The organism is Proteus mirabilis HI4320, assembly GCF_000069965.1.
GTDB classification, from domain to species: domain Bacteria; phylum Pseudomonadota; class Gammaproteobacteria; order Enterobacterales; family Enterobacteriaceae; genus Proteus; species Proteus mirabilis.
Genome location: NC_010554.1, coordinates 2,422,198 through 2,479,868 on the forward strand (window position 1 = coordinate 2,422,198; position 57,671 = coordinate 2,479,868).

Consider the following 57,671-nt stretch of genomic DNA (forward strand, 5'->3'; position numbering starts at 1 on the left):
CGGAATAGAGCTTTTGTAGCTTTTTCACCATACTTCCCTTCGCTGACAAACTAACAGAGCCAGCATTAAATATAGTGCCGTAGCGGATAGTTTTAACCAGCGCATCATCGACCCCTAGCGTATCTTTGATAAAGTCGGTTTCTAATACAGATAGTGAATCGGTGCTAATTCCATATTTATTGAATTCTTGCTCTAGAATAATCAATTGGCACCCTTTAATATCATAATTGTACCCGTTAGCTAAACATGCCCATTTCATCTTGCTGGGTAAATATTGAAAACCTGTACCTATCTCAAAAGAACGGCTCCCCACTTTGGCGGTTTTATACGCTTGTCGATACTCAACGATTAGTAGCGTTTTGCATGCTCATTAACACAATAACGCTACACTTTCACAGAACATCATAAAAATAAGCCATCAATCATACTTTTATTGGCAAAGATATTTAGATGATTAAAGCAACACACTGAAACCTTATGGTATGATGCCGTATTATGTTTGTGAAATAAAACCAGATAGAGTTTAACAACCAATACTCACAAACGAGATATTCAATACGTTAAGAAAGACGACACCATGACTGACAGCCAAAATTTCGAATCCCACACCCCCATGATGCAGCAGTATCTTAAGCTTAAGGCAGAGCACCCAGAAATCTTACTGTTTTATCGTATGGGTGACTTTTATGAACTGTTTTTTGATGATGCTAAAAAAGCCTCACGCTTATTAGATATTTCATTAACAAAACGAGGTCAGTCGGCAGGTCAACCTATTCCTATGGCTGGCGTTCCTCATCATGCGGTTGAAAATTATCTGGCTAAATTAGTGCAATTGGGGGAATCCGTTGCCATCTGTGAACAAATTGGTGATCCGGCCACCAGCAAAGGCCCTGTTGAGCGTAAAGTGATCCGTATTGTCACACCAGGCACCGTTACGGACGAAGCGCTACTTGAAGAGCGCCAAGACAATCTATTAGCCGCTATCTGGCAAGATAAAAATGGCGCTTTTGGCTATGCCACTTTAGATATTACCTCTGGACGTTTTCGGGTCACTGAAATGCCGGATAGCGAAAGTATGGCTGCCGAGCTGCAACGCACTCACCCAGCAGAACTACTCTATCCAGAAACCTTTGAGTCAATGGCATTAATTGAGCGTCAGCAAGGTTTACGCCGACGTCCAATTTGGGAGTTTGAGTGTGAAACCGCCAAACAACAACTTAATTTACAGTTTGGAACCCGTGATTTAACTGGATTTGGTGTTGAAAATGCCCGACTTGCACTTTGTGCCGCAGGTTGCTTATTACAATATGTTAAAGATACGCAACGCACTGGGTTGCCTCATATTCGTAGCATTACCATGGAGCGTCCGCAAGATACCATTATCTTAGATGCAGCCACTCGCCGTAATTTAGAATTAACCCAAAATCTTGCTGGCGGTTGTGATAACACATTGGCATCTGTACTTGATCTGTGCGTGACCCCAATGGGAAGCCGTATGCTCAAACGTTGGATACACACCCCTTTACGCCAGCGTGAACAATTAATTAAACGCCAAGATGCGATTAGCGCCTTACAACCCCTCTATTTTGAGTTACAGCCTTTTTTACGTCAGGTGGGGGATTTAGAGCGGGTACTTGCTCGTTTAGCATTGCGATCCGCTCGTCCTCGTGACTTATCACGTATGCGCCATGCCTTTCAACAATATCAAGATATCCACCAAGTGCTTGATCAAGCGGATATGCCCTATATTAAAGAATTACAGCAGCGTATCAGCCAGTTTGATGAGTTGCGTGAATTACTGGAAAATGCCATTGTTGAAACACCCCCCGTATTAGTACGGGATGGGGGGGTGATAGCCTCTGGTTATAATGCAGAATTAGATGAATGGCGAGCACTGGCTGACGGTGCGAGTGACTATCTTGAAAAGCTTGAAGTTCGTGAACGTGAAAAATGGGGTATTGATACCTTAAAAGTTGGCTTTAATGGGGTTCATGGTTACTACATACAAGTCAGTCGCGGCCAAAGCAATTTAGTTCCAATGCACTATGTGCGTCGTCAAACACTGAAAAATGCTGAACGCTATATTATTCCTGAACTAAAAGAGTATGAAGACAAGGTATTAACCTCTAAAGGTAAAGCATTAGCAATTGAAAAAATGCTCTACGAAGAGCTTTTCGAAAAACTATTACCTCATCTAACCGCCTTACAAACCAGTGCTGAAGCGTTAGCTGAAACCGATGTTCTGGCTAATCTCGCTGAGCGTGCAGAATCACTCAATTATACACGCCCTGAATTAACAGAAAAAACAGGTATTCAAATCACTGGTGGACGTCACCCTGTTGTAGAACAAGTACTGAGTGAGCCATTTATCTCAAATCCTCTACAACTCGCGCCTCAACGTCGTCTACTCATTATTACCGGCCCTAATATGGGGGGTAAAAGTACCTATATGCGTCAAGCGGCATTAATTACGCTACTGGCTTATATTGGTAGTTTTGTGCCCGCAGAAAAAGCGGTAATAGGCCCAATTGATCGTATTTTTACCCGCGTGGGTGCCTCTGACGATCTGGCTTCGGGTCGTTCAACATTTATGGTGGAAATGACAGAAACCGCAAATATCCTTCATAATGCCACTGAAAACAGTTTAGTGTTAATGGATGAAATTGGCCGAGGCACTTCTACTTATGATGGGCTTTCTCTCGCTTGGGCTTGTGCCGAAAATTTAGCGAATCGCATTAAAGCGATGACACTCTTTGCCACACACTATTTTGAATTAACGACACTGCCAGAAAAACTAGAAGGCACTGCCAATATTCACTTAGATGCGGTAGAGCATGGGGAAACAATTGCCTTTATGCACAGTGTTCAAGAAGGTGCAGCCAGTAAAAGTTATGGTTTAGCGGTTGCGGCATTAGCTGGTGTGCCAAAAGAGGTGATCCGCCGTGCAAAGCAGAAATTAAAAGAGCTGGAAACCCTATCAGGTCATTCAGGGGCAAGCCATGTAGAAACGTCACAACTGATGTTATTAGCAGATATTGAGCCTTCTGAAGTTGAATTAGCATTAAATAAAATTGATCCGGATTCATTAACACCAAAACAAGCGTTGGAATTGCTCTATCACTTAAAAGAGCTAAATAAATAACAAAAGAAAAGCCGATTAGTTAATTTAACTAATCGGCTTGATAACGCATTGAGCACCTAAAGCAACTAGTTCATCTTAAAAAGTGCCTCTATGCATAATCCTTGCCCTTGCAGAATATCTTTTAAACGACGCAATCCCTCAACTTGGATCTGACGAACCCGCTCTCTTGTCAAACCAATTTCTCGACCAACATCTTCTAATGTTTCAGCCTCGTAACCCAGTAATCCAAAGCGACGCGCTAATACTTCACGCTGTTTTGGATTTAATTCAAATAACCATTTTACGATATTTTCCTTGAGGTTATTATTTTGAATGGTTGCTTCTGGCCCTTCTTCATTTTCGTCTGAAATAATATCTAGTAAGGCTTTATCTGAATCCCCACCAATCGGTGTATCAACAGAAGAAATACGTTCATTTAAACGTAGCATTTTGCTGACATCATCGACCGGTTTATCCAGCGTTTGCGCAATTTCTTCAACACTTGGCTCATGATCGAGCTTATGTGCTAATTCTCTTGCGGTTCTTAAATAGACATTGAGTTCTTTAACGATATGAATGGGGAGACGAATAGTGCGGGTTTGGTTCATAATGGCACGTTCAATAGTTTGACGTATCCACCATGTGGCATAGGTTGAAAAACGAAACCCTTTTTCAGGATCAAACTTTTCAACAGCACGAATAAGGCCTAAATTACCTTCTTCAATTAAGTCAAGAAGAGCTAACCCTCGGTTCGTATAACGGCGAGATATTTTAACAACTAAACGTAGATTACTCTCTATCATCCGTTGTCTTGATGGGATATCACCTCGTAACGCTCTACGAGCAAAGAATACTTCTTCTTCAGCACTCAACAATGGAGAATAGCCAATTTCTCCTAAATAGAGCTGAGTTGCATCTAACGCACGCTGATTGACTCCTTCAATGAGTTCAATTTCATCTTGAGCGTCAGATTCATTTTCAGCCTCTTTTGTTGCGGCTGCTTCATCGAACTCTTCCATGTTCTCATCAATATCATCAGTATATAACTCGTCTACTCTTAGCGTACTTTGGCTCATCAGCTGCTCCTACCCTTGATAATTTAGGTAAACGACGCTCTTAATGAGATCGATTTACCAGTTTATCGCTGTGTCACGACACAACGGGTTTACTGATTTTCCCTTGTAACGAATTACAAAATAAAAAAATAACATAATCTGTTTTACTGTTAATTTACTTTATAGTTTATTCAATATATTTATTAACTATAAGTATTAGTTATTAACAGCAATTATTATTATTTTACGTATATTTATCTATACGTATATTCACTGTTTAACAAGCAATATGTGACAATGTACATCAAAAAAAAGATAAACAAAAATCCGCAATAATAAAATAATATTCAATAATATATATTATTCTAAAGATAAGACAAAAAACAAACCTATAATAAAAACAATAAGTTAATTCAATACACTATCTTTGAATACATTAGATTTTTATTCATACTTTTAACTAACGTTTTTTAGCATACTCATTCATTGTTCGATAATCAACAGTCTAATTTAATCTTATCTATAATTTGACAGAAATATCTCATTTTGCTTACGTTACAACTAAGCAATCTTACTTAGTGAAAGAAATTTATTTTCAAGGTTTTAATTAATTTAATAACTAAAAAAGCCCTTTTGTTAATATTAACAAAAGGGCTTAATTTTCAGATTATTCACTAACAACGTTAAGCGTTTATTTATCTTTTAGGTAAATAGCTCATTGGGTTAAGTGATTTTTCTTTATAACGGATCTCAAAGTGTAATCGAACAGAACTAGTACCAGTACTTCCCATGGTCGCAATTTGCTGTCCTGCATTTACATTTTGCTGTTCACGTACCAAGATTGTATCGTTATGAGCATAAGCACTGAGATATTCATCATTATGTTTAATGATAACTAAATTACCATAACCTCGTAATGCGCTCCCTGCATAAACCACTTTACCTGCGGCTGTTGCCACAATGGGTGAGCCTCGTGTACCACTAATATCAATACCTTTATTACCACCAGGTGCATTTGAGTAGCTCTCAATAATTTTACCTTGTGCTGGCCATACCCATTTACCTGTTGCGGCTGCAGGTTTAGAGGTTGCCGTTGTGTTATTACTGGTTGTTGCCGAAGTTGTTGGTGTCGAAGTCGTTGTCTTTGGCGGTGTCGTTGTTGTTGGTTTCGTGATCAACGGCCCCATTGAGCTATTATTATTTGACGGCTTAGTTTGTGCCGTCTGAACGCCTTCACTACTTGGTTTATTAATTACTGAAGTATTTACATTGGTATTGGTACCGGTATTAACTTGACGGTTACCAATCTTAAGTACTTGTCCAACATTTAAGCTATATGGCTCTGGAATATTGTTCATCGAGGCCAAATCTTTTACATCACTATCCGTGATCCACGCAATATAAAACATTGTATCGCCACGTTTAACCGTATAAGTGTTACCGCTGTAATTCCCTTTAGGGATATTGTCATAATTACGGTTATACACAATGCGTCCGCTACCATCCGTATTGATATTTTGAGGGGTAACATTTTGCGTACGAGGCTGGCTTTGAGGCTGCGCGGTTGTGTTATTCACTCTAATAGAAGGAGGAGGCGTTGTTTGTAACGGAGTTGAACCTCTTTCAATAGGTGTTGCCACTCCTGCATTACTGTTAGTTGTAACAGGTGATGTAGAAACGGTACGATTTGACGAACTATCATTGACAGAGGTTATCGGTGCAGGACGATAAGGCGTGTCGGCACAGCCTGTTAATGCAAATCCGATTACCGAACACATGATTGCCCAGCGGACATGCTTAATTGGGCTTTCTGAATTCATACTTCCTTCTCCCTTTTAAAAGGCATTAGCGTCTAGCAATTTGTTGAGTAACACAAAGAGACTGCAATTTTTTGAAAATATTTCATTTATTAGTGCAGATTACGACAAGCTACAAAAAAGCAGTAATAAAAAATGGTCAGATTTATCTGGAAGTTATGCTAACTCACCCGCAATTAGGGGGACAAAGCGTACAGCCTCGATAGATTGATAGTGAAAATCATTACCTAAACGACGAATAAACTTAAGCATCTGCTGCTGTTCACCGACAGGAATGATCATCCTGCCACCATCAGCTAATTGCATCAAGAGTCGTTGCGGTACTTCTGTTGCACAGGCAGTAACAATAATAGCATTAAAGGGGCCTTTTGATACCCAACCTTCCCAACCATCGCCATGACGAGTCGATATATTATGTAAATCAAGGTGTTTAAAGCGTCGTTTTGCCTGCCACTGCAATATTTTTATCCGTTCAACTGAACTTACATGATGCACTAAGTTTGCTAATACTGCAGTTTGATAACCAGAGCCTGTGCCAATCTCTAACACAGAATCCGTTGCTTGTAATTCAAGCAGTGATGTCATTTTAGCAACAATATAAGGCTGTGAAATAGTTTGACCATTACCAATAGGTAAAGCCGTATTTTCATAAGCCTTATGGGAGAGCGCTTCATCAATAAATAGCTCTCGGGGTACTTTGCTCATAGCTTCCAACAGACGCTCATCATTGATGCCGTGTTGTTTTAACATTGTCAGTAAGTCTTTCATTGACCGACTTAACATGTTTTTTCGACCTCTGCTTTATTTAACCAATCTTTTAATAACTCAAGCGCTTTATACGCTGTTGAATCAACATGTAATGGTGTGATGGAGACATAACCTGCATCAACCGCTGCAAAATCTGTATCCGGCCCCACATCATTTTTTTCGCCAGGAGGCCCGATCCAATAAAGGGTATTTCCTTTTGGATCTGTTTGTGTATAAACATGTTGTGAAGCATGACGACTTCCACAACGTGTTATACGAAAACCTTTGATCTCCGCTAACGGAATATCAGGCACATTAATATTTAAAATATTCCCAGCTCTTAAAGGCACTCGTTGTAGCATAGCTAAAACATCACAAGTCACTTGGGCTGCTGTGTCAAAATGCGTTTCGCCATCAAGTGATACCGCAATCGCAGGTAAACCTAAGAACCGGCCCTCTGTAGCGGCAGCAACCGTACCTGAGTAAAGCACATCATCCCCTAAATTAGGGCCATGATTAATGCCAGACACCACAATATCTGGACGCGGTCTGACGAGATGGTTAACACCGAGATAGACACAATCCGTGGGTGTACCTTCAACTATCGCAATATCACCATTTTCATGTCGCTGTTTACGTAACGGTCTATCAATAGTTAATGAATTGGATGCTGCACTACGATTGCGATCCGGTGCGACAATTTGTACATCATAACGCTGGCGTAAGGCTTTTGCGAGTGTCTGTATCCCTTTTGCCATAACACCATCGTCATTACTCACTAATATTTTCAGCATCAATATTCCCTAATAATATCAATTCACGGACAACGCTAGTGGCAAAACTTCCTGCTGGCAAAAAGAACGATAAAGAAACCGTAGTATCATCTAACCAATGCCATGACATATTTTCTGGTAGCAAATTAATCGCACGGCGAGTGGTATCAACTCGCTCTTGTTGTGCTAATGACCATAATGCTTCGTAGTCAGCTAAGTTGTCGGTTTCAAATATCAGTGCTTGTGCTTGTGTACCTAAGTCACCTTTACCCGGCAATGGAGCGGTAATATGTATATCATGCTCTTCATAGCGTGTTTGTATTTGGGCAAGTTCCGCTCCTTCTGCCACAAACCAACTTCTTTTACCGTGCAATTGCATCGCATCACCACAAAGCACTTGAGTATAAATATGACGCTCAAGTCGTTGGCTCACCAGATGATTAAACATCGCACTACGTGCAGCTGAGAGATAAAAGCTACGTTTGCTACGCTCTTTTACCCGAATTTCATTGGTTGCCCAACGCCATGCTTGGCGTAAATTGTCGCCATTACGACCAAAGCGTTGCACACCAAAATAGTTAGGAACCCCTTGTTTTTGTATCTCTACTAGACGAGTTTCCACCGATGTCACATCGGAGATATCACGTAATACTAAGGTGAAATGGTTCCCTTTTAATGTCCCAATACGTAGCTTACGTTGCTGGCGGGTGGTTGTTAATATTTCGCAACCTTCTAACGTAAATTGACTAAAGTCGGGCATCTCTTTACCCGGCATACGCAAACAAAACCATTGTTCCGTAACCGCATTTCTGTCTTTAAGCCCAGCATAACTAGCATCTCGAGGATGAATACCGGCAAATTTAGCTAACTTTTCAGCCACAAAAGCCGTATTACAACCTGTTTTTCTGACTCTAACCATCACGTGTTCGCCTTCACCATCTAAGGTAAAGCCGAGATCTTCGCTGACCTTAAAATCTTCTGGTGTCGATTTTAATCGCCCTGTCGCTGTCGGTTTGCCATGTAGCCAATGAAGTTCTGGTAAATCACTCATTAAGATAAAGACTCTTTGATTAATAACACCACCGCTTCACAAGCGATACCTTCTTTGCGTCCTACAAAACCTAATTTCTCAGTAGTGGTCGCTTTAACATTGATATCATCGACATGACAATGGAGATCTTCAGCAATATTGACACGCATTTGTGGAGTATGAGGTAGCATTTTAGGTGCCTGAGCAATAATAGTGACATCAAGATTACCAATACGGTAACCTTTAGCCATCACTCTTGAAAAGGCTTCACGCAATAATACTCGGCTATCCGCACCTTTATAAGCCGGATCGGTATCAGGAAATAACGTACCAATATCGCCCATCGCAACAGCACCTAAAATGGCATCTGTCACCGCATGTAGTACCACATCACCATCTGAATGGGCTAGGAGACCTTGTTCATAAGGAATTCTCACACCACCAATAATAATTGGGCCTTCTCCGCCAAATTTATGTACATCATAACCGTGTCCAATTCTCATATTATGTGTTCCTTATGCTGGTAATTTGTCGAGAGAGGAAAAATTCTGCAAGAGCCAAGTCTTCTGGTTGTGTGACTTTTATATTATCCGCACGGCCTTTAACTAATAAGGGTTCATATCCACCAAATTCCATCGCAGATGCTTCATCAGTAATGGGTACGTTTTGTGCCAATGCGTTTTCAAGATTTTGTTTTAACAAGGCCGCTGGGAAAAATTGTGGCGTTAAAGCATGCCATAGCGTGTCTCTTGCCACTGTTTTTTCAATATGGTTATCTTGTTGATGACTACGTTTCATCGTATCACGCACAGGAGAGGCTAAGATCCCACCACAAAATTGAGGATCAAGATGGTTATCATCAATGAGTTGAATAAGATTATCCAAATCACTAAAGGACAGGCAGGGTCTTGCCGCATCATGAACTAGCGCCCATGTATTTTGCGCAAGATGTTCTGTAATATAGCGAAGCCCTGATAATACCGAATCAGCACGTTGTCCCCCTCCTTTAACGACAATAATTCGTTTATCTTTAGCAAGAGCTAGGTGATAAAAATAGTCATCTTCTGGGTTAATTGCGACAATAATTTGCGAAATGCGTGGATGTTTTAATAGCGCATTAATAGTATGTTCAAGGATAGTCAATCTGCCAATTTTAAGGTATTGCTTCGGGCAGGTTGCTTGCATTCGACTACCTATGCCAGCAGCGGGAATAACCGCCACAATAGGAAAAGTAGAGTTTGGTATATTCATTATAGTATTTATATCAAGGCACACTATTAATTCAACAAATTAACGACGTGGTTGGGATTTATCATTAACAATACGATAAAAGCTTTCATTAGGCTTTATCATGCCAAGTTCACTACGAGCACGCTCATCTAACGCTTCTTGCCCGCCATTGAGGTCATCAATCTCCGCAAATAAGCGATCATTACGCGACTTTAATTGTGCGTTTTGCGCTAATGCAGATTCAACTTCTTGACTTACTTTGTTGTAATCGTGAATACCATTTTTACCTAACCACAATGAATATTGTAGAAAACCAAGTAAGATCAGAAGTAAGACTGTTAATTTCCCCATTACCACCCCCAAAATGAATGGGCTAATCATCCCACAACTCTCCCATCTGCGCCACAAAAGCGCGCAGATATATTACATGAATATTCGTATTCCCCCCACCCTTAACATAAACAATCACGCTATTTTTCAGATAAAGTATAAGTTGTATGCTTAAAAGCGCGTTTTTATCTGCAGAAGTGGTAAGTAAAGAAGTGGTATTTACACTGTATTTGCCGCCAAATCAGTTTATTAAAAAAACCCTTCTATCCCTACATATTTTCCCAGATAAGAGAAAATGATGTAGAGATATGATTAGCGGTAAATTTGTTGTTGCTGTAAATAAGCGAGGATTTGTTGTGTAAGCTCATTAATCGCGAGTGAGCCGTCTAAATGAATTTCTGGCGCAGTGGGTGGTTCATAAGGTGAATCAATGCCGGAAAACTGTTTGATCTCTCCTCGTCGTGCTTTTTGATAGAGGCCTTTAGGATCACGTGCTTCACAAAGGGCTAAAGGTGTATCAACAAAGATCTCAATAAATCGCCCTTGAGCAAACCTTTCTCTTACTTGTTGTCTATCTTGCTGATAAGGAGAAATAAATGCTGTTAAGACAATTAATCCGGCATCGACCATTAGTTTAGCCACTTCCCCTACACGGCGAATATTTTCATGCCTATCTTGTTCACTAAACCCAAGATCATGGCATAAACCATGGCGTAGATTATCACCATCTAATAAATAGGTGCGGATAGGCGCATGGAGTGTCGAGTACTGATATAAGGTTTGCTCTAGCGCATCAGCCAGTGTTGATTTACCTGAGCCAGATAACCCAGTAAACCAAAGTACACATCCTTTGTGTACCTGTTGTGCTTCACGCTCTTTTAACCCTATTTGATGAGGATGCCAGACAATATCTTGATGTATCGTCACTATTTTCCTCCCAGTAAGTCTCTTGCGCCCCAATGCGGAAAATGGCGGCGGATCAACTGATTGAGTTCAATTTCAAATGCATCGTATTGGGAAGTTGTGGGTTGCACGTTGTCGCGAATTTCTCGAATAAGACCAGCACCCACCGTGACATTGCTTAATCTATCAATAAAAATAAGCCCTCCTGTTTGTGCATTAAGTTGATAGTTATCCAGCACCAATGGCTCTTCAAATAACACTTCAACATGCCCAATGGCATTTAGCGCTAAACTTTCGGTCACTTGTTGAGTGAGCTTATCCACATCAACTTGATAGTGAATATTCTCTATTTTGGCACGACTTTTTTTGCCCGCTACTTTGATATCAAGGGTTTGCCCCTGTACTAACGGTTGTTCTGACATCCATACGATATCCACCAACGCATGATTGCTAACATTAGCAGTAGTATCGTTAGCATCAACAATAATGTCGCCACGACTAATATCGATTTCATCCGCTAACACCAGTGTAATCGCTTGACCCACTTGCGCCTGAGTCAGATCGCCATCAAAAGTCACAATACGTTTAATGGTTGAACGCTGTCCTGAGGGTAATACTTTGATCTGTTGTCCTTGATAAAGAGAGCCTGATGAAACTGTGCCACTGTAGCCTCTAAAATCTAAATCAGGACGATTCACATACTGTACAGGAAAACGCAATCTTTGAGATTTAGCCCCTAATTTAAATTTAACCGGCGCATCTTCAAGTAATGCCAACAGTGTTTCTCCTGTATACCAAGGCATATTTAATGAAGGAGATACTACATTATCTCCCTCCAGTGCAGAGATAGGCACAAATTCGATAGTGAGATCGCGCGGTAATTGTTGTGCAAAGTGCAGGTAATCTTGTTGGATCGACTCAAAGATCTCTTGTTGATAATCAAGTAGATCCATTTTATTAATCGCGACCACTAAGTGACGGATCCCAAGGAGTGTGCTAATAAAACTATGGCGGCGAGTTTGCTCTTGTACCCCTTTTCGAGCATCGATCAGCAGAATAGAAAGCGTACTCGTTGATGCTCCTGTCGCCATATTGCGGGTATATTGTGCATGTCCCGGCGTATCGGCAATAATAAATTTTCGTTTGGCTGTTGAAAAATAGCGATAAGCTACATCAATAGTGATCCCTTGCTCTCGTTCAGCCGCTAAACCGTCCACCAGCAAAGCGAGATCTAATTTTTCACCTTGAGTACCAATCTTTTTACTTTCGTTTTGTAAGGTGGAGAGCTGATCTTCGTAGATCTGCCGCGTATCATGAAGTAAGCGACCAATTAAGGTGCTTTTTCCGTCATCAACATTGCCACAGGTTAAAAAACGTAATAACCCTTTGTTCTGTTGTGTTTTTAAATAATTTTCTACACCACCTGATTGTGCTATTTCACCGGCGATCAGTTGGTTGGTTTTGATGGCTGCAAGTCCCATAGTGACTCCTATTAAAAATAACCCTGACGTTTTTTAAGTTCCATTGAAGCAGACTGATCACTGTCAATTAAACGCCCTTGTCGCTCGCTACTGGTGGAAATTAACATCTCTTCAATAATGGCGGGTAATGTGTCTGCTTGTGAAGGAATAGCACCCGTTAATGGCCAGCAGCCTAATGTTCTAAAGCGTACTTTTTGTTGTGTGATCACCTCTCCAGCTTTTAGGTCGATTCGATCATCGTCAACCATAATCAAGGTACCATCCCGCTCAATGACTGGACGGTGTTTAGCGAAATAGAGCGGCACAATATCGATATTTTCTAAATAGATATATTGCCAAATATCTAGCTCCGTCCAATTTGATAATGGAAAAACGCGAATACTTTCCCCTTTATTAATTTGGCCGTTGTAGTTTTGCCATAATTCTGGACGTTGATTTTTCGGATCCCAACGATGAGATCTATCTCTAAATGAGTAAATACGCTCTTTAGCACGCGATTTTTCTTCATCACGACGCGCCCCACCAAATGCGGCATCAAAACCATATTTATCCAGAGCTTGCTTAAGACCTTCTGTTTTCATGATATCTGTATGCTTGGCGCTACCATGAATAAAGGGATTGATCCCCAATTGTGCCCCTTGGGGATTACGATAAACTTTGAGATCAAAACCATACTCTTTGGCCGTTTTATCGCGAAACTCATACATCTCACGAAATTTCCAACCCGTATCAACATGTAAAAGAGGAAAAGGTAATTTCGCCGGATAAAAAGCCTTACGTGCTAGATGCAACATCACCGAAGAATCTTTGCCTATTGAGTAAAGCATGACGGGATTTTCAAATTCAGCGACAACTTCACGCAGTATATAAATGCTTTCTGCTTCTAATTGCTGAAGATGGGTTAATTGTGTTTCATTCATAACAACCTCGTTTAGGCAAAATGAACCAAAGATGAGTGGATGGCAGAGGTATGTTGAGTTTGTCTATCACCAAACCACGCAAGTTGGTGATGTAATGCAGCAACTTCTCCAACGATTAATAATGCCGGGGTGGGAGCTTGCTTAGCTAATTGCGCTAATTGTGTTAAATTTCCCGTTAAGATCTGTTGATCATGGCGTGTACCGCAACTAATGACGGCAATAGGGGTGAGTGGTGAACGACCTTGCTCTATTAAACGCTGGCTAATAAGTTCTGCTTTCGTCGTTCCCATATAAATTGCTAACGTATGATTAGCTTGCGCTAAAGCTTGCCAATCTGGCTCTATCCCCCCTGATTGGCAATGCCCAGTCATAAAAGTGACACTTTGCGCATAGTTACGATGAGTTAATGGAATACCCGCATAAGCACTGGCCCCACTAGCTGCGGTAACACCGGGAACAACTTGAAAAGGAATGCCATGTTGTACCGCAATTTCAAGCTCTTCTCCTCCGCGTCCAAAAATAAAAGGATCGCCCCCTTTTAGTCTGACAACTCGTTTACCAAGCTGAGTATATTTCACGATCAATTGATTGATTTCTTCTTGCAACGTACTGTGTTGCCCCGCTCTTTTACCCACACAAATTCTATCAGCATCACGGCGCACCAGTTCTAAGATATCTGCACTGACTAAACTGTCATAAAGTACCACCTCGGCCTGCTGGATAACTTGCAAACCTCGTAAGGTTAATAACCCGGCATCACCCGGCCCAGCTCCCACTAAAGCAAGCTCACCTTGTGGGCTATCTGGATGAGACAGTTGTTGTTCGAGCTGTGCTTGCGCTTGTATTAATTGACCACTTGCCACTAATGAGGCAAATTTGCCGCTAAACGCTTGCTCCCAGAAACGGCAACGTGCTTGAAAACCAGTCAGTTTTTGTTTCACTTTATTGCGCCATTTCCCCGCAATAGTCGCCATAGTCCCTAATGAGGTAGGCAATAATGCCTCTAGCTTTTCCCGTATCATACGAACTAAAACAGGGGCTTTGCCCGCTGATGAAATGGCAATTAATATCGGATTTCTATCGATAATGGCAGGAAAGATAAAAGAGCATTGGGGTTGAGAGTCGACGACATTGACAAAAATGTGGCGTGCTTGCGCATCTAGATACACTTGTTGATTTAATACCTTATCGTCTGTTGCCACGATCACCAACATCATGCCAAGTAAATGCTCTGCCTGATATTGCCCAGCAATCCACTCAATTTGATTTTGCTGATAAGCAAGATGCAATTCATCACATAACTGTGGCGCGATAACACGTAACCGAGCGCCCGCTTTTAATAACAGTACGGCTTTACGCGCAGCGACATGCCCACCGCCAACCAGTAATACTGGGTGCTGTTTTAATTCCACAAATAAGGGTAGGTAATCCATACGCGTATCTCACATTTTTATTGTTTACTTATATGAATAACGACTATAAAAGGTGCATTCGGGGTTATGAAATGACAAAAAGCTATGTGATGGAACAGAAAGGAATAAGCAAAAATATAATAATTTCAAATGGTTATTATTTTACTCACGACAAAGAGGGCAACAGATGACTCTATTGCCCACTCAAAATAAATAGCGATATTAATAATGAATAATAATATTATTCGTGTAATCCACACTCACGTTTTAAGCCAAAGAATCGCGTCTCTTCTTCACTCATTCCCTCTTGCCATTTGCGTGTCGTATGCGTATCACCCACAGACAGATAACCTTGTTCCCATAATGGATGGTAAGGTAAATTATGCTGTTTAAGATATTGATAAATTTGTTTATTATCCCAATCGACTATCGGTAGTAACTTAAAAATACCTTTCGCTATGGATAAAACAGGTAAATGCTCTCGACTTTTTGATTGCTGGCGTCGTAGCCCTGCAAACCATGTCTTCGCCTGTAACTCCTTTAATGCCTTTTCCATTGGCGCAACTTTATTTATTTGGTTATAACGTTCGATACCTTCAATCCCTTGCAACCAAAGTTTGCCGTAGCGTGCTTCTTGCCAAGATGAAGATATTTCAGCGCGATATACTTTTAAATTAAGTTGTAGTGAAGAGGTTAATTCATCAATAAATTGATATGTTTCGGGAAAGAGATAACCTGTGTCTGTCAAAATTACAGGTATATCGGGATATTGTCTGGTGAGCAAATGCAAACAAACTGCCGCTTGAATACCAAAACTTGAGCTTAAAACAAACTGGTTAGGAAGATGTTCTAAAGCCCAAATCACCCGCTCTATCGCCGTTTTTTGCTCTAATTGTTGGTTGATTTCATCAAGCGCCAGTCGCTGCTCTTCAATCGATAGCAACACCAACTGAGAAAGTGATAATCGACTCATATCACCTCCTGCACTTCATAAAAATCAATGGCTGAATTAACAACGGGTTTGATAACATCAGTGCGAATAAGAAAATCACCAAAACCTTCATTTAATTCACGTGAAATAGCCCACTGACCAATTAAAGTATCAAGAATTTCAATGATTTCTTGTGATGAAATATTTTCACGATACATTCTAGGAATGCGAGTACCCATGCGGTTTCCTCCTAGATGTAAGTTATAGCGATCGGGGGCTTTACCCACCAGTCCGACTTCCGCCAACATCGCACGACCACAACCGTTAGGACACCCTGTTACACGTACAACAATATGCTCATCACTGACTCCGTATTTAGCCATGATATTATCAAGGGTATCGGTAAATGCGGGAAGGAAACGCTCCGCTTCTGCCATGGCTAATGGGCAAGTTGGAAATGAAACACACGCCATGGCATGTTTACGCAGCGGTGTAACCTCATCATTAATTAAACCATATTGACGCGCTATCGCCTCAATCTGCTCTTTCTGTGCCTCTGGTACACCAGCAACAATCAAATTTTGATTAGCTGTTAAACGAAAGTCACCAAGATGCACTTTGGCAATTTCAGCAACCCCCGTTTTTAACGGCGCATTAGGTTTATCGATTAATCGACCACTTTCAATAAATAAGGTTAGATACCATTTGTTATCAACCCCTTTTAACCAACCAATTTGATCACCACGGTGAGTAAATTGATACGGTCGGATCATATCAAACATAACGCCTGAGCGACGTTCAACTTCCTGTTTAAATGTTTCAATACCAACACGCTCTAAGGTGTATTTGGTTTTGGCATTTTTACGTTCAGTACGATTGCCCCAATCTCGTTGCGTCGTCACAATCGCTTCAGCGACTGCTAATGTTTTATCAATAGGAATATAACCAAATTCACTAGCTAAACGCGGAAAGGTTTTTTTATCACCATGGGTCATCGCAAGGCCGCCACCGACTAGCACATTAAAACCAACCAAATGCCCATTTTCTGCGATGGCAATAAAATTCATGTCATTGGCATGCAAGTCAACATCGTTATAAGGGGGGATCACCACCGATGTTTTAAATTTCCGAGGTAAATAGGTTTCACCTAAAATAGGCTCCTCATCCGTTGTCGCCACTTTCTCTTTATCTAACCAAATTTCTGCATAGGCATGGGTGCGTGGCAATAAATGCTCGGATAGTTTTTTGGCCCATTCATAAGCTTCTTGATGCAATGAAGATTGTTCAGGGTTTGAGGTACATAGCACATTTCGATTAACATCATTGGCGGTTGCAAGAGCATCAAGGCCTGTTGACGCTAGCATTTGGTGAGCCGGTTTAACATGACCTTTTAAAATGCCATGAAATTGAAAAGTTTGACGATTAGTAATACGAATACTGCCATAGAGCGTATTTTCACTAGCAAACTTATCGATACTTAGCCACTGCTTTGGTGTGATGACACCGCCCGGTAAACGACAACGTAACATCATGGCATGACGAGGCTCTAGTAGCTGTTGGGCACGCTCGGCACGAATATCTCTATCATCTTGTTGGTACATACCGTGAAAACGAATTAATAAAAAATTATCGCCCTCAAAACCACCGGTTAGACCATTTTGTAGATCATCACTAATAGTGCCTCGTAAGAAATTACTCTCTTTTTTCATACGTTCACTATCAGATAGTTTTCCTTCAACCACTAAGGGCGCTTGAGTTTGTGATTTCATTTTAATAAACATCCCTCTGATAACGACGTGCTAAACGTAGCTCACTTAAATAATCATCTGCTTGTTCAATATTTTTATTGCCATGGGTCATTACTATTTCTAACAATGTTTGTTCAACATCTTTAGCCATTCTTGATGCATCACCACAAACGTAGAGATAAGCACCTTGCTGTAACCATTGCCAAATTTCCTGACCTTGCTCCCGTAATTTATCTTGCACATAAATTTTATCGGCTTGATCACGCGACCATGCTAAATCAATACGTGTTAACAACCCGCTTTTGACATAACGTTGCCATTCCACTTGATAAAGGAAATCTTCTACAAAATGAGGATTGCCAAAAAAGAGCCAGTTTTTCCCCGTCGCACCTTCACTTTCACGTTGTTGCATAAACCCTCTAAAAGGCGCAATCCCCGTCCCCGGGCCAATCATAATCACAGGGACTTGATTATCTTCAGGTAAACGAAAATGATCATTACGTTCAATAAAAACGTTTACTGTATCGCCTTCTTGAAGTTGATCAGCTAAGAACCCTGAGGCACCTCCTGTATAAGCACGCTGATCGACGTTATAACGAACAACACCTAAGGTAAGATGAACTTCATCATCAACTTCTTGTTGTGATGAAGCGATGGAGTAAAGACGTGGAGTTAATGGGCGCAATATATCAATAAACTCTTGAGCATTAGGTTGCGCACTATATTGACGTACCATTTCATTAATTGGGTAGGTTTGCGCATATTGCTGAAGTTTGCTTTTATCAGCCACCAGCGATAATAACTCTTCGTGGCGGGATAATTGGGCATACGCTTTAATAATTGGTGCACTATTTTGAGTTAATTCAACATGATGCAATAATGCTTCTTTTAACGTTAATGTTTGTGATTTAACATTTACCTGCTCATCCCCCGTTAACCATAATAGGGTAATAAGCTCATCCACTTTTTCTTCCGAATTCTTAAACCATACTCCTAGTGCATCTCCGGGAAGATATTGCAATTCAGAGCCTGCTAGACTGATTTCAATATGACGGATATCTTTATCTGAATGTCGACCGGTGATCTTCTGATTAGTTAATAAAGTGGCACTAAAAGGTGCATCACGATGGTAGCGTGCGGTATCGACACTGTCGGTTGTTCCTGATTGTGTTTGTTGTAATACTTGAGTGTTTTGCTCAGGTATACGTATTTTTAAAATATCAGTCAGCTGAGTTATCCATTTATCAGCGTCAGCTTGATAATCAACATCTGCATCTAATCTTTCTAATAGACTGGTCGCGCCAAGTTGCGCCAATTGATGATCAAAATCTTTACCTGCTTGGCAAAAATGTTCATAGCTACTATCGCCGAGACTCAGTACAGCATAAGCCGTTTGCTTCATTGGCGCGGCTTTTTTAGAGTGCAAATATTTATAAAATGTGATGGCTTCTTCAGGAGGTTCACCTTCCCCCTGTGTTGAGGTAATAATAATTAAGGTTGTCGTTTTGTGGATCTGCTTAAATTTATATTCACTCGCACTATAGAGCTCAACATTAAGTTGATTACCAACCAATTTATCGCGTAATTGTTCAGCTAAACGACGTGCATTGCCAGTTTGTGATGCTGATATCACGGTGATGGTTTCTTGTTGGGGAACCTGACTTTGTACACTTACCAGTTCATCTTTAGTGGATGAATGCTGATTGAATTGCCCCCAAAAATAGCCAGAAAGCCAAGCAAATTGGGCTGGAGTTAAGTCTTTCGTCACATCCTGTAATTTATTCAATTGCTCCTGTGTTAATGGAAGCATTGATAATAATGGGGGTTGATTGCTCATCGATCCTGCCTTAAAAAAACATTGCACTGCATCGGTGCTGTTATTGTGGTTGGACTTTTTTAATGAATAAGAGGGTATCGCACGATCAGAGCACGACTTAAAGACTGGTTTGCTCTATCTAATAACCTTAAAGACTAAATTTATTTACCGATTTCCTTTATCGATATAATGAATAAACGAAAAAGAATATAATAAGTCGCTAAGGTTAAGCGATTAGGCGTAACACACTAAATCAGATACACTAAATAGACACCGTTTTATCTGTATTTTTTTACTATTTAAGTCAAGAGAGTTTTGATGATAACCACCATCTTTAAAGATTTTCAGTTTGAAGCTGCGCACCACTTACCCCATGTTCCCAAAGGCCATAAATGTGGACGTTTACATGGGCATTCATTTTTAGTGAGATTAGAAATCACTGGTGAAGTAGATGCGCAGTCAGGTTGGCTAATTGATTTTGCTGATGTGAAAGCCGCATTTAAACCGACTCTTGATAGGCTCGACCACTATTATCTTAATGACATTGAAGGGTTAGAAAATCCAACCAGCGAAGTACTGGCAAAATGGATTTGGCAACAAGTTAAACCATCACTCCCCCTGTTATCCGCCGTGATGGTTAAAGAGACATGTACCGCAGGATGTATTTATCGTGGTGAGTAATTTTCACCTAAAAAAATCAGCCACTCATAGGCTGATTTTTTTTAACGATAAATGACACACTAGGCGATATTTAAATATTTATGTGTTTGCATTGAAAAACGCCAATTACGCTCAATACAGGTTTTAATACATAACGCTGTTGCACTCTCTTTACAACTGATTGGTTGTAAGGCAACGATCGCCATAGGTTGTTGAGTTCTTAATCGCAGTAAATCATCCAGTGCTTCGATATCTTTTTCACGAGCAACAGGGTGTTTAATTTCATTGGCACGATTAATCGCACTAGATAAAACACTCAATCCACCTCGCATACCAACTTTCGGCGAAAGTGTTACCCATGTTGCTTCACTACAGAGGATGTCATGCGTGCCACTGGTTTCTATTTGGCAATCAAAACCTGCTTTTTCTAAGCCTTCCGTCAACGGCCGTAAGTCATAAAGGCAAGGTTCACCTCCCGTTATCACCACATGCTTTGCGCTATAACGTTGTTGCCGGAAAAGTGATAAAATATCTTCGACAGTGGCTATACCCCAAGTATCACTTTCTTGTGTTTTAATGGGAATATCTCCAAGAGGGACTTTCTTGCTCTCTTCTTTTTCCCAAGTATGTTTGGTATCACACCAACTACATCCTACAGGGCATCCCTGTAATCGAACAAAAAGCGCAGGAACGCCAGTAAAAACACCTTCACCTTGCAAGGTTTGAAACACTTCATTAATGGGGTATTGCATAAGAAACTCTGATATCCAATGAATGCTGATGATTATTACAGATAACTGTCTCACCGTAAGAGGCTTTATGATAAGGTACATGCTTTGTTTTGGATAGCTAACGTGCGAAAAGACACTGAAAAAAAGAGAGCCGATTTTTCGGTTGGACAGAGATGGGAAACACTTTAGATGCAAAAAGAGAATAAACTTTCACGAGGACTATCAGGGCGGCATATTCGTTTCATGGCGCTAGGCTCTGCTATTGGGACAGGGCTTTTTTATGGTTCAGCCGCGGCGATTGAAAAAGCAGGCCCCGCTGTACTTCTTGCTTATCTTATTGGTGGTGCCGCAGTATTTATGGTTATGCGCGCATTAGGGGAAATGGCAGTCCATCATCCAGTGGCGGGTTCTTTTTCACAATATGCTAGCCATTATATGGGACCATTAGCCGGATTTTTAACTGGCTGGAACTACGTTTTTGAAATGCTTATCGTTTGTCTTGCAGACGTAACCGCATTTGGTTTTTATATGAAACTTTGGTTTCCCGATGTCGACCAATGGATATGGGTATTAGGCATAGTCTGTTTTATTGGTGCCTTAAATTTATGTCATGTGAAGATATTTGGTGAAATGGAATTTTGGCTCTCTATCGTTAAAGTGACTGCGATTATTGCCATGATTATCGGTGGTGTTGCCATAATGATCTACGGCTTTGGTCAGCAAACAGAACATCCAATTGGTATTTCTAACCTATGGGAGTTTGGTGGCTTTATGCCAAATGGTATAGAAGGCATTATTGCCTCACTCGCCATTGTGATGTTTGCATTTGGGGGTATTGAGGTTATTGGTATTACCGCCAGTGAAGCTAAAGATCCAGAAAAAACGATCCCTAAAGCTATCAATGCGGTGCCATTTCGTATCTTACTATTCTATGTACTGACCATTTTTATTTTAATGTGCATCTTCCCATGGCAACAAATTGGCCATAACGGTAGTCCATTTGTACAAATTTTTTCCAATCTGGGTATCAATTCAGCCGCTAACATTCTTAATCTTGTGGTGATCACCGCCGCTATCTCTGCCATAAACAGTGATATTTTCGGTGCTGGTCGCATGATGTACGGCATGGCACAAGAAGGGCAAGCACCTAAATCCTTTATGAAACTGACGCGTAACGGTGTGCCTTGGATGACCGTATTAGTGATGTCAGTAGTGCTATTATTAGGGGTTGTGCTTAACTATCTTATTCCAGAAAAAATCTTCGTACTTATTGCCTCTATCGCGACATTTGCCACTGTATGGGTCTGGTTGATGATCTTACTTTCTCAAGTGGCTATGCGTCGCCAAATGAGTGCTGAAGAGGCGAAAAAACTAAAATTCCCTGTACCATTTTGGCCAATAGCACCCGCCATTACCATTATTTTTATGGCATTTGTGATAGCAATTTTAGGCTACTTTGAATCAACCCGAATGGCATTAATCGTTGGGTTAGTATGGGTGGCTATTTTAACTGTTGGTTACTATATTGGTATCAAACCAAGAATAACGCAGAAATAATCTACTGTTATCAAGAAAAATAAAGGCTGTGAGTCATTCACAGCCTTTTCTTTATCCATTATCTGCGCTCAATATAATTAGGCTAGCGCTTGGGTTAAATCAGCAATTAAATCATCAACGTCTTCAAGACCGATTGATAAACGAATTAATCCATCACTAATACCATGGCGTTGACGCTCTTGTGCACTGTATGTCGCATGAGTCATAGTCGCAGGATGCTGAGCCAATGATTCACAATCACCTAAACTCACCGCTCGAGTAAAAAGCATTAAGCGATTAAGAAATTCTCTGCCAGCTTTTATTCCACCATTCAACTCCATACTTATCATGCCACCAGGTAACGCCATCTGCTTTTTGGCAAGTTCATATTGAGGAAAAGAGTTTAATCCGGGATATGAAATCGTTGCCACCTTAGGATGATTTTCAAGAAATTGCGCAATACGCTGCGCATTCTGGCAAATTTTTTCCATTCTAATGCTAAGCGTTTTTATCCCTCTTAAGACGAGTGCTGCATCATGAGGTGATAAACAAGCCCCCGTCATATCTTTTAAGCCCTCAACGCGAATTTTATCTGCTAATTGATAATTAGTGATAATTGCGCCCGCCATCACATCACCATGACCTGATAAATATTTAGTCATAGAATGTACGACAATATCCGCGCCTAAGGTTAGTGGCTTTTGTAAATAAGGCGAACAGTAAGTACTATCAACCATGACTAAAACATCATGTTGGTGCGCAATATTAGCGATCTTTTCAATATCACTAACCCGCATATTAGGATTAGCCGGTGTTTCAAAGAAAATAAGCTTTGTTCTATCTGTAATTGCTTCGGCTAATTTTTCAGGATCGGTTAAATCAACATGTTTGATAGTGATACCAAATTTAGCCAGCCCATGATTAAAGAAAGTAAAAGTACAACCATAAACGGTCATATCAGCAATGAGTTCATCTCCTGGCTGCAATAATGACCAACATGTTGAAGTGATAGCTCCCATACCGGAAGAAAAAACAACAGAAGCGTCTCCTTGCTCTAACTGAGCTAATCGTTTTTCTAATAAATCCAATGTAGGGTTAGATATACGAGTATAAAAATGCCCTTTTTCTTTCCCAGCAAAACAATCAGCACCATATTGAGCCGTGGGAAATGCAAAAGTGGACGTTTGAAAAACAGGAGGCACCAATGCCCCCTGATAATCTAACGGAGAGTAGCCATAATGTATTGCTTGAGTATTAAAACACTTATTACTTTGCGTCATTATATCTCCTTGACATTAATTAAACTTCTATTTTCTGATTATTTTCCCCAATAATTTGTAATGTCCTTAGTACAATAGTTAATCCTTTTAAGGTGTCAGGATTTTTTAATAATGAAAAAGTCGCACCTAAGGTATATTTTTTATCCTGATAAAGAGATTCTTTTTTAGCCATATTAAAGGCCGTAGTTAATTCCCAAACCGGAATTAATGTTTCTTCAAAAGCAACCGCCAATTTTTCTACCGTTGCGTTATCCATAATATCGACGGTATCTGAGGCTAAGGATAATAAATCAACAATATTATCTAGGCGCTTTAATGCTAATAAAGGCCTTATTTTTTCTAGTAAATGTTCTAAATGAATTTTATCTTCATTAGATAACAACGGTTTTTCATTTGGGCTTAAATTATTTTCACTCATTATTTTATTCCCCTACAATAATCCTCTGACCGTTGCCCAATATAAGCCCCGGTTATAACCGTTACGTAACATGCCACCGAGTTTTGTTGGAGGTGTTGGAATAACATCATGTTTATAGTCATACTGTAATGGCATACCCGCTGATAATCCCATTTGGGCAACAGCTTGTACTCGACCATCATAAATTGCAGCCGGATAACCATAACGCAGTTCACCACAAATATTATTAGCTATAACACCCGCTTGGTTATGACAGCTACCACCGGCCTTACTAATAGGCAAATCAACCGTATCACCTAACACATAAACTTGATTTAACCCATATACCTGTAATGTTTCAGGGTCGGTCGGTAGCCAGCCTTCACCATTGTTATATTCACTTAATCCTGTATTACGAATGGCTTCTACCGCTGTTATAGGAGGTGTGCTCATTAAGATATCAAAAGGCTCTGCTTCTCCTTCTTTCGAATAGGCGATTTTCTTATCAGGATCAACATGACTTAATGTAAAACCACGCTTTGCTTTGATATCTCGTTCAGAAAAGACCGCAGGAAGTACTTCACAAACTTCTTGCTGCATAAAAAGACAATTTCTTAATAGTTGAGCTACGGTAGGATAGGTATAAACAATTTCTATATTACTTCTTACCCGTCGCTGACGTAAAAATTCATCCAGCATCAAGGTTGTTTCCATTGGTGCAATACCACATTGGTGAGGTACATTTGGCGTTTCAGGGAAAGTTACCGTGATAAATACACGCCCTTTTTCAATGGTAGCAATTTTATCTGCTAATTTTCGTGCAGCTTCATATTGATAAAAATGATTTCCAGCTTCAGCTAAACCTTCAATTCTATCAAGACGAGGAACACATCCTGTGGCTAATACGAGAAAATCATAGTGATATTTTTTCTTAGAACAACAATAAACTGTTTTATTATTAAAATCGAAACTTTCAGCTTTATCTATAACAAATTCAATTTCTGGTCTTAATAAACTTCTTTGTGATCGCATTAACTCTTCTTTTAAGAAAAGGTTAAATGCAATATACATAAATGCAGGTTTGTAATAATGGTATGGATTATCTGAAATAAGCGTAATTTTTATTTTTTTTGAAAATATTTCATCATTTAATTTTTTAGCTAAGATATTAGCGAGAATAGTACCCCCCGTACCACCGCCAATAATAACTATATTTTTTGTTGCCATATTATTTCCTATATTTGTAGGGAATTAGATAGACAAAAAAAGTATAGTAAAGCGCGTTAATATAACAAATAGATTAAATAGATAGATAAATTAAATATAGAGTAATAATACTAATCAATAATAAATACAATCATATTATATTAAAATATTTATATTTTAATATTAACGAATGTTATTATCACGAGTTAAGAAAAGGTCGCCACCAAAGGATTATGATCAGATGCATCTGTGATTAAGATTTCCGCTTTATTTAGTGATAATCCACGATAAAATATATAATCAAGTGGCTTACCAAAAGCGCGAGTGCGTAAATCCTTTTCAAAGATCACTTCTTTAAGTTTTAATCTTCTAGCAAAACGCTTTAACACATTAACTCTTGGACGACTCCAAGCGTTAAAATCCCCCGCCAAAATAACAGGCCCTTTATGATCGATGATATGAGTCGATAAGCTGTTTAATTGTCTTTGATAAACATCAACACCGAAACTAAAATTGATCGCGTGTACATTTATCACCATTAAATGCTCACCAGTAATAAGTGGATAAACCGTAATTAATGCAGATTTAGCAAGCCTTAAAAAAGGCTCTTTTTCTCTTAATGGGCAACAATAGATAGGATGAGAACTTGATAAGGTCATAACACCCGCAGGGTGCTGTTGAAAGGCTAAAGCAGGAACTTGATCAGCAATTAAATGGTTTTTACCCGCAAAACGAACTAATTCAGGTGTTGTTTGCGCTTCTTGTAAAAGTAATAGTTGAGTATCGGTGGCAAGCGTTTCCAGCATACTACGCCAATTGACCCGTTGCTGTTTGTAAATATTCCAAACAGCAATTTTTAAAGTGCCTTCTGTATATAGTGGCATCCCAATCGGTAGCATCTCTTCTATTTGGCCTAAAGGTAGACTAGGTTCAATCCTTTCTACAGGTTGACCTGCTACAAAACGTACTGAATAAGTCGGTTTTTTCGCCATTAAGCAACCTCAGATAACCAATAGGATCTCTTGCTACCTATCTAGTATACCAAAGCTGGGATCTCCCCTCACCCTTTTAAAGAATATAATGATAAATAAGTGTAACTATTTTTGTAAAAAATAGCTTTAATGGCGAATTATTATGAAATAAGCACAGGTAATGTAGGCAACTTTAAATTTTAAACAAAAAAAAACCTAAGTCATTAGACTTAGGTTTTCTTATGTGTTGGCGGAACGGACGGGACTCGAACCCGCGACCCCCTGCGTGACAGGCAGGTATTCTAACCAACTGAACTACCGCTCCGCTTATTCTTTACGCACTTAACGTCTTTTTACATTAAGGCTTTAATTTAATGCTTGGCAGTTCCCTACTCTCACATGGGGAGACCCCACACTACCATCGGCGCTACGGCGTTTCACTTCTGAGTTCGGCATGGGATCAGGTGGGACCACCGCGCTATGGCCACCAAGCAAATTCGGTTTTAATTACCCGTTATCTTCTGTTATCACAGTCTATAACCAGTAATTCAATCTTGAACAAGCTGACTTCATCATTTTGTCTCTCTGACAAAACACTTTCGGTGTTGTCAGGTTAAGCCTCACGGTTCATTAGTACTGGTTAGCTCAACGTATCGCTACGCTTACACACCCAGCCTATCAACGTCTTAGTCTTAAACGTTCCTTTAGGTCACTTAAAGTGACAGGGAAGACTCATCTCGAGGCAAGTTTCCCGCTTAGATGCTTTCAGCGGTTATCTCTTCCGCACTTAGCTACCGGGCAATGCCATTGGCATGACAACCCGAACACCAGTGGTGCGTTCACTCCGGTCCTCTCGTACTAGGAGCAACCCCTCTCAATCTTCCAACGCCCACGGCAGATAGGGACCGAACTGTCTCACGACGTTCTAAACCCAGCTCGCGTACCACTTTAAATGGCGAACAGCCATACCCTTGGGACCTACTTCAGCCCCAGGATGTGATGAGCCGACATCGAGGTGCCAAACACCGCCGTCGATATGAACTCTTGGGCGGTATCAGCCTGTTATCCCCGGAGTACCTTTTATCCGTTGAGCGATGGCCCTTCCATTCAGAACCACCGGATCACTAAGACCTACTTTCGTACCTGCTCGAGCCGTCACTCTCGCAGTCAAGCTGGCTTATGCCTTTGCACTAACCGCATGATGTCCGACCATGCTTAGCCAACCTTCGTGCTCCTCCGTTACTCTTTAGGAGGAGACCGCCCCAGTCAAACTACCCACCAGACACGGTCCCCGACCCAGTTTATGGGCCTAGGTTAGAACATCAAACGTTAAAGGGTGGTATTTCAAGGTTGGCTCCATGCAGACTGGCGTCCACACTTCAAAGCCTCCCACCTATCCTACACATCAAGGCTCAATGTTCAGTGTCAAGCTATAGTAAAGGTTCACGGGGTCTTTCCGTCTTGCCGCGGGTACACTGCATCTTCACAGCGAGTTCAATTTCACTGAGTCTCGGGTGGAGACAGCCTGGCCATCATTACGCCATTCGTGCAGGTCGGAACTTACCCGACAAGGAATTTCGCTACCTTAGGACCGTTATAGTTACGGCCGCCGTTTACTGGGGCTTCGATCAGGAGCTTCGCCTTACGGCTGACCCCATCAATTAACCTTCCAGCACCGGGCAGGCGTCACACCGTATACGTCCACTTTCGTGTTTGCACAGTGCTGTGTTTTTAATAAACAGTTGCAGCCAGCTGGTATCTTCGACTGGCTTCAGCGCCGTCCGCAAGGGACTTTACCTACCGCCAGCGTGCCTTCTCCCGAAGTTACGGCACCATTTTGCCTAGTTCCTTCACCCGAGTTCTCTCAAGCGCCTGAGTATTCTCTACCTGACCACCTGTGTCGGTTTGGGGTACGATTGTTGGTAACCTGAAGCTTAGAGGCTTTTCCTGGAAGCGGGGCATCAATTGCTTCACCACCTTGGTGGTTCGTCATCACATCTCAGCATTAAGTGACCGGATTTGCCTAATCACTCTGCCTACCTGCTTGAACCGGGACGACCGTCGCCCGGACAACCTAGCCTTCTCCGTTCCCCCATCGCAGTTACCACCAGTACGGGAATATTAACCCGTTTCCCATCGACTACGCTTTTCAGCCTCGCCTTAGGGGTCGACTCACCCTGCCCCGATTAACGTTGGACAGGAACCCTTGGTCTTCCGGCGTGCGGGTTTTTCACCCGCATTATCGTTACTTATGTCAGCATTCGCACTTCTGATACCTCCAGCATACCTCACAGTATACCTTCGCAGGCTTACAGAACGCTCCCCTACCCAACAACACTTTGTGTCGCTGCCGCAGCTTCGGTGCATGGTTTAGCCCCGTTACATCTTCCGCGCGGGCCGACTCGACCAGTGAGCTATTACGCTTTCTTTAAATGATGGCTGCTTCTAAGCCAACATCCTGGCTGTCTGAGCCTTCCCACTTCGTTTCCCACTTAACCATGACTTTGGGACCTTAGCTGGCGGTCTGGGTTGTTTCCCTCTTCACGACGGACGTTAGCACCCGCCGTGTGTCTCCCGTGATAACATTCTTCGGTATTCGCAGTTTGCATCGAGTTGGTAAGTCGGGATGACCCCCTAGTCGAAACAGTGCTCTACCCCCGAAGATGAATTCACGAGGCGCTACCTAAATAGCTTTCGGGGAGAACCAGCTATCTCCCGGTTTGATTGGCCTTTCACCCCCATCCACAAGTCATCCGCTAATTTTTCAACATTAGTCGGTTCGGTCCTCCAGTTAGTGTTACCCAACCTTCAACCTGCCCATGGATAGATCACCGGGTTTCGGGTCTATACCCTGCAACTCATTCGCCCAGTTAAGACTCGGTTTCCCTACGGCTCCCCTATACGGTTAACCTTGCTACAGAATATAAGTCGCTGACCCATTATACAAAAGGTACGCAGTCACCCCATCCTCAAATGTCCCGCTTGCCTTTGCGTTCAATCTTGCCCGATTTTTTAACTTCCGTTGCTCGTGTACTTCTAGGTACACTGCGCGACGGCTTGAAAAAATCGACCAACCTTGTTAGCAAATTCGGCGCTATTTTCGGTGATGTTATTGCATCACTCAGTGCGAGGCACTTGAGTGATGGGGCTCCTACTGCTTGTACGTACACGGTTTCAGGTTCTTTTTCACTCCCCTCGCCGGGGTTCTTTTCGCCTTTCCCTCACGGTACTGGTTCACTATCGGTCAATCAGGAGTATTTAGCCTTGGAGGATGGTCCCCCCATATTCAGACAGGATAACACGTGTCCCGCCCTACTCGTCGAGTTCACAATAACAGCATCTTCAGATACGGGGCTATCACCCTTTACTGCCGGACTTTCCAGACCGTTCTCCTGACACTGCTATTGATTAAGACTCTGGGCTGCTCCCCGTTCGCTCGCCGCTACTAGGGGAATCTCGGTTGATTTCTTTTCCTCGGGGTACTGAGATGTTTCAGTTCTCCCGGTTCGCCTCATTAACCTATGGATTCAGTTAATGATAGTATCCATTGGATACTGGGTTTCCCCATTCGGATATCGTCGGGTATAACGGTTCATATCACCTTACCGACGCTTTTCGCAGATTAGCACGTCCTTCATCGCCTCTGATTGCCTAGGCATCCACCGTGTACGCTTATTCGCTTAACCTCACAACCCGAAAGTGTCTCTTTCAAAGACTATCTGGGTGGTGATGGCTGCGCAGATTACATTTCTTCGTTGGGCAGTGCTCGCAATGCTCACATACTTAAGTATGCTGCGCTTGCTGTGCGCTGTCCGCCTCGAACTGTAAATTGCTCGCTCATCCCACTTTGATGTCAAAACACATTCAAAGTTTGAGATTTTGAGAGACTCACCAATATACCTCGTTGATATATTGATTTGTTTTCAATTTTTCAGCTTGTTCCAGATTGTTAAAGAGCATAATAAGTAAGATAACTCGTTTGAATTAGCTTAGTTATTCTCTGACTCTCGTCAGATAAGTGGTACGCCTTTCACTCATACCGCGCATTGGCGTCCCCTAGGGGATTCGAACCCCTGTTACCGCCGTGAAAGGGCGGTGTCCTAGGCCTCTAGACGAAGGGGACTTCTGTCAGCTTCGCAGACGCGCTTTTGCTCGTTCTTCATCAGACAATCTGTGTGAGCACTGCACATAACACGTATCTCTTAGGTAAGGAGGTGATCCAACCGCAGGTTCCCCTACGGTTACCTTGTTACGACTTCACCCCAGTCATGAATCACAAAGTGGTAAGCGCCCTCCCGAAGGTTAAGCTACCTACTTCTTTTGCAACCCACTCCCATGGTGTGACGGGCGGTGTGTACAAGGCCCGGGAACGTATTCACCGTAGCATTCTGATCTACGATTACTAGCGATTCCGACTTCATGGAGTCGAGTTGCAGACTCCAATCCGGACTACGACAGACTTTATGAGTTCCGCTTGCTCTCGCGAGGTCGCTTCTCTTTGTATCTGCCATTGTAGCACGTGTGTAGCCCTACTCGTAAGGGCCATGATGACTTGACGTCATCCCCACCTTCCTCCGGTTTATCACCGGCAGTCTCCTTTGAGTTCCCACCATCACGTGCTGGCAACAAAGGATAAGGGTTGCGCTCGTTGCGGGACTTAACCCAACATTTCACAACACGAGCTGACGACAGCCATGCAGCACCTGTCTCAGCGTTCCCGAAGGCACTCCTCTATCTCTAAAGGATTCGCTGGATGTCAAGAGTAGGTAAGGTTCTTCGCGTTGCATCGAATTAAACCACATGCTCCACCGCTTGTGCGGGCCCCCGTCAATTCATTTGAGTTTTAACCTTGCGGCCGTACTCCCCAGGCGGTCGATTTAACGCGTTAGCTCCAGAAGCCACGGTTCAAGACCACAACCTCTAAATCGACATCGTTTACAGCGTGGACTACCAGGGTATCTAATCCTGTTTGCTCCCCACGCTTTCGCACCTGAGCGTCAGTCTTTGTCCAGGGGGCCGCCTTCGCCACCGGTATTCCTCCACATCTCTACGCATTTCACCGCTACACATGGAATTCTACCCCCCTCTACAAGACTCTAGCCAACCAGTTTCAGATGCAATTCCCAAGTTAAGCTCGGGGCTTTCACATCTGACTTAATTGACCGCCTGCGTGCGCTTTACGCCCAGTAATTCCGATTAACGCTTGCACCCTCCGTATTACCGCGGCTGCTGGCACGGAGTTAGCCGGTGCTTCTTCTGCGGGTAACGTCAATTGACAAGGGTATTAACCTTATCACCTTCCTCCCCGCTGAAAGTACTTTACAACCCTAAGGCCTTCTTCATACACGCGGCATGGCTGCATCAGGCTTGCGCCCATTGTGCAATATTCCCCACTGCTGCCTCCCGTAGGAGTCTGGGCCGTGTCTCAGTCCCAGTGTGGCTGATCATCCTCTCAGACCAGCTAGAGATCGTCGCCTAGGTGAGCCTTTACCCCACCTACTAGCTAATCCCATATGGGTTCATCCGATAGTGCAAGGTCCGAAGAGCCCCTGCTTTGGTCCGTAGACATTATGCGGTATTAGCCACCGTTTCCAGTAGTTATCCCCCTCTATCGGGCAGATCCCCATACATTACTCACCCGTCCGCCGCTCGTCAGCAAGAAAGCAAGCTTTCTCCTGTTACCGCTCGACTTGCATGTGTTAGGCCTGCCGCCAGCGTTCAATCTGAGCCATGATCAAACTCTTCAATTAAAAGTGTTTGATGCTCAAAGAAATCGAAAACTTAGCTTATTCATTATATGAATTAACTTGTTAGTCACTCTTCAAGACTTGATACATCTAATTTTTTAGAAGATATCGTCTCTGCGAGTGCCCACACAGATTGTCTGATAATTTGTTAAAGAGCAGTGCAACTATCGCTGCCGTTTCCGGTCTTCTGCGTTGTTGCGAGGAGGTGCATTCTACATCTTCCTCATTCAGTGTCAAGCGCTAATTTATCAGGCTTTTCACTTTTTATTTTGTTCTCTCAGCCGGTTCGCTTAGCGCCCTGTGCCGTGACAACGAGGACGCATTATAGGGAGTTTTCTGAGGCTGGCAATAGTTTTTTGAAAAAAAATGTTTGTTTGTTGGTTAATTAAACGAAGTGCCTATTTTTTGTGGCTTTTAAGCCATTTTGGCAAGTCGGCTAAGCTATCTAGAACAAAATCTGCACAAGTTTCGGCCTCTTCTGTAATCGCTTTTCCTGTGCGAACGAGAATTTTATGCCCAACTCCAGCCGCTTTTGCTGCCAACATATCTTCTTTTTTATCTCCCACCATATAAGAAGATGCCATATCGATGTTTAATTGTGCTTTCGCATCCATAAACATACCTGTTGCAGGTTTACGACAGTCACACTCTTTTTTGTATTCTTCTATAATTGCATCTGGATGATGTGGGCAATAATAAATGCCGTCTAAATCGACGCCTCGATCAGCTAAAGACCAATCCATCCATTCAGTTAAATGTAAAAACTGATCTTCACTATAATACCCTCGACCAATACCTGACTGATTAGTCACTAGCACTAAAGCATATCCCATGGCTTTTAATTCAGCCATTGCTTCAATCACACCTTCGATAAATTCAAAGTTATCAATTTCAGATACATAACCATGATCGATATTAATCGTTCCATCGCGATCTAAAAAAATCGCAGAAATCCCCTTGCTCACAGCATTACTCCTTTTAGATATTTGCGCTTAGTATCGCATGTTTTTTCTTATATAGAGAAGCATATCCACCTTTCTTTCTTTTATTGACTATTATTACCTATTACGCTTCTGCTCTTTTTTGTTGACTTGGACGTCTAGACGCCTTAACATCTATTTTAACTCGGGCAGAATAGCGTGAATGTCCCATATTCTACTTATATAAAGAACAAGATGATTAAACTGACGAATATAAATAAAGTATTTAAGCAGGGAGCGCGTTCAATACAAGCGCTATCAAATATTAACCTGCATGTGCCACAAGGGCAGATTTTTGGTGTGATTGGGTCGTCAGGTGCAGGTAAAAGTACTCTCATACGCTGTGTAAACATGTTAGAAAAGCCGACATCAGGTGAAGTTTGGGTTGATGGTCGTGATCTAACAAAATTATCTGATAAAGAATTAACCAAAGCACGTCGTGGCATTGGCATGATTTTCCAACATTTTAATTTACTGTCCTCAAGAACGGTATTTGATAATGTTGCCTTACCTCTAGAACTTGATAACACGCCGCGTGCAGATATTAATAAACGTGTTAATGAGTTATTAGAATTAGTGGGTTTAGCAGATAAAAAAGAGTATTACCCTGCCAATTTATCAGGGGGACAAAAGCAGCGTGTTGCGATTGCTCGAGCATTAGCTAATTCACCAAACGTTTTATTGTGTGATGAGGCAACTAGTGCTCTTGATCCCGCAACGACGCGTTCTATTTTAGAACTGTTAAAAGATATTAATCGTCGTTTAGGATTAACTATTTTACTTATCACTCATGAGATGGATGTTGTAAAACGTATTTGTGACCAAGTTGCCGTGATCAGTGGTGGTCAATTAGTTGAAAGTGATGCGGTAAGTGAGGTTTTCTCTCACCCTAAAACACCCGTTTCTCAAGCATTTATTCAATCAACATTACAATTGGATATTCCTGACGATTATAAAGAACGTATGAAGCCAGAGTGGGAAGAAGGCTTATTCCCGCTGTTAAAGCTTGAATTTAATGGGTTATCTGTTGATGCGCCATTAATGTCTATTGTTGCTCGTCGTTTTGATGCTGATATTAATATTTTAAGTTCTCAAATGGACTATGCCGGTGGAGTAAAGTTTGGCGTGATGCTAGCAGAATTACACGGTAAAAATGGTAACACAGAAAAGTCTATCGCGTTTTTAGAAGAGCATCATGTGAAAGTAGAGGTTCTCGGTTATGTCTGAAGGAATGATTTATTTATTAATTAGTGGGATCTGGGAAACCTTAGTCATGACATTTGTCTCAGGCTTTTTTGGTTTTGTCATTGGATTACCATTAGGTGTCTTACTTTATGTGACTCGTCCAGAGCAAATTATGGCGAACTCCCCCGCTTATAAAGTGATTTCTGCTTTAGTTAATATTTTTAGGGCCATCCCTTTTATTATCTTATTAGTTTGGATGATCCCTTTTACACGTATGGTAGTAGGAACATCCATTGGTTTACAGGCGGCTATCGTTCCGTTAACTGTAGGAGCTGCACCTTTTATTGCACGTATGGTAGAAAATACCTTATTAGAAATACCTCATGGTTTAATTGAAGCTTCTCGTGCCATGGGGGCAACACCAATGCAGATAATCAAGAAAGTTTTATTACCAGAATCTTTACCAGGTTTAATTAATGCTGCGACCATTACACTCATTACATTAGTCGGTTATTCCGCAATGGGGGGCGCTGTGGGTGCCGGTGGTTTAGGTCAAATTGGTTATCAGTATGGTTATGTGGGCTATAATGCCACAGTAATGAATACCGTCATTGTACTACTTGTTATTCTTGTTTTTATCATTCAGTTTATTGGCGATCGTTTAGTTAAACTGACAACACATAAATAAATGAATTAAAGGTTTCTATTCATCTACTATCTAATCAATAAATGTAGTTTGTATGAAACCTTTTATTTAACCAGTTCAAAGAAAGGGTAAATCTATGTCATTGAAATTTAAATCACTTGCTGTAGTCAGTGCGTTAGTCGGTGCTTTAGCTTTAGCAGGTTGTGGCGAAAAAGAAAAAGATCCCAATCATATCCGTGTGGGGGTTATTTCTGGTTCTGAACAACAAGTTGCTGAAGTTGCTAAACAAGTCGCTAAAGATAAATATGGACTTAATGTTGAACTCGTCACTTTCAATGACTTTGTCATGCCGAATGAATCATTAAGCCGTGGTGATATTGATATTAATGCCTTTCAACATAAGCCTTATTTAGATCAACAAATCAAAGATCGTAATTACAAAATTACGGCTGTAGGTAATACCTTTATTTACCCTATTGCTGGTTATTCTAAAAAAATAACGGATTTAGCCGATTTACCCGATGGTGCACAAGTGGCTATCCCTAATGATCCAACCAACTTAGGTCGTTCACTGCTACTTTTAGAAAAAGTAGGATTAGTGAAATTAAAGGAAGGGGTTGGTTTATTACCGACTAAACTGGATATCATTGAAAATCCGAAAAACATACAATTAGTTGAGTTAGAAGCACCACAATTACCGCGCTCTTTAGATGATCAAAAAATCTACTTAGCGGTTATTAATACAACCTATGCGAGTCAAGTTAACTTAACTCCAGCAAAAGATGGTATTTTTGTTGAAGATAAAGATTCACCTTATGTCAATATTATTGTTGCCCGTGAGGACAATAAAGATGATGAAAATGTGAAGAAATTTATTCAATCTTATCAAACAGATGAAGTTGATAGCGCTGCGAATAAGATTTTTAACGGTGGTGCAGTAAAAGGTTGGTAATCATCTCACAACTCAACTTAATAATAAAAAAGGCGGACATTTGTTCGCCTTTCTCTTTTTTACTGGGCTAATTTGCATTAAATTAGGGCGGTTTAATTTTTGTATAGACAATAATAAAGAGGATATACCCATGCACATGCGCTTGCTACTTATTGGCATTATAGCGCTGTTTATGACCGGCTGTTCAATGCAGAAATCATCTGATGTTGATCAGTCTAAGTTTACGGATATGCGTTTAAATAAACCTGGCCAACCACAAAAGCCCAAACAGCAAACTTTATCTCCTGTTCGCATTGTTGAAAAAACAGAAGATCTTTTAGGTGCGCCTTTTAAAGATTTAGGTGTTGTTGCCGGTGAATCTTGCCGACAAACACTACAAGATCCACCCGCAAGCTTACCTGCTGCGAAAAAAAGAATGGCTATCAAAGCGGCTTATAAAAATGCGAATGCAGTTTTATTACATGAATGCCAAATAGTCACAGGAATGGGTTGCTATCAATCGGCAATCTGTGAAGGTTCAGCACTATTAATTACTCAATGAATAGCTACCAAATAACATCTATAGGGCATATTATCAGCCCTTATAAAGAGAAATTTGCCGTTCCTCGCCAACCTGGATTAGTCCAGGATGGCGTAGGCCAGCTAATACTACACACACCTTATAATCATCCTGATGCAGTAAGAGGCTTAGAACAATTTAGCCATCTTTGGTTATTATTTATTTTTCATCAAACAGCGCAACAAGGTTGGCATCCATTAGTGCGCCCGCCAAGATTAGGGGGGAATAGCAAACTCGGGGTTTTCGCCACTCGCTCAACTTTTCGCCCTAATGCTATCGGCATGTCATTAGTCGAGCTAAAAGATATCATTATTGAAAAGCAATCGGTGATTTTGCAACTAGGCAGTCTAGATCTTATTGATGGGACCCCCATTATTGATATCAAGCCGTACCTTCCCTATGCTGAGTCTATTGCGGATGCAACAGCAGGCTTTGCCCAATATGCTCCTCATGAAGAGATGGAGATTCTTTTTTCTGAAGATGCCACACAGCAGTTACAATATTACTCTCATCAATATCCTCATCTTATGCGATTTATCACTCAAGTATTGCAACAAGATCCGCGTCCTGCTTATAAAAAAAGCGAACAAAGTGATAGAGTATATGCCGTGCATTTACTGGATTTTAATATTCGTTGGCAAGTCAATGGGCAGCAAACACTTGTTCTTAGTATAGAACCGCGCTAACTTGCACTTACTAACATTGAAACTTCTTGTCTTTAAGCAAATCAGATTGAAAAAAATGCTTTGCCTCTTTTGGCAAACCTAAGTCACTGGTAGACTAAAGACTTTCTCTATTTATATTGATGTAGACTGGCCTGACAGTCAGCCTAAGTATTTTTGTTCTAATGGAACCTAATAATGCGTACTAGCCACTATTTGCTCTCTACTTTGAAAGAGACGCCTGCTGATGCCGAAATTGTCAGCCATCAACTCATGCTTCGCGCAGGTATGATCCGTAAACTCGCATCTGGTCTTTATGATTGGATGCCGACCGGTGTTCGTGTCCTGAGAAAAATTGAGAAAATTGTTCGTGAAGAGATGGACAACGCAGGCTCACTTGAAATTTCAATGCCGGTTGTTCAGCCTGCTGATCTATGGCAAGAAAGTGGCCGTTGGGAACAATATGGCCCAGAATTGTTGCGTTTTACAGATCGTGGTGAGCGTCCTTTTGTTTTAGGTCCAACCCATGAAGAAGTGGTGACCGATATTGTTCGTAATGAAATCACCTCTTACAAACAACTACCACTCAACCTTTACCAAATTCAAACTAAATTCCGTGATGAAGTACGCCCGCGCTTTGGTGTTATGCGTTCACGTGAGTTTATCATGAAAGATGCCTATTCATTCCATATCTCTCAAGAGTCTCTACAAGAGACTTACGACAGAATGTATCAAGCCTATAGCAATATCTTTACTCGTATTGGTTTAGACTTCCGTCCAGTATTGGCTGATACAGGCTCTATTGGTGGTAGTGCCTCTCATGAATTCCAAGTATTAGCAGATAGCGGAGAAGATGATATCGTATTCTCAACAGCATCTGACTATGCTGCTAATATTGAATTAGCAGAAGCGGTTATGCCAGCAACACCTCGTTCACCAGCAACAGAAGAGTTACGTTTAGTAGATACACCAAACGCAAAAACTATTGCTGAATTAGTTGAACAATTTAATCTGCCTATTGAAAAAACAGTTAAAACACTTATTGTTCATGCAACTGAAGAAAGTGGTCATAAATTAGTGGCTTTATTAGTCCGTGGTGATCATGAGCTCAATGAAATAAAAGCAGAAAAATGTAGCATTGTCGCTTCACCTTTAGTTTTCGCGACTGAAGAAGAGATCCGCCAAGCTGTTAATGCAGGTCCAGGCTCTCTTGGTCCAATTAACTTGCCATTACCAATCATTATCGATCGCGCTGTATCTGTTATGAGCGATTTTGGTGCTGGTGCAAATATTGATGGTAAACACTACTTTGGTATTAACTGGGAGCGTGATTTACCTCTTGCTGAAATGGCGGATATCCGTAATGTTGTCGAAGGTGATCCAAGCCCAGATGGTAAAGGTACTTTACTTATCAAACGTGGTATTGAAGTCGGTCATATCTTCCAACTAGGTAAGAAATATTCTGAAGCATTAAAAGCAACGGTACAAAACGAAGAAGGCCATAACCAAGTTGTGACTATGGGTTGTTATGGTATTGGTATTACTCGTATCGTTGCAGCGGCAATCGAACAAAACCATGATGCCCGTGGTATTATCTGGCCTGATGCTATCGCACCTTTCCAAGTTGCCATTTTACCAATGAACATGCATCGTTCTTATCGTGTAAAAGAAGTAGCAGAGAAACTCTATGCTGACTTACGTGCACAGGGTATTGATGTATTATTTGATGATCGCAAAGAGCGCCCAGGTGTGATGTTTGCAGATATGGAACTGATTGGTGTACCACACACCATCGTGATTGGTGATCGTAATCTGGATAACGAACAAGTTGAGTATAAAGCACGCCGTAGTGATGATAAATCTCTGGTCAATGTGAATGATGTTGTTGCCTTTATTAAAGAGCAACTGGTTTAATCCATTTAATATTGTTTAGCCCTTATGGGCTAAACTGACCAAACTTAACGACTGCTGTTACCACTTTTGTTAACGTAAAAAAAACCGCTTTATTTAAAGCGGTTTTTTTATAATGAATTAACTTCTGCTATTACGACGGCTATTGCAAGAGCCATGACGATCAAAGCGTGGTTTATTATCGGTAACCACTAATGCACGATCATACTGTCCATCTTCCATTGAAGGACGAATACTATAGTAACCTCTGACCTCTAGATAGACAGGTGTTCCGCCATCAACGCCTGTAGCAAAATAGCCTTTTTCTAATACTAATCCATCAGCGGCATAGACACGTCCAGATTGGCAATCTTTAAAGGTTCCAGCGTCAGCAAAATAGGTAAATTCACCCGCTAACTGCTTAGGTTGAACCTTTGCTAAGGTATAATTAAGACCCGAATTAATTACATTACCATCGATATCCAACATAACTAATTTATCTTCACGAGGTAAATAGTAACTCTTCTCGCCATAACTATTAGTCAAGGTCAGTTTATCTTTACTTAATGACCAAGTACCTGACTCAAAAAAACTTCGATTGTCATCAGAAGTGCCTTGGTAACTTTGCTCCATTACATAAGAGCCATCTTGATTGACAAGAATAGTCGTGTCGATACCAGAACAATCGGCACAAGGTAGAATACTGTTATATGTTTGATCAACAATTTTACCATCGAGTGACAGGCCAATATTATTCTGGCAGCCTGACATAATAAATAACCCTGCAGCAATGGCTGCAAATAAAAGTTTTTTCCCCATCATCAACTCCCTAAGTTCTGGGTACTTTCTAATTTCTCGTTTTCAATACTAGTTTAGCATTTTTTTAAGCAAAAAGGGTGAATAAAACCCCCTTTAAGATAATTACACTACGTTTTAGTATAAATTCTTAAATCTTGTCGCAGAATGCACTATTTCAGAAAATTATCACAATAACTATTGTGATCACTTCGAATAACAGCATAATGATTTTATTCTGAATTATTCACTGGCGGCAATACCGCCACGAACGAGTGGTGAGGGAATATGTCAACAAATACAGAATATCAACCAATTAATTGTGATGATTATGAATATTTGGAGTTAGCTTGCCAACGAGGCTTAACACTCCATATTGAATTACATAATGGTGAGCAAATTGATGGTGTCGCAGATGATCTCTTTTTAAGTAAAAAAGTTGAATATCTGAAAGTAAAAACATCTGAGGGTGCAAAAGATTTACGACTGGATATTATTGCCAGTTTTTCTCATCCCGAACTTGGCACTATCATAATCAAATCTGAATAACTATTTACATAAACAACCGCCGTAATTGGCGGTTGTTTACGACGCTTGCCACTCAATTGTTATACTTTGTTCTGTTGTTGCATTTCCCTCTAAAGTCACAAAAGTATTAACCGCTGCAATTAATGTATCGTTATAATAAATCAATGGGATACGAGTTCTTTGCCATGGGGCAATATTAAGCTCTTGCCAAATTTTCTTGCTTGATCTGGCCAAATCTCGCCCAACAATACGTAAAGATGAAGCCGTTAAGCCAAAACGAACCGTCACTTTTTCATCTGCTAACGGTGCTCTGCAGATTGTTTTACCGCTATCACGACTCACCGCTAATATCCCTAACTGATTAGGCAAAATTAAAGGTTGTGATAATGACCATTCGATAACCCTATCCGTTAGTTCTTCCATAACTGGCACAAGATAGAGGCGTTGTTGATAACGCCTAACTTCATCTTGGAAAAAACGTAACCGTGGCTCTGCATCTGCTTTAGCTAAAGCAACTTCTTGCCATAGCCGCGACAATTGAGATCTTGATGGCATGCTTTTATTACATTTAGCAAACCAACGACGCAACAATGCATTACGTTTTATTTCGCTACAGCGGGACAATAAATTGATATCTAAACTCTGATGCTCATCAATCAATTGCTGCAATTCTACATCGAGTAACTCATCTAAGAGCGCTTCTTGTTCACCACACAGTGCGGCACTACGAGTAACTGCTTGAGAAAAATGTGGCCAGCGCTGAGTCAATAGAGGCATAACATGTAAACGTAAGAAATTGCGATCATAGCGATCATCTTGATTACTATCATCCTCAATCCATAATAAACCGTGCTCATGTGCATAAGCTTCGATTTGTTCACGTGTAATATTAAGTAATGGTCGTAATAAATACCCTTGTTCAAAAGGCATTTTTGCAGGCATTGAAGACAACCCTGCCGGTCCACTACCGCGTTTAAGCGCTAATAGGAAAGTTTCCGCTTGATCATCTTGATGTTGTGCCGTCACTAAAACTTGATTAGGCTGTAAATATTGGCGATAAGCTTGATAGCGCGCTTCTCTGGCACCCTGCTCAATCCCCCCTTCTTTCCCATTGACTTGTACTCTTTCACTGATAAAACTGACCTGCCAGTTATGACAAAAATGTTCGCAATGCGTGAGCCAATCATCGGCTTTTGAATTCAATCCATGATGAACATAAATTGCCGTTAATTCTAAAGGAAGTTGATATTTATCACGTAAGCAAACCAACCCATGCAATAAAACGGTTGAATCAACTCCACCACTAAAACCCACTAAAATATGAGTATGAGAGCCAATTTGTCGTTTAATTTCGTTAATAAGAGGACAATTTTTCAGTTCCATAGCATTATCAGTTATCGAGGAATTCAATGGGTTATGTTAAGCCTTTCCATTGCATTTTGCACGAACACAACCTTTCGCCACAACATAATAAAAAAGAAAGCAGAATATAGCTTTTCACTTAAGCTGATAACGATACTAAGAAAATGCTGTCCTCATCGCTGTCATGGGTTTAAATTATGCCGTAAAACCACCATCAACGAGATAAGAAGCCCCTGTGACAAACGAGGCAGCATCACTTGCTAAAAAGGCAACAACATTAGCCACCTCTTCAGGTGTACCTAACCGACCAATAGGGTGTAAAGCGACGAGTTTTTGTTTGTCTAATTCACGCCCCTCTAATAAAGGAGTATCAATATAGCCTGGACAAACAGCATTAACACGAATACCTTGACTGGCATAATCAAGCGCTAACGTTTGTGTGAGTAATTTAATGCCCCCTTTAGAGGAGCAATAAGCAGGAAATGCATGCTGGCCGACAAAAGAGCAGATTGAACTACAGTTAACAATAGCGCCTGTGGTTTTAGTTTCTAACCAATGTTGAATAACCGCGCGGTTAATAAGAAATAGTCCATTAAGATTAACATCAAGCACTTTTTTCCATTGATCGTAATGTAATTTATCGGCAACGGTATCGGTTAAAACACCCGCATTAGCAAATAAAAAATCCACTTTGCCATAATGTTTTACTACATGCTTAACCAGTTGTTGATTATCTTGCTCATTGGCGGCATCCATTTGAACAAATTCTGCGGAAAACCCTTTATCTTGCAAATAGTTTTGTGCTTTTTCCCCACGACCTGAATGACTTCCAGTAATAACAACCGATGCCCCTAGTGATAAAAATTTCTCAGCGCTAGCTAAACCGATACCACTATTACCTCCGGTGATAATGCCTACTTTGTTGCTAAATGAAATCATAACTTTTCCTTCTTTGATTAACGATAAGCCTTATCAAATCATAGGTAGGGTTACGTATTTTTTAAGCAAAGATAAACATAAATCTTATATTTGAGATCGAGTTAACATATTGATATATAATTAAAAATGAAAGTATCACAAGCTATTACTATTAACAATAGAAATAGTTTTATAAAAGAAAAATTAGCTGGAGTGATAGTGGTGTGATAATAGCCTGATCCTATTCGCCATAAAAAAAACCCCATGCTATAGCATGGGGAGTGATCTTTTTAATGGCTAGCTAAGTACCCGCTCAATCAGCAATAGCCATATTCCATTAAGCGTTGATAACGGCGGTTAGTGAGTTCTTCTGTATCAAACTCATCTAACTGCGCTAAATCAGCTTTTAGCTGTGCTTTTAGTGATGCTGCCATTTCATCATAATGACGATGAGCACCACCTAAAGGTTCAGGGATCACCGTATCAATCAATTTTAATTCTTTTAAACGATTTGCCGTGATCCCCATAGCTTCAGCAGCTAATGGTGCTTTATCAGCACTCTTCCATAGAATAGAAGCACAACCTTCTGGCGAAATAACGGAATAGGTGCTGTACTGCAACATATTCACTTTATCACCCACACCAATCGCCAAAGCACCACCAGAGCCACCTTCGCCAATAACGGTACAAATAATTGGCACACCAAAGCGAGACATTTCTCTTAAATTACGAGCAATCGCTTCTGATTGTCCACGCTCTTCAGCGCCCACCCCCGGGTAAGCTCCCGGAGTATCAATAAAAGTGATAATAGGTAATTTAAAACGTTGTGCCATTTCCATTAAACGTAGCGCTTTGCGATAACCTTCAGGAGCTGGCATACCAAAATTACGACGAATTTTTTCTTTCGTTTCACGTCCTTTTTGATGACCAATGATCATCACCGGACGACCGTCTAAACGAGCAATACCACCGACAATCGCTTTATCATCAGCATAAGCGCGATCGCCCGCCAACTCCTGAAAATCAGTAAAAACACGATTAATATAATCAAGGGTATAAGGTCTTAATGGATGACGAGCAAGTTGTGCCACTTGCCATGCACCAAGATCAGAGAAAATTTTTCGAGTAAGTTCTAAACTTTTTTCTCTTAAGCGTGCAACTTCTTCATCAATATTAATATCAATTTTTTCATCATGTTGGCTAACTGCGGTTAGCGAATCGATTTTCGCTTCTAACTCGGCAATTGGCTGTTCAAAATCCAGAAAATTAAGACTCATAACATTCCTATTCTAGTCAAATTCTAATTCCACCTGCTCATTACCCAGCAGAGTTCGCAGATCGGTCAAAAGCATATCAGTCGGCGTTACTCGCCATGTTGCACCAAAACGCAAACGTGCACAGGCATCATGCTTTTGAAAATAAAGATGAACCGGGATCGTGCCTGAACGATGAGGTTCTAAAACGCCGCGAAGACGATTTAATAATTGCTCATTAATTTGCCTGTCTGATAACGAGATAGCAAGCCCTCGAGCATATTTTTCACGCGCTTCGTTAATATCCATTAATTCGCGGACTGTCATTTTAAGCCCACCGTTGAAATCATCAAAGCTGACCTGCCCGGTAGCAATTAAAATCCGATCTTGTTCCAATAGATGTTGGTATTTATCTAATGCATCGGAAAATAACATAATTTCCAAACGACCAGAACGATCATCTAACGTACATATACCAATTCTATTCCCTCGTTTAGTGGTAAAGACTTTCGAAGCAAGGACTAATCCTGCCACTTTTACCATCTGACCTCGGGGGGTAGGTACTAAATCTTTTAGACGGGTTCCTGCCGCATATCGTTCAATTTCTTTTAGATAACGGGTGATGGGATGTCCCGTTAAATATAAACCGAGGGTTTCTCGCTCACCTTCTAAAACAACTTGATCTGGCCATTTAGGTACATTGGCATAAGAACGTTCCACTTGCTCTGGGGCTTCTGCCAATACACCAAACATATCGGATTGCCCAATGGCTTCCGCTTTTGCGTGTTGATCTGCCGCCTTTAAGGCATCTTCCAGCGAAGACATTAATGCTGCACGGTGAGGCCCTAATTTATCAAATGCGCCTGACATTATCAGTTTTTCCATCACTCGGCGATTCAATTTTTTGGTTTCTGTTCTCGCACAGAGATCAAAAATATCTTTAAAATGACCACCTTGTTGACGCGCTTCGACAATTGCCTCAATAGGGCCTTCTCCAACCCCTTTGATGGCCCCTATGCCATACACTATTTCGCCTTCATCATTAACATGGAAATGATAAAGCCCACTATTAATATCTGGAGGAAGGACTTTTAAACCCATTCGCCAACATTCATCCACCAGACCGACCACTTTTTCGGTATTATCCATATCTGCAGTCATGACTGCCGCCATAAACTCCGCAGGATAGTGAGCTTTTAACCAGAGCGTTTGATAAGAAACTAAGGCATAAGCCGCTGAGTGCGATTTGTTAAATCCATAACCGGCAAATTTCTCTACCAAGTCAAAGATTTTCATGGCTAATTCGCCATCAACACCGTTTTTAATCGCCCCCGCTTCAAACACAGAGCGCTGTTTTGCCATCTCCTCAGGTTTTTTCTTACCCATCGCGCGTCGTAACATATCCGCGCCACCCAAGGTATAACCGGCAAGTACCTGTGCAATCTGCATCACTTGCTCTTGATACAAGATAACACCATAAGTTGGCTCTAATACAGGCTGTAAGCTCTCATGTTGCCATTTAACATCAGGGTAGGAAATCTCTTCAACACCGTGTTTTCGGTCGATAAAGTTATCCACCATCCCCGACTGTAAAGGCCCTGGGCGAAACAGTGCAACTAACGCAATCATATCTTCGAAGCAGTCTGGTCGCAGACGCTTTATCAGATCTTTCATGCCACGGGATTCCAATTGGAATACCGCGGTGGTTTCAGAGCGTTGCAACATATCGAAGCTACGCTGATCGGTTAATGAAATGGCTGATATATCAACAGGCTCAAGTGATTTTTTAGCCCGCCGAGCATTAATCATTTCTAATGCCCAGTTGATTATCGTCAGTGTTCTTAACCCTAAGAAGTCAAATTTAACAAGACCGGCATATTCAACATCATTCTTATCAAATTGTGTAACCGGGTTATTCCCTTCCGGATCGCAATAAAGTGGCGCAAAGTCGGTAATTTTGGTTGGAGAAATAACGACACCACCGGCATGCTTACCCGCATTACGGGTTACCCCTTCTAATTTACGCGCCATATCAATAAGCGATTTCACTTCTTCATCAGCTTCGTAAATTTCAGGTAACTGAGGCTCGGCGGCAAAGGCTTTTTCTAACGTCATTCCCGGATCAGGGGGAACAAGCTTGGAAATTCTATCAACGAAGCCATAAGGGTGTCCTAAAACACGCCCAACATCTCGAATAACAGCTTTGGCCGCCATAGTACCAAAGGTAATGATTTGCGATACGGCATCACGACCATACATATCCGCAACGTGATCGATAACTCTATCGCGCTTCTCCATACAGAAATCAACGTCAAAGTCAGGCATTGATACACGTTCTGGATTAAGAAAACGTTCAAACAGTAGATCAAACTCAAGAGGATCGAGATCTGTTATCTTAAGCGAATAAGCCACCAGTGAGCCAGCACCTGAACCACGTCCTGGCCCTACAGGAACACCGTTATCTTTAGACCACTGGATAAATTCCATCACTATCAAAAAGTAACCGGGGAATCCCATCTGGTTAATAACTTTAAGTTCAATCTCAAGGCGCTCATCGTATTCAGGACGTCGCTTTTCTCTCTCTTGCGGATCAGGAAATAAAAAGGCAAGGCGCTCTTCTAAGCCCTCTTTGGACTTTTTAATTAAGAAATCTTCTGTACTCATATCCCCGGTCGGGAATTGAGGAAGAAAGTATTCACCTAAACGAATGGTCACATTACAGCGTTTGGCTATTTCAACACTGTTTTCTAATGCTTCAGGAATATCAGCAAAAAGCTCACACATCTCTTCTTCTGTGCGCATATATTGCTGAGGACTGTAGTGTTTAGGACGTTTAGGATCGGATAATGTGAAACCATCATGAATAGCCACGCGAATTTCATGAGCATCAAAATCATCACTATCCAGAAAACGGACATCATTTGTCGCAACAACAGGAAGCCCTTTTTCTGATGCTAAGGCTACAGCTTCGTGTAAGTAGCTCTCTTCATCCGGACGCCCAGTACGAATAAGCTCTAAATAATAGCTATCAGGAAAGTGCGTTTGATAATATTCAAGACATTGCTCAACTAAAGCTCGATTACCGCGTAGTAGGAATTTACCAACATCTCCCATTCTACCGCCAGAAAGCAACAAGAGACCTTCTTTATATGTTGTTAACCACTCTTGTTTGATAACCGGTCCGGCAGCACCATAACCATGTTTATAAGCTTCAGAAATCAATAGTGTTAGGTTTTGATATCCCACATTATCACGGGCGAGAATGGTTAAATGCGCGTATTCATCACCTAATAGTTCCGTTTCCAGATAGACATCTGCACCAACAATAGGTTTGATACCGGCACCATGAGCCGCTCCATAAAATTTCACTAACCCACATAAGTTAGTGAAATCTGTAATTGCAAAAGCAGGCATACCCAGCGAAGCCACTTTCTTCACAAGAGGCCCTGTTTTTGCCAATCCATCGATCATTGAATAATCGCTGTGTACCCTTAGATGGATAAAACGAGGATCTGCCATATCTTATTAATTACTCTGTGGATTAGACTAAATTTAAAGCACGTTTTACAGGCGCAAAACTTTTACGATGATAAGGCGTTGCCCCTAATGAAGCCAGTTTTTCCATATGGAAGGCTGTTGGATAGCCTTTATGTTTGGCAAAGCCGTAATCAGGATAAAGTTTATCTAGCTGTTCCATTTCCCTATCACGGGTAACTTTAGCCAGTATTGACGCTGCGCTAATTTCTTGAACTAAACTATCACCTTTAATCACCGCTTGAGATGCCATTGGCAAGTTAGGACAACGGTTTCCGTCGACTAAGACCATATCAGGCGTTATGGATAATCCCGCGACAGCACGCTCCATGGCTTTCATCGTTGCCCAAAGAATATTCAGTTTATCTATCTCTTCAGGCTCAGCACGTCCAATAGCCCAACATAATGCTTTTTCTTTTATTTCATCATAAAGCGCATTGCGTTTTTTCTCGGTCAATTTTTTCGAGTCCATTAATCCTTGAATAGGATTAGCTGGATCGAGGATCACCGCAGCAGTAACTACCGCCCCCACCAATGGTCCGCGACCGACTTCATCGACGCCAGCAATTAGGTTTGCTTTAGGATAGACAAATTCCATTATTGACCTGCTAATTCTAAAACTGCATTCGCTGCTTGCTCATCAGCACGACAACGGATAGCTGAGTGTAATTGTAAAAATATCTCTTTTAAGTGTTGTGCTTTTTCCGCATCCGTTAATAGGGGGAGTAATTGTTCTGCCAGTGCTTCTGGTGTGCACTCTTCTTGCAGCAACTCTTTAATTATTTCCCGTCCTGCTAATAAATTGGGTAAAGAGACATAGGGCGTTTTAACTAATTTTTTTGCTAACCAAAAGGTAAATGGTTTCATACGATAACCCACTACCATCGGGCATTTCGTTAACATGCATTCTAAGGCGGCTGTACCAGATGCTAATAAAGTCGCATCACTGGCGGTCATCGCCTCTCTTGCTTGTCCATCTAAGAGTTGGATTTCAAGTTTTGGGGCAACACTTTGATGTATTTGTTCAAATTGTGCCCGTCGCTTCGCATTTACCAAAGGGACAACAATATGTAATGCGGGGATCTGTTGCTTTAATCGCTGCGCTGTTTTTATAAAGTCCGCACTGAGCATTTCCACTTCAGAATGCCGACTTCCTGGTAGCAGAGCTAAACAGATTGCCTCTTGATCAATACCTAGGTGTTCACGAGCCGCTTTTTTATCAGGGTGTAACGCAATTGCATCAGCCATTGTATGACCGATAAAGCGACAAGGAACCTGATATTTATCGTAAAACGCTTTTTCAAAAGGAAGGAAAGCTAAAACCAAATCCGTTGCTTTACCAATTTTAAAAACCCGTTTTTGACGCCAAGCCCATACTGATGGACTGACATAATGGATAGTTTTCAACCCTTTTTGTTTTAAGCGACCTTCAAGGGTGATATTAAAATCAGGAGCATCAATACCAACAAAAACATCTGGCTTAAGTTGTGTAAAGCGTTGAGTGAGATCTTTTCTGATCTTCAATAATCGTGGCAAACGTTCAAGTACTTCCACGACCCCCATCACCGCAAGCTCTTCCATTTCATACCAAGCTTCACAACCTTCTGCTTGCATCAAAGGACCTGCGACACCAACAAAACGAATATTGGGATGCATTTGTTTAAGAGCGCGGATTAATCCCGCGCCCAAGATATCACCGGACGTTTCACCAGCCACAAGGCCGATAACTAACGGACGCTGTTTTATAGATGATTGGCCTGACAAGGTCATATCCTAATTAGCGAATAATACCGCGGTTTGATTTTGCTGAGTTTTCCAGAAAATCACTGAATATTTTTACATACTGATTATTATTGTCTGCGGCTAATTGAGCAATCTCTTCTCGCGCTTCTTCAAGCGTTTTACCATTACGATAAAGTATCTTGTAAGCGTTACGAATGGCATGCAGATCTTCTTTTGCAAAACCGCGACGTTTTAATCCTTCAATATTCAAACCATAAGGGGTGGCATGGTTTCCTTGTGCAATCACAAAAGGAGGAACATCTTGTGCTACACCGGAACAGCCGCCCACCATGACATGTGAACCAATCTGACAAAATTGGTGAACCGCACTCATACCACCGATTATCACATAATCACCTAAAGTGACATGTCCACCTAAAGTACCGTTATTTGCAATAATACAGCGATCGCCAATGATACAATCATGAGCAACATGGGTGTTGATCATCAATAAGTTATCATTGCCAATTTTAGTAATATTACCGCCTTGTGTCGTACCACGATGAATAGTGACACTTTCGCGGATAAGATTGCGATCACCAATAATGACTTGGGTCGGCTCACCACGATATTTCAGATCTTGGTTTACTTCACCGATAGAGGCAAATTGGTAAATCTGATTATCACGGCCAATGCGTGTATGGCCATTAATAACCACATGAGATTTGATATCTGTACCTTCACCAATCTCAACATGGCTACCAATAACGCAAAAAGGGCCAATGCGAACATTAGCACCAATTACCGCACCCTCTTCAATAATTGAAGAAGGGTGAATTACTGCGGATTTATCAATCATAAGCTAGACCTCACGGCGGCGAGCACACATCATCTCAGCTTCGCAGGCAATTTCTCCATCAACTTTAGCGACGCCTTTAAAGCGCGCAACGCCACGGCGTTCTTTAATGAATTCAACCTCAAGAACCATTTGGTCTCCAGGTAAGACAGGACGTTTAAAGCGAGCACCGTCAATAGCAGCAAAATAGTAAAGTTCACCGGGTTCCAGTTTTCCTACGCTTTTGAATGCTAAAATACCTGTTGCCTGCGCCATTGCTTCGAGGATCAGTACACCAGGGAAAATAGGTTTGCCCGGGAAGTGACCTTGAAAGAAAGGCTCATTAAAAGATACATTTTTTACTGCTCTTAGAAATTTCCCTTCTTCAAAATCAAGGACACGGTCAACCAATAAAAATGGGTAACGGTGTGGAAGTAAATCTAAAATTTCTTCGATTTGCAGAGTATGATTATCACTCATTGCAATACTCTTCCTGTCTAATAAAACTGAATCTAATTAAGAATGACACGACCTGCTGTGACTCAAAAAGGGAGTTAACGCGCAGGTCGCAAAATAGGTAACAACAACCGTCAAAGATGCTACTTGTTACTTGTCGCTATTTTCTACTTGACGTTCTAGCGACTTTAGCCTTTTTTGCATTTCATCAATTCGCAGCACCAGTGCTGCGGTTTTACGCCATGCTTTATTCGGTTGTAACGGAATGCCAGAAGAATAAACCCCAGGTTCAGTGATAGGACGCATAACCATCCCCATTCCTGTTACCGTAACTTTATCACAAATTTCCATGTGACCATTGATAACACTTGCTCCACCAATCATACAGTAACGCCCAATCTTCAGGCTCCCCGCCATGATGACACCACCTGCCACAGCAGTATTGTCACCAATAATGACGTTATGTGCGATTTGGCACTGGTTATCAATGATAACACCATTACCGATAACTGTGTTATCTAATGCGCCTCTATCGATGGTAGTACATGCACCAATTTCGACACGGTCACCAATGATCACTGAGCCTAACTGAGGAATTTTAATCCAATTGCCACGCTCATTGGCATAACCAAAACCATCAGAACCAATGACAGTACCAGATTGTACTAAACAATCTTTACCAATGATAACTTCATGATAAACAGAGACATTTGCCCACAAACGGCTATTATCGCCGATATGTGCTTTTTTACCAATAAAACATCCTGCACCAATAACTACGTTATTACCTAACTCAACACCTGACTCAATGACCGCATTGGCACCAATTGAGACGTTATTCCCTAATTTAGCATCAACGGCAATAACAGCAGAAGGATGTATATCTTGTGCTGGCGCGGGCGTAGTATCCATAATCTGAGCCATTTGTGCATAAGCCAGATAAGGATTTTTCACCACCAGTGCAGCAACAGGACAAAAAGGAAGATCAGCCTCTGTTAATACCACCGCAGCGGCCTGACATTCACTTAATTTTTCACGATAGCGACTATCGGAAAGAAAGGTAATTTGTTCACCATTTGCTAAGCCCATTGAAGCAAGACCGGCGATAGTGATATCACCATCGCCGTGTAACTGTGCATTCAATTGCTGAGCAAGATCAGCTAATCGAATTGAAAACATCTATTATTTAACCTGTTTTTGAACCTGAGCAGTAATATCTTTACCGTCTGCGAAATAAGGAACAGTGTTTGCATCTAAAATCACATCATAACCTTCTTTTTTCGCTACAGCATCAACAGCGTCTAATACACGTTTCATGATTTTATTACGCTCTTCTGCTTGACGACGGCTAAAGTCTTGCTCAAAAGCTTGTGCTTTTTGTGCATAAGCTTCACGTTTAGCAACCAGATCTTTTTCTGTATTAGCACGTTGTGTCGCATTCATGGTTGGTGCATCTTTTTGGTATTTCTCAACCGCAGTTTGTAATGCTTTACCTAAATTTTGCAATTCGGTATCACGTGATTTAAATTCATTTTCCAATTGTTTCTCTACCGCATCACGGTTAGGCACTTTTTGGAGAACTTGACCGATGTTCACAACACCTACTTTATCTGCAGCTTGAGCGCCTGCTGACATCGTCAATGCCATTCCTAGGGCAGCGGCACATAACAATTTTTTCACGATAGACTCCTTAAAACCCAAAATAAATTTTTTGTCAGATATGAGATGTCTTTTCTCAATATATAGAAAAGGCATCAACTTTACTTACATCGCTACCACGTTCTACCAATATTAAACTGGAATTGCTCAGATTTATCGCCTTCGTAATCTTTAATTGGCTTCGCATAAGAGAAGACTAACGGACCTAAAGGTGATAACCACTGTAAAGCCACACCGGTTGAAACACGTATATTACTTGCCTTACCAAAATCAGGCATACCAGCAGTCCAATTAGAATTAGTACTGTTCCAGTTGGTATCCCATACCGTACCCGCATCAACAAACATTGAAGTTCTGACGGATGAGGAGTATTTATCATCAATAAATGGCGTTGGTGTGATCAGTTCAAAGCTAGCCACCGCCATAGCATTACCACCGACCGCATCGCTAGATAATGAAGGATCAATTATCGTACTCCCATCATCTTTTGTAATTTTTTTCAAATAAATCGCTTTAGGACCGATATTATTGGAACGGAAACCACGTACTGTACCAGAACCACCGGCATAGAAGTTTTCATAGAAGGGTAATTCTTTACCCCCTAAACCGTCACCGTAACCTAAACGACCTTTGAACAAGGTGACCCAAGACTCTTTTTCATCAAGAGGGTAATAAGCCATACCGTCCCAAGTTACTTTATAGTACTTGTTATCAGAGCCCGGTATAGTAATACGTCCACTTAAATTACTTCTTGCCCCAGAGGTTGGGAAGAAACCACGGTTTAAGTTATTAAATGTCCACCCAAGACTGACAGTATAGTCATCCGCATTAAAGGATTCGCGTTTATCAAAGCCTGGGTTTTCCCCCATACTTTCAAGATAACGCCACATCGCCACTTGAGGTTCCATCCGTGACAGGCCGTTATGGGTATAGCCTAAGCCAAGACGAGCCGAGTTGTATTCATTGATAGGGAAACCTAAGGTGCCGTCTAACCCATAAGATTTATTGGTATAGCCGGATAAATCTGCATCATTAGCTCGGAAATCGTTATAGAAAATACGACCTCCTAAGCTGACACCATTTACAGTAAAGTAAGGATCAGTGACTGACAATTCAGCATACGTTGAGTAATCATTTTTACTGGCATTAATCGCAACGGCATTCCCCGTTCCTAACCAGTTATCCTGTGTTACCCCAACTTGGAAGCTGACACCACTTTCTGTACCGAAACCGACACCAAAGTTAAGTGAACCCGTATTACGCTCTTTGACACGATAAACGATATCAACTTGATCAGGAGATCCGGGAATACGCTGTGTTTCCGTTTCGACTGTTTCAAAATAACCTAAACGGTTTAAACGCTCTTTACCTTGTTCAACTAAATCGCTACCTAACCAAGCCCCTTCCATTTGACGCATTTCACGACGTAAAACAGAGTCCTTGGTTATATCATTACCCGCAAAACGGATTTGACGCACATAGAAACGATTCCCTGCATCAACGTTAACATGCAGTTTTACCGTTTTATTTTCATCATTAATTTCAGGATTTGTCATCACCCGTGGATAGGCGTATCCATAGCGACCTAATAGATTTTTAATCTCATTTTCTGTTTTGGTCACTTGAGCACCGTTATATAGTGAGCCTGGTGCGATTTGGATCAGATCTTCAATCTCTTTGGTATAGCCTGCGGTATTACCATTGATTTCGGTACTTTCAACCGTGTATTTATCACCTTCTTTCAGGTTAATAGTAATATAAATACCTTTTTTATCAGGCGTTAAGCTAACGTTTGTGGATTCAATATCAAAACGTGCATAACCACGATCTAGATAAAAACTTCGTAATGTCTCTAAGTCACCAGCGAGTTTTTGTTTCTGATATTTTTCATCAGCCGCTAAGTTCCACCAAGGCACATCATCACGTAGTTGGAAGCGGTTAACTAATTCAGCAGTACTAAATGCTTTATTACCAACAATATTGATTTGTTGAATAGTAGCTGAAACACCTTCGGCAAATACCAGTTTTAAATCAACACGGTTACGAGGAAGAGGAGTCACAACAACTTTTACTGTGGCGTTATATTTACCAACACTATAGTAGAAATCTTCAAGACCTTTCTCAATATTAGCCAACATTGTTCGGTCAAGTGTTTCACCAATACGGATATTGGAAGCATCAAGATTTTGCTTAAGCATATCTTCTTTAATTGCTTTGTTACCTGAGAAAGTAATACTCGCAATTGTTGGACGCTCTTTAACTTGAACAATAAGTACATTTCCGTCACGCAGAACCCGAACATCATCGAAGTTTCCTGTCGCAAATAATGAACGGATAGTTCGACTAATATCATCATCACTGACCGAATCTCCAACTCGGACAGGCATGTTCAGTAATGCTGCACCAACGGCGACGCGTTGAAGACCTTCAAATTGAATGTCCTGAACTACGAATCCGTCTGAACCGTATGCAGTGGCGCTGCCCAGCAGCAGCGACGCTATAAGCAACTTTTTCATCGCCATCGTTGTTTTGTGTTTTCCTAACCGGTCCCTGCTTATTTTATTATAAGCGAGAGAAATCATTGAAAAGTGCAAGTCCCATTAACAGCATCAGTGCCATAACACCGAAACGATAACAGACATCTTGTACACGCTCAGATACCGGCCCTCCCTTTATCTTCTCGATAACCAGGAAAAGCAGGTGCCCACCATCTAAGACAGGCAGGGGAAACAAATTAATGATCCCCAGATTGACACTGATAAGTGCGATAAACATCAAATAATAAACAAAACCTGAATCCGCAGACATTCCAGCGCCTTTAGCGATAGAAACCGGTCCACTAAGATTTGTTAACTTGACATCACCAACCACTAACTTGCCAATCATTTTGACAGTCAAACCCATTAACTGCCATGTTTTATCAGATGCTTCATATAACGCTGAAAATGGGTTGTATTGTTGCATTATCAAGTATTGCTCATCTGGCGGTAATACTTGTAGCTTCGCACCCACTTGTCCAACTTCGCTACCATCTTTCAGCGCTATTGCTGTAGGAGTAATATTTAACACCAAAGAAGCACCGTTACGTTCAACTAACACTTCCAACGTTTTGTTGGGGCTTTGTCGAACAAAATAAGTAAATGGGTGCCAAGTATCAATTGGCTGACCATCGACTTTAACGATCCGATCCCCTGCTTGTAAACCTGCTTTTTCAGCCGCAGAGTCTGGTGTTACTTCTACAACTTTAGAGTCCAACCGTGCGCCAACAGGCATGATGCCTAGGGATACGATAGGATCTTGTCTTTCAGGATCAAAATTCCACTGTTGCAAATTCAGTATATTCTCACTCTCAGAAAGAGAGTTAGGCTGAGTTACAACGAAAGTCACCTCTTTTGCACCAATTTTACTCACTAATGCTAAACGAACAGCATTCTGATCAGGCGTTTCGATACCTGCAACGGATTTTAGTTCCATTCCCGGCGTTAATTTTGCTTGTTCTGCGATAGAATCAGGGCGAATATCTGCAATTATTGGCTTTAATGCCGGCACCCCTATCATAAAAACAAGCCAATAAGCCACAATGGCTAATAAGAAATTTGCAATAGGTCCGGCGGCAACAATAGCGGCTCTTTGCCCGACGGTTTTATTGTTAAAAGCGAGATGACGACGCTCTGGTGCAACTTCGGCGACACGCTCATCCAACATTTTTACATAGCCACCTAAAGGTATCCATGCAACGACAAATTCGGTGCCATGTTTATCTGTTTTACGCCAAATCGCTTTACCAAAACCAATAGAAAAACGCTCAACATAAACGCCACAGCGTCTTGCTACCCAAAAATGTCCAAATTCATGTACCGTAATAAGAATACCTAAAACGATAATAAACGCGGCTAGATTCCACAGGATACCCATTGCTTACCTTTACATTTGAAAGCCAGAAGAAACTAAAAACACCAATCCAGCGAAAACAGGGATCGCCGCGGTCAAACTATCAATACGATCTAGCACACCACCATGCCCAGGGATAAGCTGACTACTGTCTTTTATGCCAGAAACACGTTTAAACATACTCTCAGCCAGATCGCCGAATACGGAAACAATCACCACGATGCCCGAAATCAGTAATAGATGGTTAGGCACTTCAGTAATTGGTGCGAAACGCGTAAATAGCCATGAAACAACACCAGCAGTGATTAACCCGCCCACCAGACCTTCCAAGGTTTTACCCGGTGATACTTTCGGTGCCATTTTATGTTTACCCATTAAACGGCCAAATGCATAAGCCCCTGAGTCCGCAGCCCAAACCAATAACATGACATACAGTAACCACCAGGCCCCTGTATATGAGTTTGTGCTATATCCCAACATACGTAGCGTCATCATGCCACAATAAAAAGGAACAATCGTCAATATACCGAACAATAACTTAAGAAGAACAGAATTTTTCCACATATTGGCTGAATTCGGATAACTGACAACTAATAAAATCGCCGCTACCCACCAAAAGAGCCCAGCCCATAAGCTATTCTTAATCATTGCTGTATCAAGCAGGTGATCAAAATCCGGTAACGAGGCTTGCATAAGAACTAAGAGTGCAGCAAATCCAACACCTGTAGCAATACGTTTACCTTGAGAATGCCAGCCGATAAATTGAGCCCATTCCCAACCCGCTAAGCCTGAAATGGCAATAATAACTAATCCAAATCCTGCGGGAGGAAGAAGAAATAAAGCAGCAATAACAATAGGGATTAGTATTAATGCAGTAATGACACGATACTTAAGCAAATTATCCTCCCAGATTTACAGTATCTGTTTCCGATGTTGTACCACCGAAACGTCTTTCCCGTTTAGCAAAAGCATCAAGTGCATTCTGAAAAACTTGTTCATCAAAATCAGGCCATAAAACCTGTGTAAAATATAACTCAGCATAAGCAATTTGCCAGATAAGGAAATTACTTATACGATGTTCTCCACCTGTACGGATCACAAGATCTACAGGCGATTGATCGTGTAAACACAAGTGTGAGGATATCGTATTTTCATTAATATCTTCGACAGCTAACTCCCCTTTTGCGAGGGAACTCGCTAATTGTTGTACACTTTGTGTAATATCCCATCGCCCACCGTAATTGGCAGCAATATTTAAATTGAGTCCGGTATTATTTGCAGTCAGTGCAACAGAGTTTTTTATTCTATCTTGTAAACGGCGGCTAAAACGGCTGATATCACCGATAATTGTTAATCTGACATTGTGTTTGTGTAGGCTTTTCACTTCATTATCTAATGCAAAAACAAACAACTCCATCAAAGAACTCACCTCTTGTTCAGGGCGATTCCAGTTTTCGCTGCTAAATGCATATAACGTTAGTGATTCAATTTTATGTTTGACGGAAAAGCTAACCGCATCTCGAACTGCTTTAATTCCCGCGCGATGGCCCGTAACTCGGAGTTTCCCTTGTTTTTTTGCCCAACGTCCGTTGCCATCCATAATGATGGCAACATGCTTTGGTTTTGATGCGGATGAATCGTCACTGGATAAGTTCACTCAATTTAACCCTTTGCTAATCTGATACTGATACAGACAGTCCTCTTCGGATAACCTACGCACAAAAAAACCGTGTGACTCCACGGCCTTTGGCAAAGCCTCAAAGTTGCTAAAGCGGTTGCTTTAGTAATGAACTGTTAATTTTCATTATTGTCTTTAGTGATTTGGCAACTATACCATTAGCCAGAAAGACGAACAAACACACTCTGGTAAATATCATCATCATTATACAATTTGTGCGATAATCTGCTGTGTTTGTAACCTTGCTAATTTATCAATTTCTAAAACATCGTCGATACTTTGAGGCTCAGAGAGGTCAAAATGTTCAACCACTTTGCGATTAAT

The 57,671-nt window shown here is 41.3% G+C and carries 48 protein-coding genes, 2 tRNA genes and 3 rRNA genes (2 of these 53 only partly in view); 10 read left to right on the top strand and 43 right to left on the bottom strand.

The features are described 5' to 3' along the window. A protein-coding gene (locus PMI_RS11005; RefSeq protein WP_157867041.1) for a hypothetical protein crosses the window boundary here: on the bottom strand, positions 1 to 205 show its start. Its footprint begins 215 nt before the window's first position; 205 of the gene's 420 nt are visible here — the first part of the coding sequence; the start codon lies at positions 203 to 205; its stop codon lies off the left edge, out of view. Between the two features lie 372 nt (positions 206 to 577). Between PMI_RS11005 and mutS the strand changes: the two genes are divergently transcribed. Next, entirely contained in the window at positions 578 to 3,142 is a 2,565-nt protein-coding gene (gene mutS, locus PMI_RS11010) for a DNA mismatch repair protein MutS (RefSeq protein WP_012368294.1), read from the top strand. A 65-nt stretch (positions 3,143 to 3,207) separates the two neighbouring features. Here the strand turns inward: mutS and rpoS are convergent, their stop codons facing one another. The 15 genes from rpoS to cysJ all read right to left on the bottom strand — a co-directional run bounded on the left by rpoS (position 3,208) and on the right by cysJ (position 19,335). Further along, positions 3,208 to 4,197, bottom strand: a complete 990-nt coding sequence (rpoS, locus tag PMI_RS11015; protein ID WP_004244343.1) for an RNA polymerase sigma factor RpoS — start codon at positions 4,195 to 4,197, stop codon at positions 3,208 to 3,210. A gap of 674 nt (positions 4,198 to 4,871) precedes the next feature. Next, positions 4,872 to 5,996, bottom strand: a complete 1,125-nt coding sequence (nlpD, locus tag PMI_RS11020) for a murein hydrolase activator NlpD (RefSeq protein ID WP_004248686.1) — start codon at positions 5,994 to 5,996, stop codon at positions 4,872 to 4,874. 153 nt (positions 5,997 to 6,149) lie between these two features. Then, on the bottom strand, positions 6,150 to 6,776 hold the full coding sequence (locus PMI_RS11025) for a protein-L-isoaspartate(D-aspartate) O-methyltransferase (protein WP_004244345.1): 627 nt from the start codon (positions 6,774 to 6,776) through the stop codon (positions 6,150 to 6,152). Beyond that, positions 6,770 to 7,534: a 5'/3'-nucleotidase SurE gene (gene surE, locus PMI_RS11030; protein WP_004244347.1), complete on the bottom strand. Its 765-nt coding sequence runs from the start codon at positions 7,532 to 7,534 to the stop codon at positions 6,770 to 6,772. The genes PMI_RS11025 and surE overlap by 7 nt, the downstream gene beginning before the upstream one ends. Beyond that, positions 7,512 to 8,564, bottom strand: a complete 1,053-nt coding sequence (truD, locus tag PMI_RS11035; RefSeq protein ID WP_012368295.1) for a tRNA pseudouridine(13) synthase TruD — start codon at positions 8,562 to 8,564, stop codon at positions 7,512 to 7,514. The genes surE and truD overlap by 23 nt, the downstream gene beginning before the upstream one ends. Beyond that, positions 8,564 to 9,046, bottom strand: coding sequence for a 2-C-methyl-D-erythritol 2,4-cyclodiphosphate synthase (gene ispF, locus PMI_RS11040; RefSeq protein WP_004248690.1), 483 nt, complete (start codon positions 9,044 to 9,046; stop codon positions 8,564 to 8,566). The genes truD and ispF overlap by 1 nt, the downstream gene beginning before the upstream one ends. Before the next feature lies 1 nt (position 9,047). Then, a complete protein-coding gene (gene ispD / locus PMI_RS11045) occupies positions 9,048 to 9,794 on the bottom strand; it encodes a 2-C-methyl-D-erythritol 4-phosphate cytidylyltransferase (protein ID WP_004244352.1) in 747 nt (248 codons plus the stop codon). 39 nt (positions 9,795 to 9,833) lie between these two features. Next, complete coding sequence (ftsB, locus tag PMI_RS11050) at positions 9,834 to 10,124, bottom strand: cell division protein FtsB (RefSeq protein ID WP_026090399.1); 291 nt, start codon at positions 10,122 to 10,124, stop codon at positions 9,834 to 9,836. Between the two features lie 291 nt (positions 10,125 to 10,415). Continuing rightward, entirely contained in the window at positions 10,416 to 11,030 is a 615-nt protein-coding gene (cysC, locus tag PMI_RS11055; protein ID WP_004244354.1) for an adenylyl-sulfate kinase, read from the bottom strand. After that, complete coding sequence (cysN, locus tag PMI_RS11060; RefSeq protein ID WP_012368296.1) at positions 11,030 to 12,487, bottom strand: sulfate adenylyltransferase subunit CysN; 1,458 nt, start codon at positions 12,485 to 12,487, stop codon at positions 11,030 to 11,032. The genes cysC and cysN overlap by 1 nt, the downstream gene beginning before the upstream one ends. A gap of 11 nt (positions 12,488 to 12,498) precedes the next feature. Then, a complete protein-coding gene (gene cysD, locus PMI_RS11065; protein WP_004244356.1) occupies positions 12,499 to 13,407 on the bottom strand; it encodes a sulfate adenylyltransferase subunit CysD in 909 nt (302 codons plus the stop codon). Between the two features lie 11 nt (positions 13,408 to 13,418). Then, a complete protein-coding gene (gene cysG / locus PMI_RS11070; RefSeq protein WP_012368297.1) occupies positions 13,419 to 14,840 on the bottom strand; it encodes a siroheme synthase CysG in 1,422 nt (473 codons plus the stop codon). Positions 14,841 to 15,060: 220 nt separating this feature from the next. Further along, the gene (locus PMI_RS11075; RefSeq protein ID WP_012368298.1) at positions 15,061 to 15,792 is read right to left on the bottom strand and encodes a phosphoadenylyl-sulfate reductase; all 732 of its coding nucleotides are present in this window, start codon (positions 15,790 to 15,792) and stop codon (positions 15,061 to 15,063) included. Next, the gene (gene cysI, locus PMI_RS11080; protein WP_004248698.1) at positions 15,789 to 17,519 is read right to left on the bottom strand and encodes an assimilatory sulfite reductase (NADPH) hemoprotein subunit; all 1,731 of its coding nucleotides are present in this window, start codon (positions 17,517 to 17,519) and stop codon (positions 15,789 to 15,791) included. The genes PMI_RS11075 and cysI overlap by 4 nt, the downstream gene beginning before the upstream one ends. Before the next feature lies 1 nt (position 17,520). Next, positions 17,521 to 19,335, bottom strand: coding sequence for an NADPH-dependent assimilatory sulfite reductase flavoprotein subunit (cysJ, locus tag PMI_RS11085; RefSeq protein ID WP_004244361.1), 1,815 nt, complete (start codon positions 19,333 to 19,335; stop codon positions 17,521 to 17,523). A 294-nt stretch (positions 19,336 to 19,629) separates the two neighbouring features. Here cysJ and queD point away from each other — a divergent pair, with 294 nt between their 5' ends. Next, complete coding sequence (gene queD / locus PMI_RS11090) at positions 19,630 to 19,995, top strand: 6-carboxytetrahydropterin synthase QueD (protein WP_168713146.1); 366 nt, start codon at positions 19,630 to 19,632, stop codon at positions 19,993 to 19,995. Between the two features lie 59 nt (positions 19,996 to 20,054). Here queD and queE read toward each other — a convergent pair whose 3' ends face one another. Then, positions 20,055 to 20,726: a 7-carboxy-7-deazaguanine synthase QueE gene (queE, locus tag PMI_RS11095; protein ID WP_004248700.1), complete on the bottom strand. Its 672-nt coding sequence runs from the start codon at positions 20,724 to 20,726 to the stop codon at positions 20,055 to 20,057. 168 nt (positions 20,727 to 20,894) lie between these two features. Here queE and PMI_RS11100 point away from each other — a divergent pair, with 168 nt between their 5' ends. Beyond that, a complete protein-coding gene (locus PMI_RS11100; RefSeq protein WP_004248701.1) occupies positions 20,895 to 22,262 on the top strand; it encodes an amino acid permease in 1,368 nt (455 codons plus the stop codon). A gap of 77 nt (positions 22,263 to 22,339) precedes the next feature. Here PMI_RS11100 and PMI_RS11105 read toward each other — a convergent pair whose 3' ends face one another. The 10 genes from PMI_RS11105 to gmhB form a co-directional block, all read right to left on the bottom strand. Beyond that, a complete protein-coding gene (locus tag PMI_RS11105) occupies positions 22,340 to 23,521 on the bottom strand; it encodes a methionine gamma-lyase (RefSeq protein WP_004244365.1) in 1,182 nt (393 codons plus the stop codon). Positions 23,522 to 23,540: 19 nt separating this feature from the next. Next, on the bottom strand, positions 23,541 to 23,939 hold the full coding sequence (locus tag PMI_RS11110; RefSeq protein ID WP_004248702.1) for a helical membrane plugin domain-containing protein: 399 nt from the start codon (positions 23,937 to 23,939) through the stop codon (positions 23,541 to 23,543). A gap of 12 nt (positions 23,940 to 23,951) precedes the next feature. Continuing rightward, on the bottom strand, positions 23,952 to 25,145 hold the full coding sequence (locus PMI_RS11115; RefSeq protein WP_004250259.1) for an NAD(P)/FAD-dependent oxidoreductase: 1,194 nt from the start codon (positions 25,143 to 25,145) through the stop codon (positions 23,952 to 23,954). A 185-nt stretch (positions 25,146 to 25,330) separates the two neighbouring features. Beyond that, positions 25,331 to 26,116, bottom strand: coding sequence for an endonuclease/exonuclease/phosphatase family protein (locus PMI_RS11120; protein WP_004244368.1), 786 nt, complete (start codon positions 26,114 to 26,116; stop codon positions 25,331 to 25,333). A 227-nt stretch (positions 26,117 to 26,343) separates the two neighbouring features. Beyond that, positions 26,344 to 26,420, bottom strand: a tRNA-Asp gene (locus tag PMI_RS11125). A 51-nt stretch (positions 26,421 to 26,471) separates the two neighbouring features. Further along, a 5S ribosomal RNA gene (gene rrf, locus PMI_RS11130) occupies positions 26,472 to 26,587 on the bottom strand. A gap of 117 nt (positions 26,588 to 26,704) precedes the next feature. Then, positions 26,705 to 29,781, bottom strand: a 23S ribosomal RNA gene (locus tag PMI_RS11135). A gap of 361 nt (positions 29,782 to 30,142) precedes the next feature. Further along, positions 30,143 to 30,218 (bottom strand) — tRNA-Glu (locus tag PMI_RS11140). Positions 30,219 to 30,302: 84 nt separating this feature from the next. Then, positions 30,303 to 31,845 (bottom strand): 16S ribosomal RNA (locus tag PMI_RS11145). Together the 16S, 23S and 5S rRNA genes with 2 tRNA genes alongside form the textbook arrangement of a ribosomal RNA operon. Positions 31,846 to 32,240: 395 nt before the next feature. After that, positions 32,241 to 32,807 carry a D-glycero-beta-D-manno-heptose 1,7-bisphosphate 7-phosphatase gene (gene gmhB, locus PMI_RS11150; RefSeq protein ID WP_004245445.1) on the bottom strand — a complete coding sequence of 189 codons (567 nt, stop codon included), beginning with the start codon at positions 32,805 to 32,807 and terminating at the stop codon, positions 32,241 to 32,243. Between the two features lie 210 nt (positions 32,808 to 33,017). Here gmhB and metN point away from each other — a divergent pair, with 210 nt between their 5' ends. The 6 genes from metN to proS all read left to right on the top strand — a co-directional run bounded on the left by metN (position 33,018) and on the right by proS (position 38,740). Beyond that, positions 33,018 to 34,049, top strand: coding sequence for a methionine ABC transporter ATP-binding protein MetN (gene metN / locus PMI_RS11155; protein WP_004245446.1), 1,032 nt, complete (start codon positions 33,018 to 33,020; stop codon positions 34,047 to 34,049). Next, positions 34,042 to 34,695 (top strand): methionine ABC transporter permease MetI, encoded by a 654-nt coding sequence (locus tag PMI_RS11160; RefSeq protein WP_004245447.1) that lies wholly within the window; start codon positions 34,042 to 34,044, stop codon positions 34,693 to 34,695. Before metN ends, PMI_RS11160 begins: the two co-directional genes overlap by 8 nt. Positions 34,696 to 34,789: 94 nt before the next feature. Then, positions 34,790 to 35,605 (top strand): MetQ/NlpA family lipoprotein, encoded by an 816-nt coding sequence (locus PMI_RS11165; RefSeq protein WP_004248707.1) that lies wholly within the window; start codon positions 34,790 to 34,792, stop codon positions 35,603 to 35,605. A gap of 130 nt (positions 35,606 to 35,735) precedes the next feature. Continuing rightward, complete coding sequence (rcsF, locus tag PMI_RS11170; protein ID WP_004248708.1) at positions 35,736 to 36,146, top strand: Rcs stress response system protein RcsF; 411 nt, start codon at positions 35,736 to 35,738, stop codon at positions 36,144 to 36,146. Beyond that, complete coding sequence (gene tsaA, locus PMI_RS11175) at positions 36,143 to 36,850, top strand: tRNA (N6-threonylcarbamoyladenosine(37)-N6)-methyltransferase TrmO (protein ID WP_004245450.1); 708 nt, start codon at positions 36,143 to 36,145, stop codon at positions 36,848 to 36,850. The genes rcsF and tsaA overlap by 4 nt, the downstream gene beginning before the upstream one ends. A gap of 174 nt (positions 36,851 to 37,024) precedes the next feature. Beyond that, positions 37,025 to 38,740 carry a proline--tRNA ligase gene (gene proS, locus PMI_RS11180; protein ID WP_004245451.1) on the top strand — a complete coding sequence of 572 codons (1,716 nt, stop codon included), beginning with the start codon at positions 37,025 to 37,027 and terminating at the stop codon, positions 38,738 to 38,740. Positions 38,741 to 38,857: 117 nt separating this feature from the next. Here proS and nlpE read toward each other — a convergent pair whose 3' ends face one another. After that, positions 38,858 to 39,538 carry an envelope stress response activation lipoprotein NlpE gene (gene nlpE, locus PMI_RS11185; RefSeq protein WP_004245452.1) on the bottom strand — a complete coding sequence of 227 codons (681 nt, stop codon included), beginning with the start codon at positions 39,536 to 39,538 and terminating at the stop codon, positions 38,858 to 38,860. A gap of 261 nt (positions 39,539 to 39,799) precedes the next feature. On the opposite strand from nlpE, the gene rof reads away from it, so the two are divergent. Continuing rightward, positions 39,800 to 40,060: a Rho-binding antiterminator gene (gene rof / locus PMI_RS11190; RefSeq protein WP_004245453.1), complete on the top strand. Its 261-nt coding sequence runs from the start codon at positions 39,800 to 39,802 to the stop codon at positions 40,058 to 40,060. Between the two features lie 36 nt (positions 40,061 to 40,096). On the opposite strand, the gene tilS is transcribed toward rof, so the two are convergent. The 15 genes from tilS to ispC form a co-directional block, all read right to left on the bottom strand. Then, on the bottom strand, positions 40,097 to 41,422 hold the full coding sequence (gene tilS, locus PMI_RS11195; protein WP_004248710.1) for a tRNA lysidine(34) synthetase TilS: 1,326 nt from the start codon (positions 41,420 to 41,422) through the stop codon (positions 40,097 to 40,099). Positions 41,423 to 41,596: 174 nt separating this feature from the next. After that, positions 41,597 to 42,340: an SDR family NAD(P)-dependent oxidoreductase gene (locus PMI_RS11200; protein WP_004245455.1), complete on the bottom strand. Its 744-nt coding sequence runs from the start codon at positions 42,338 to 42,340 to the stop codon at positions 41,597 to 41,599. A 296-nt stretch (positions 42,341 to 42,636) separates the two neighbouring features. Beyond that, positions 42,637 to 43,596 (bottom strand): acetyl-CoA carboxylase carboxyl transferase subunit alpha, encoded by a 960-nt coding sequence (accA, locus tag PMI_RS11205; RefSeq protein ID WP_004245456.1) that lies wholly within the window; start codon positions 43,594 to 43,596, stop codon positions 42,637 to 42,639. A gap of 12 nt (positions 43,597 to 43,608) precedes the next feature. Further along, complete coding sequence (gene dnaE, locus PMI_RS11210) at positions 43,609 to 47,091, bottom strand: DNA polymerase III subunit alpha (RefSeq protein WP_004248711.1); 3,483 nt, start codon at positions 47,089 to 47,091, stop codon at positions 43,609 to 43,611. Positions 47,092 to 47,113: 22 nt separating this feature from the next. Further along, a complete protein-coding gene (gene rnhB, locus PMI_RS11215) occupies positions 47,114 to 47,704 on the bottom strand; it encodes a ribonuclease HII (protein WP_004245458.1) in 591 nt (196 codons plus the stop codon). Further along, entirely contained in the window at positions 47,704 to 48,876 is a 1,173-nt protein-coding gene (lpxB, locus tag PMI_RS11220) for a lipid-A-disaccharide synthase (protein WP_004245459.1), read from the bottom strand. The genes rnhB and lpxB overlap by 1 nt, the downstream gene beginning before the upstream one ends. Positions 48,877 to 48,883: 7 nt before the next feature. Beyond that, a complete protein-coding gene (lpxA, locus tag PMI_RS11225) occupies positions 48,884 to 49,687 on the bottom strand; it encodes an acyl-ACP--UDP-N-acetylglucosamine O-acyltransferase (RefSeq protein ID WP_004245460.1) in 804 nt (267 codons plus the stop codon). Between the two features lie 3 nt (positions 49,688 to 49,690). Continuing rightward, a complete protein-coding gene (gene fabZ / locus PMI_RS11230; protein WP_004245462.1) occupies positions 49,691 to 50,143 on the bottom strand; it encodes a 3-hydroxyacyl-ACP dehydratase FabZ in 453 nt (150 codons plus the stop codon). Between the two features lie 126 nt (positions 50,144 to 50,269). Further along, positions 50,270 to 51,298, bottom strand: coding sequence for a UDP-3-O-(3-hydroxymyristoyl)glucosamine N-acyltransferase (lpxD, locus tag PMI_RS11235; protein WP_012368299.1), 1,029 nt, complete (start codon positions 51,296 to 51,298; stop codon positions 50,270 to 50,272). A gap of 3 nt (positions 51,299 to 51,301) precedes the next feature. Next, positions 51,302 to 51,799, bottom strand: a complete 498-nt coding sequence (locus PMI_RS11240) for an OmpH family outer membrane protein (protein ID WP_004248713.1) — start codon at positions 51,797 to 51,799, stop codon at positions 51,302 to 51,304. 92 nt (positions 51,800 to 51,891) lie between these two features. Continuing rightward, entirely contained in the window at positions 51,892 to 54,300 is a 2,409-nt protein-coding gene (gene bamA / locus PMI_RS11245) for an outer membrane protein assembly factor BamA (protein ID WP_012368300.1), read from the bottom strand. Between the two features lie 40 nt (positions 54,301 to 54,340). Beyond that, complete coding sequence (rseP, locus tag PMI_RS11250; RefSeq protein ID WP_012368301.1) at positions 54,341 to 55,693, bottom strand: sigma E protease regulator RseP; 1,353 nt, start codon at positions 55,691 to 55,693, stop codon at positions 54,341 to 54,343. 9 nt (positions 55,694 to 55,702) lie between these two features. Beyond that, the gene (gene cdsA / locus PMI_RS11255) at positions 55,703 to 56,566 is read right to left on the bottom strand and encodes a phosphatidate cytidylyltransferase (protein ID WP_012368302.1); all 864 of its coding nucleotides are present in this window, start codon (positions 56,564 to 56,566) and stop codon (positions 55,703 to 55,705) included. Between the two features lies 1 nt (position 56,567). Further along, positions 56,568 to 57,269, bottom strand: a complete 702-nt coding sequence (gene ispU / locus PMI_RS11260; RefSeq protein WP_232504918.1) for a (2E,6E)-farnesyl-diphosphate-specific ditrans,polycis-undecaprenyl-diphosphate synthase — start codon at positions 57,267 to 57,269, stop codon at positions 56,568 to 56,570. A 282-nt stretch (positions 57,270 to 57,551) separates the two neighbouring features. Continuing rightward, positions 57,552 to 57,671: the end of a 1-deoxy-D-xylulose-5-phosphate reductoisomerase gene (gene ispC / locus PMI_RS11265; protein ID WP_012368304.1), read on the bottom strand. It continues 1,074 nt past the right edge of the window; 120 of the gene's 1,194 nt are visible here — the last part of the coding sequence; its start codon lies off the right edge, out of view; the stop codon is at positions 57,552 to 57,554.

Coding starts and splice junctions, on each gene's coding strand:
- ftsB (WP_026090399.1), bottom strand. CDS start 10,124: ATGGGGAAATTAACAGTCTTACTTCTGATCTTACTTGGTTTTCTACAA.
- metN (WP_004245446.1), top strand. CDS start 33,018: ATGATTAAACTGACGAATATAAATAAAGTATTTAAGCAGGGAGCGCGT.
- PMI_RS11165 (WP_004248707.1), top strand. CDS start 34,790: ATGTCATTGAAATTTAAATCACTTGCTGTAGTCAGTGCGTTAGTCGGT.
- surE (WP_004244347.1), bottom strand. CDS start 7,534: ATGCTGAAAATATTAGTGAGTAATGACGATGGTGTTATGGCAAAAGGG.
- PMI_RS11100 (WP_004248701.1), top strand. CDS start 20,895: ATGCAAAAAGAGAATAAACTTTCACGAGGACTATCAGGGCGGCATATT.
- nlpD (WP_004248686.1), bottom strand. CDS start 5,996: ATGAATTCAGAAAGCCCAATTAAGCATGTCCGCTGGGCAATCATGTGT.
- nlpE (WP_004245452.1), bottom strand. CDS start 39,538: ATGATGGGGAAAAAACTTTTATTTGCAGCCATTGCTGCAGGGTTATTT.
- PMI_RS11115 (WP_004250259.1), bottom strand. CDS start 25,145: ATGGCAACAAAAAATATAGTTATTATTGGCGGTGGTACGGGGGGTACT.
- lpxB (WP_004245459.1), bottom strand. CDS start 48,876: ATGACCTTGTCAGGCCAATCATCTATAAAACAGCGTCCGTTAGTTATC.
- PMI_RS11200 (WP_004245455.1), bottom strand. CDS start 42,340: ATGATTTCATTTAGCAACAAAGTAGGCATTATCACCGGAGGTAATAGT.
- fabZ (WP_004245462.1), bottom strand. CDS start 50,143: ATGAGTGATAATCATACTCTGCAAATCGAAGAAATTTTAGATTTACTT.
- PMI_RS11105 (WP_004244365.1), bottom strand. CDS start 23,521: ATGACGCAAAGTAATAAGTGTTTTAATACTCAAGCAATACATTATGGC.
- dnaE (WP_004248711.1), bottom strand. CDS start 47,091: ATGGCAGATCCTCGTTTTATCCATCTAAGGGTACACAGCGATTATTCA.
- proS (WP_004245451.1), top strand. CDS start 37,025: ATGCGTACTAGCCACTATTTGCTCTCTACTTTGAAAGAGACGCCTGCT.
- PMI_RS11025 (WP_004244345.1), bottom strand. CDS start 6,776: ATGTTAAGTCGGTCAATGAAAGACTTACTGACAATGTTAAAACAACAC.
- rseP (WP_012368301.1), bottom strand. CDS start 55,693: ATGGGTATCCTGTGGAATCTAGCCGCGTTTATTATCGTTTTAGGTATT.
- mutS (WP_012368294.1), top strand. CDS start 578: ATGACTGACAGCCAAAATTTCGAATCCCACACCCCCATGATGCAGCAG.
- cysG (WP_012368297.1), bottom strand. CDS start 14,840: ATGGATTACCTACCCTTATTTGTGGAATTAAAACAGCACCCAGTATTA.
- rcsF (WP_004248708.1), top strand. CDS start 35,736: ATGCACATGCGCTTGCTACTTATTGGCATTATAGCGCTGTTTATGACC.
- lpxD (WP_012368299.1), bottom strand. CDS start 51,298: ATGTTTTCAATTCGATTAGCTGATCTTGCTCAGCAATTGAATGCACAG.
- rof (WP_004245453.1), top strand. CDS start 39,800: ATGTCAACAAATACAGAATATCAACCAATTAATTGTGATGATTATGAA.
- cysN (WP_012368296.1), bottom strand. CDS start 12,487: ATGGGACTTGCAGCCATCAAAACCAACCAACTGATCGCCGGTGAAATA.
- bamA (WP_012368300.1), bottom strand. CDS start 54,300: ATGGCGATGAAAAAGTTGCTTATAGCGTCGCTGCTGCTGGGCAGCGCC.
- queE (WP_004248700.1), bottom strand. CDS start 20,726: ATGCAATACCCCATTAATGAAGTGTTTCAAACCTTGCAAGGTGAAGGT.
- cysD (WP_004244356.1), bottom strand. CDS start 13,407: ATGAATGAAACACAATTAACCCATCTTCAGCAATTAGAAGCAGAAAGC.
- PMI_RS11160 (WP_004245447.1), top strand. CDS start 34,042: ATGTCTGAAGGAATGATTTATTTATTAATTAGTGGGATCTGGGAAACC.
- rpoS (WP_004244343.1), bottom strand. CDS start 4,197: ATGAGCCAAAGTACGCTAAGAGTAGACGAGTTATATACTGATGATATT.
- lpxA (WP_004245460.1), bottom strand. CDS start 49,687: ATGATTGATAAATCCGCAGTAATTCACCCTTCTTCAATTATTGAAGAG.
- cysI (WP_004248698.1), bottom strand. CDS start 17,519: ATGAAATCACAAACTCAAGCGCCCTTAGTGGTTGAAGGAAAACTATCT.
- ispU (WP_232504918.1), bottom strand. CDS start 57,269: ATGGATGGCAACGGACGTTGGGCAAAAAAACAAGGGAAACTCCGAGTT.
- truD (WP_012368295.1), bottom strand. CDS start 8,564: ATGAGTGATTTACCAGAACTTCATTGGCTACATGGCAAACCGACAGCG.
- tilS (WP_004248710.1), bottom strand. CDS start 41,422: ATGGAACTGAAAAATTGTCCTCTTATTAACGAAATTAAACGACAAATT.
- PMI_RS11110 (WP_004248702.1), bottom strand. CDS start 23,939: ATGAGTGAAAATAATTTAAGCCCAAATGAAAAACCGTTGTTATCTAAT.
- ispD (WP_004244352.1), bottom strand. CDS start 9,794: ATGAATATACCAAACTCTACTTTTCCTATTGTGGCGGTTATTCCCGCT.
- accA (WP_004245456.1), bottom strand. CDS start 43,596: ATGAGTCTTAATTTTCTGGATTTTGAACAGCCAATTGCCGAGTTAGAA.
- cysJ (WP_004244361.1), bottom strand. CDS start 19,335: ATGAGCAATCAACCCCCATTATTATCAATGCTTCCATTAACACAGGAG.
- PMI_RS11120 (WP_004244368.1), bottom strand. CDS start 26,116: ATGGCGAAAAAACCGACTTATTCAGTACGTTTTGTAGCAGGTCAACCT.
- rnhB (WP_004245458.1), bottom strand. CDS start 47,704: ATGGAATTTGTCTATCCTAAAGCAAACCTAATTGCTGGCGTCGATGAA.
- PMI_RS11075 (WP_012368298.1), bottom strand. CDS start 15,792: ATGAGTCGATTATCACTTTCTCAGTTGGTGTTGCTATCGATTGAAGAG.
- ispF (WP_004248690.1), bottom strand. CDS start 9,046: ATGAGAATTGGACACGGTTATGATGTACATAAATTTGGCGGAGAAGGC.
- tsaA (WP_004245450.1), top strand. CDS start 36,143: ATGAATAGCTACCAAATAACATCTATAGGGCATATTATCAGCCCTTAT.